This window comes from Paraburkholderia sp. BR10936, from assembly GCF_040965735.1.
Taxonomy (GTDB): Bacteria; Pseudomonadota; Gammaproteobacteria; order Burkholderiales; family Burkholderiaceae; genus Paraburkholderia; species Paraburkholderia nodosa_A.
The window spans coordinates 226,695-281,816 of sequence record NZ_JBFRCM010000003.1 but is presented as its reverse complement, the minus strand read 5'-3'; the positions used below and the strand labels follow the sequence as shown (position 1 = coordinate 281,816).

The 55,122-nt window shown below is 65.0% G+C and carries 53 protein-coding genes, 1 tRNA gene and 1 pseudogene (2 of these 55 running past the window's edge); 29 read left to right on the top strand and 26 right to left on the bottom strand.

The window, feature by feature from the left end; all coding sequences use genetic code 11:
* The 4 genes in view from esaR to rsmB are tightly spaced (each overlapping or abutting the next) and all read right to left on the bottom strand, a layout consistent with a single transcriptional unit that may run on beyond the window.
* Nucleotides 1–414: the 5' portion of a response regulator transcription factor EsaR gene (esaR, locus tag AB4Y36_RS07800; protein WP_069264609.1), read on the bottom strand. The gene continues 285 nt to the left of window position 1, outside the view; 414 of the gene's 699 nt are visible here — the first part of the coding sequence; it begins with the start codon at nt 412–414; its stop codon lies beyond the left edge, outside the window.
* A complete protein-coding gene (locus AB4Y36_RS07795) occupies nt 415–2,835 on the bottom strand; it encodes a PAS domain-containing sensor histidine kinase (RefSeq protein WP_069264607.1) in 2,421 nt (806 codons plus the stop codon). It lies immediately after the preceding gene.
* Nucleotides 2,825–3,418, bottom strand: coding sequence for a DUF4390 domain-containing protein (locus AB4Y36_RS07790; protein ID WP_368618002.1), 594 nt, complete (start codon nt 3,416–3,418; stop codon nt 2,825–2,827). Before AB4Y36_RS07790 ends, AB4Y36_RS07795 begins: the two co-directional genes overlap by 11 nt.
* Nucleotides 3,415–4,953: a 16S rRNA (cytosine(967)-C(5))-methyltransferase RsmB gene (gene rsmB / locus AB4Y36_RS07785; RefSeq protein WP_368682674.1), complete on the bottom strand. Its 1,539-nt coding sequence runs from the start codon at nt 4,951–4,953 to the stop codon at nt 3,415–3,417. Before rsmB ends, AB4Y36_RS07790 begins: the two co-directional genes overlap by 4 nt.
* Nucleotides 4,954–5,186: 233 nt before the next feature.
* On the opposite strand from rsmB, the gene AB4Y36_RS07780 reads away from it, so the two are divergent.
* Nucleotides 5,187–6,353 (top strand): hypothetical protein, encoded by a 1,167-nt coding sequence (locus AB4Y36_RS07780; RefSeq protein WP_368682673.1) that lies wholly within the window; start codon nt 5,187–5,189, stop codon nt 6,351–6,353.
* Between the two features lie 55 nt (nt 6,354–6,408).
* Here AB4Y36_RS07780 and htpX read toward each other — a convergent pair whose 3' ends face one another.
* The 4 genes from htpX to def all read right to left on the bottom strand — a co-directional run bounded on the left by htpX (nt 6,409) and on the right by def (nt 9,711).
* The gene (gene htpX / locus AB4Y36_RS07775; RefSeq protein WP_069264601.1) at nt 6,409–7,263 is read right to left on the bottom strand and encodes a zinc metalloprotease HtpX; all 855 of its coding nucleotides are present in this window, start codon (nt 7,261–7,263) and stop codon (nt 6,409–6,411) included.
* 130 nt (nt 7,264–7,393) lie between these two features.
* Nucleotides 7,394–8,044: a LysE family translocator gene (locus tag AB4Y36_RS07770; RefSeq protein WP_069264599.1), complete on the bottom strand. Its 651-nt coding sequence runs from the start codon at nt 8,042–8,044 to the stop codon at nt 7,394–7,396.
* Nucleotides 8,045–8,156: 112 nt separating this feature from the next.
* Complete coding sequence (gene fmt, locus AB4Y36_RS07765) at nt 8,157–9,152, bottom strand: methionyl-tRNA formyltransferase (protein WP_368682672.1); 996 nt, start codon at nt 9,150–9,152, stop codon at nt 8,157–8,159.
* Nucleotides 9,153–9,207: 55 nt separating this feature from the next.
* A complete protein-coding gene (gene def / locus AB4Y36_RS07760; RefSeq protein ID WP_322031547.1) occupies nt 9,208–9,711 on the bottom strand; it encodes a peptide deformylase in 504 nt (167 codons plus the stop codon).
* A gap of 285 nt (nt 9,712–9,996) precedes the next feature.
* Between def and dprA the strand changes: the two genes are divergently transcribed.
* From dprA to AB4Y36_RS07745, 3 genes are all read left to right on the top strand, one after another.
* Nucleotides 9,997–11,259 (top strand): DNA-processing protein DprA, encoded by a 1,263-nt coding sequence (gene dprA / locus AB4Y36_RS07755; RefSeq protein ID WP_368682671.1) that lies wholly within the window; start codon nt 9,997–9,999, stop codon nt 11,257–11,259.
* A 96-nt stretch (nt 11,260–11,355) separates the two neighbouring features.
* Nucleotides 11,356–11,733, top strand: coding sequence for a thioredoxin family protein (locus AB4Y36_RS07750; protein ID WP_342949129.1), 378 nt, complete (start codon nt 11,356–11,358; stop codon nt 11,731–11,733).
* 257 nt (nt 11,734–11,990) lie between these two features.
* Nucleotides 11,991–14,648, top strand: a complete 2,658-nt coding sequence (locus tag AB4Y36_RS07745; protein ID WP_069264587.1) for a DNA topoisomerase III — start codon at nt 11,991–11,993, stop codon at nt 14,646–14,648.
* Between the two features lie 107 nt (nt 14,649–14,755).
* On the opposite strand, the gene AB4Y36_RS07740 is transcribed toward AB4Y36_RS07745, so the two are convergent.
* Together AB4Y36_RS07740 and AB4Y36_RS07735 are read right to left on the bottom strand one after the other, a co-directional pair.
* Nucleotides 14,756–15,865, bottom strand: coding sequence for a LysR family transcriptional regulator (locus AB4Y36_RS07740; RefSeq protein WP_069264585.1), 1,110 nt, complete (start codon nt 15,863–15,865; stop codon nt 14,756–14,758).
* Nucleotides 15,866–16,180: 315 nt separating this feature from the next.
* A complete protein-coding gene (locus tag AB4Y36_RS07735; protein ID WP_368682670.1) occupies nt 16,181–18,031 on the bottom strand; it encodes a phosphoenolpyruvate carboxykinase (GTP) in 1,851 nt (616 codons plus the stop codon).
* 428 nt (nt 18,032–18,459) lie between these two features.
* Between AB4Y36_RS07735 and AB4Y36_RS07730 the strand changes: the two genes are divergently transcribed.
* Complete coding sequence (locus AB4Y36_RS07730; protein WP_368682669.1) at nt 18,460–19,473, top strand: D-2-hydroxyacid dehydrogenase family protein; 1,014 nt, start codon at nt 18,460–18,462, stop codon at nt 19,471–19,473.
* A gap of 73 nt (nt 19,474–19,546) precedes the next feature.
* Here the strand turns inward: AB4Y36_RS07730 and AB4Y36_RS07725 are convergent, their stop codons facing one another.
* Nucleotides 19,547–20,425, bottom strand: coding sequence for a patatin-like phospholipase family protein (locus AB4Y36_RS07725; RefSeq protein ID WP_342949131.1), 879 nt, complete (start codon nt 20,423–20,425; stop codon nt 19,547–19,549).
* 48 nt (nt 20,426–20,473) lie between these two features.
* A complete protein-coding gene (locus tag AB4Y36_RS07720; RefSeq protein ID WP_028203232.1) occupies nt 20,474–20,878 on the bottom strand; it encodes a PaaI family thioesterase in 405 nt (134 codons plus the stop codon).
* Nucleotides 20,879–21,140: 262 nt separating this feature from the next.
* On the opposite strand from AB4Y36_RS07720, the gene AB4Y36_RS07715 reads away from it, so the two are divergent.
* Nucleotides 21,141–21,216, top strand: a tRNA-Lys gene (locus AB4Y36_RS07715).
* Between the two features lie 70 nt (nt 21,217–21,286).
* On the opposite strand, the gene AB4Y36_RS07710 is transcribed toward AB4Y36_RS07715, so the two are convergent.
* Together AB4Y36_RS07710 and AB4Y36_RS07705 are read right to left on the bottom strand one after the other, a co-directional pair.
* A complete protein-coding gene (locus tag AB4Y36_RS07710; RefSeq protein ID WP_069264577.1) occupies nt 21,287–21,544 on the bottom strand; it encodes a hypothetical protein in 258 nt (85 codons plus the stop codon).
* A 332-nt stretch (nt 21,545–21,876) separates the two neighbouring features.
* The gene (locus tag AB4Y36_RS07705; RefSeq protein ID WP_069264575.1) at nt 21,877–22,071 is read right to left on the bottom strand and encodes a hypothetical protein; all 195 of its coding nucleotides are present in this window, start codon (nt 22,069–22,071) and stop codon (nt 21,877–21,879) included.
* 328 nt (nt 22,072–22,399) lie between these two features.
* On the opposite strand from AB4Y36_RS07705, the gene adh reads away from it, so the two are divergent.
* The 5 genes from adh (at nt 22,400) to AB4Y36_RS07680 (ending at nt 26,239) form a co-directional block, all read left to right on the top strand.
* Nucleotides 22,400–23,920 (top strand): aldehyde dehydrogenase, encoded by a 1,521-nt coding sequence (adh, locus tag AB4Y36_RS07700; RefSeq protein ID WP_368682668.1) that lies wholly within the window; start codon nt 22,400–22,402, stop codon nt 23,918–23,920.
* Nucleotides 23,921–24,022: 102 nt separating this feature from the next.
* Nucleotides 24,023–24,403 carry a DUF779 domain-containing protein gene (locus AB4Y36_RS07695; RefSeq protein ID WP_368682667.1) on the top strand — a complete coding sequence of 127 codons (381 nt, stop codon included), beginning with the start codon at nt 24,023–24,025 and terminating at the stop codon, nt 24,401–24,403.
* 103 nt (nt 24,404–24,506) lie between these two features.
* On the top strand, nt 24,507–24,986 hold the full coding sequence (locus tag AB4Y36_RS07690; RefSeq protein ID WP_069264570.1) for a GyrI-like domain-containing protein: 480 nt from the start codon (nt 24,507–24,509) through the stop codon (nt 24,984–24,986).
* Between the two features lie 276 nt (nt 24,987–25,262).
* Nucleotides 25,263–25,391: a hypothetical protein gene (locus AB4Y36_RS07685; protein ID WP_368682666.1), complete on the top strand. Its 129-nt coding sequence runs from the start codon at nt 25,263–25,265 to the stop codon at nt 25,389–25,391.
* Between the two features lie 176 nt (nt 25,392–25,567).
* Nucleotides 25,568–26,239 carry a SagB/ThcOx family dehydrogenase gene (locus AB4Y36_RS07680; protein WP_342949135.1) on the top strand — a complete coding sequence of 224 codons (672 nt, stop codon included), beginning with the start codon at nt 25,568–25,570 and terminating at the stop codon, nt 26,237–26,239.
* A gap of 75 nt (nt 26,240–26,314) precedes the next feature.
* Here AB4Y36_RS07680 and gyrB read toward each other — a convergent pair whose 3' ends face one another.
* The 3 genes from gyrB to dnaA all read right to left on the bottom strand — a co-directional run bounded on the left by gyrB (nt 26,315) and on the right by dnaA (nt 31,865).
* Entirely contained in the window at nt 26,315–28,789 is a 2,475-nt protein-coding gene (gene gyrB, locus AB4Y36_RS07675) for a DNA topoisomerase (ATP-hydrolyzing) subunit B (protein ID WP_069264566.1), read from the bottom strand.
* Nucleotides 28,790–28,902: 113 nt separating this feature from the next.
* Nucleotides 28,903–30,006: a DNA polymerase III subunit beta gene (gene dnaN, locus AB4Y36_RS07670; protein ID WP_028203240.1), complete on the bottom strand. Its 1,104-nt coding sequence runs from the start codon at nt 30,004–30,006 to the stop codon at nt 28,903–28,905.
* A 275-nt stretch (nt 30,007–30,281) separates the two neighbouring features.
* Complete coding sequence (gene dnaA, locus AB4Y36_RS07665) at nt 30,282–31,865, bottom strand: chromosomal replication initiator protein DnaA (protein ID WP_069264564.1); 1,584 nt, start codon at nt 31,863–31,865, stop codon at nt 30,282–30,284.
* A gap of 423 nt (nt 31,866–32,288) precedes the next feature.
* On the opposite strand from dnaA, the gene rpmH reads away from it, so the two are divergent.
* The 4 genes and pseudogenes from rpmH to yidC all read left to right on the top strand — a co-directional run bounded on the left by rpmH (nt 32,289) and on the right by yidC (nt 35,078).
* Nucleotides 32,289–32,423, top strand: coding sequence for a 50S ribosomal protein L34 (rpmH, locus tag AB4Y36_RS07660; protein WP_026120950.1), 135 nt, complete (start codon nt 32,289–32,291; stop codon nt 32,421–32,423).
* Between the two features lie 91 nt (nt 32,424–32,514).
* Nucleotides 32,515–32,937: pseudogene (gene rnpA / locus AB4Y36_RS07655) on the top strand (ribonuclease P protein component); the annotation flags it as partial.
* A gap of 203 nt (nt 32,938–33,140) precedes the next feature.
* Complete coding sequence (gene yidD, locus AB4Y36_RS07650; protein ID WP_028203242.1) at nt 33,141–33,371, top strand: membrane protein insertion efficiency factor YidD; 231 nt, start codon at nt 33,141–33,143, stop codon at nt 33,369–33,371.
* Nucleotides 33,372–33,401: 30 nt separating this feature from the next.
* The gene (yidC, locus tag AB4Y36_RS07645; protein ID WP_342949138.1) at nt 33,402–35,078 is read left to right on the top strand and encodes a membrane protein insertase YidC; all 1,677 of its coding nucleotides are present in this window, start codon (nt 33,402–33,404) and stop codon (nt 35,076–35,078) included.
* Between the two features lie 135 nt (nt 35,079–35,213).
* Here the strand turns inward: yidC and AB4Y36_RS07640 are convergent, their stop codons facing one another.
* Complete coding sequence (locus tag AB4Y36_RS07640; RefSeq protein ID WP_069264560.1) at nt 35,214–35,633, bottom strand: helix-turn-helix transcriptional regulator; 420 nt, start codon at nt 35,631–35,633, stop codon at nt 35,214–35,216.
* A 364-nt stretch (nt 35,634–35,997) separates the two neighbouring features.
* Here AB4Y36_RS07640 and mnmE point away from each other — a divergent pair, with 364 nt between their 5' ends.
* The 5 genes from mnmE to AB4Y36_RS07615 all read left to right on the top strand — a co-directional run bounded on the left by mnmE (nt 35,998) and on the right by AB4Y36_RS07615 (nt 40,128).
* Complete coding sequence (mnmE, locus tag AB4Y36_RS07635; RefSeq protein WP_368618572.1) at nt 35,998–37,398, top strand: tRNA uridine-5-carboxymethylaminomethyl(34) synthesis GTPase MnmE; 1,401 nt, start codon at nt 35,998–36,000, stop codon at nt 37,396–37,398.
* 158 nt (nt 37,399–37,556) lie between these two features.
* On the top strand, nt 37,557–37,868 hold the full coding sequence (locus AB4Y36_RS07630) for a DUF4148 domain-containing protein (RefSeq protein ID WP_069264556.1): 312 nt from the start codon (nt 37,557–37,559) through the stop codon (nt 37,866–37,868).
* Between the two features lie 425 nt (nt 37,869–38,293).
* Nucleotides 38,294–38,482, top strand: a complete 189-nt coding sequence (locus AB4Y36_RS07625) for a hypothetical protein (RefSeq protein WP_254319355.1) — start codon at nt 38,294–38,296, stop codon at nt 38,480–38,482.
* 153 nt (nt 38,483–38,635) lie between these two features.
* A complete protein-coding gene (locus AB4Y36_RS07620; RefSeq protein WP_069264550.1) occupies nt 38,636–38,872 on the top strand; it encodes a hypothetical protein in 237 nt (78 codons plus the stop codon).
* 251 nt (nt 38,873–39,123) lie between these two features.
* The gene (locus tag AB4Y36_RS07615) at nt 39,124–40,128 is read left to right on the top strand and encodes a S1C family serine protease (RefSeq protein ID WP_256094714.1); all 1,005 of its coding nucleotides are present in this window, start codon (nt 39,124–39,126) and stop codon (nt 40,126–40,128) included.
* Between the two features lie 57 nt (nt 40,129–40,185).
* On the opposite strand, the gene AB4Y36_RS07610 is transcribed toward AB4Y36_RS07615, so the two are convergent.
* The 4 genes from AB4Y36_RS07610 to AB4Y36_RS07595 form a co-directional block, all read right to left on the bottom strand.
* Nucleotides 40,186–40,566 carry an ecotin precursor gene (locus tag AB4Y36_RS07610; RefSeq protein WP_368618571.1) on the bottom strand — a complete coding sequence of 127 codons (381 nt, stop codon included), beginning with the start codon at nt 40,564–40,566 and terminating at the stop codon, nt 40,186–40,188.
* A gap of 351 nt (nt 40,567–40,917) precedes the next feature.
* Nucleotides 40,918–41,082, bottom strand: coding sequence for a hypothetical protein (locus AB4Y36_RS07605; RefSeq protein ID WP_176732878.1), 165 nt, complete (start codon nt 41,080–41,082; stop codon nt 40,918–40,920).
* A gap of 207 nt (nt 41,083–41,289) precedes the next feature.
* Nucleotides 41,290–41,916 carry a LysE family translocator gene (locus AB4Y36_RS07600; protein ID WP_368682665.1) on the bottom strand — a complete coding sequence of 209 codons (627 nt, stop codon included), beginning with the start codon at nt 41,914–41,916 and terminating at the stop codon, nt 41,290–41,292.
* Between the two features lie 160 nt (nt 41,917–42,076).
* Nucleotides 42,077–42,271 carry a hypothetical protein gene (locus AB4Y36_RS07595; protein ID WP_368682664.1) on the bottom strand — a complete coding sequence of 65 codons (195 nt, stop codon included), beginning with the start codon at nt 42,269–42,271 and terminating at the stop codon, nt 42,077–42,079.
* Between the two features lie 139 nt (nt 42,272–42,410).
* Here AB4Y36_RS07595 and sap1 point away from each other — a divergent pair, with 139 nt between their 5' ends.
* Both sap1 and AB4Y36_RS07585 read left to right on the top strand, forming a co-directional pair.
* Nucleotides 42,411–42,752: a surface attachment protein Sap1 gene (sap1, locus tag AB4Y36_RS07590; protein WP_368682663.1), complete on the top strand. Its 342-nt coding sequence runs from the start codon at nt 42,411–42,413 to the stop codon at nt 42,750–42,752.
* 202 nt (nt 42,753–42,954) lie between these two features.
* On the top strand, nt 42,955–43,509 hold the full coding sequence (locus tag AB4Y36_RS07585; protein WP_368682662.1) for a YaeQ family protein: 555 nt from the start codon (nt 42,955–42,957) through the stop codon (nt 43,507–43,509).
* Nucleotides 43,510–43,526: 17 nt separating this feature from the next.
* Here the strand turns inward: AB4Y36_RS07585 and AB4Y36_RS07580 are convergent, their stop codons facing one another.
* Entirely contained in the window at nt 43,527–43,937 is a 411-nt protein-coding gene (locus AB4Y36_RS07580) for a VOC family protein (protein ID WP_069264534.1), read from the bottom strand.
* A gap of 517 nt (nt 43,938–44,454) precedes the next feature.
* Between AB4Y36_RS07580 and ada the strand changes: the two genes are divergently transcribed.
* From ada to AB4Y36_RS07555, 5 genes are all read left to right on the top strand, one after another.
* Entirely contained in the window at nt 44,455–45,615 is a 1,161-nt protein-coding gene (ada, locus tag AB4Y36_RS07575; RefSeq protein WP_368682661.1) for a bifunctional DNA-binding transcriptional regulator/O6-methylguanine-DNA methyltransferase Ada, read from the top strand.
* A gap of 5 nt (nt 45,616–45,620) precedes the next feature.
* On the top strand, nt 45,621–46,634 hold the full coding sequence (locus AB4Y36_RS07570; protein ID WP_368682829.1) for a DNA-3-methyladenine glycosylase: 1,014 nt from the start codon (nt 45,621–45,623) through the stop codon (nt 46,632–46,634).
* 184 nt (nt 46,635–46,818) lie between these two features.
* On the top strand, nt 46,819–48,441 hold the full coding sequence (gene gshA, locus AB4Y36_RS07565) for a glutamate--cysteine ligase (RefSeq protein ID WP_368682660.1): 1,623 nt from the start codon (nt 46,819–46,821) through the stop codon (nt 48,439–48,441).
* A gap of 220 nt (nt 48,442–48,661) precedes the next feature.
* A complete protein-coding gene (locus AB4Y36_RS07560) occupies nt 48,662–49,144 on the top strand; it encodes a hypothetical protein (RefSeq protein WP_368682659.1) in 483 nt (160 codons plus the stop codon).
* 121 nt (nt 49,145–49,265) lie between these two features.
* A complete protein-coding gene (locus AB4Y36_RS07555; RefSeq protein ID WP_069264526.1) occupies nt 49,266–49,973 on the top strand; it encodes an OmpA family protein in 708 nt (235 codons plus the stop codon).
* 64 nt (nt 49,974–50,037) lie between these two features.
* Here the strand turns inward: AB4Y36_RS07555 and AB4Y36_RS07550 are convergent, their stop codons facing one another.
* Entirely contained in the window at nt 50,038–51,594 is a 1,557-nt protein-coding gene (locus AB4Y36_RS07550; protein WP_368682658.1) for a DHA2 family efflux MFS transporter permease subunit, read from the bottom strand.
* A gap of 150 nt (nt 51,595–51,744) precedes the next feature.
* Complete coding sequence (locus AB4Y36_RS07545; protein WP_368682657.1) at nt 51,745–52,269, bottom strand: MarR family winged helix-turn-helix transcriptional regulator; 525 nt, start codon at nt 52,267–52,269, stop codon at nt 51,745–51,747.
* 228 nt (nt 52,270–52,497) lie between these two features.
* On the opposite strand from AB4Y36_RS07545, the gene AB4Y36_RS07540 reads away from it, so the two are divergent.
* Together AB4Y36_RS07540 and AB4Y36_RS07535 are read left to right on the top strand one after the other, a co-directional pair.
* Nucleotides 52,498–52,827 (top strand): hypothetical protein, encoded by a 330-nt coding sequence (locus tag AB4Y36_RS07540; RefSeq protein WP_368682656.1) that lies wholly within the window; start codon nt 52,498–52,500, stop codon nt 52,825–52,827.
* Nucleotides 52,828–52,988: 161 nt separating this feature from the next.
* Nucleotides 52,989–54,584, top strand: a complete 1,596-nt coding sequence (locus tag AB4Y36_RS07535; RefSeq protein ID WP_368682655.1) for an efflux transporter outer membrane subunit — start codon at nt 52,989–52,991, stop codon at nt 54,582–54,584.
* A 44-nt stretch (nt 54,585–54,628) separates the two neighbouring features.
* Here AB4Y36_RS07535 and AB4Y36_RS07530 read toward each other — a convergent pair whose 3' ends face one another.
* Nucleotides 54,629–55,122, bottom strand: the 3' portion of a protein-coding gene (locus AB4Y36_RS07530) for a type II secretion system protein N (RefSeq protein ID WP_368682654.1). The gene runs 286 nt beyond the window's last position; only the last 494 of its 780 coding nucleotides appear in the window; the start codon falls outside the window, past its right edge; its stop codon occupies nt 54,629–54,631.

Here is a 55,122-nt window from a genome sequence, read left to right as displayed (position 1 = left end):
CGCCGTCTTCCCCGCTGCCGCCGCTGTGGCCGGCGCGACCGGCGCGGCCGTGCCGCGCGCGAGCCCCTGCTCGACCGCCTTCAACAGCTTTTGCAGCGCGATCGGTTTTTCGAGGAAGTTGAGCGCGCCGATCTTCGTCGCCTCGACGGCGGTGTCGATGGTCGCGTGCCCCGACATCATGATGACCGGCATCGTGAGATGGCCCTGCGCGGCCCATTCCTTGAGCAGCGTCACGCCATCGGTGTCCGGCATCCAGATATCGAGCAGCACGAGATCCGGCACGTGGCGCTGCCGGAAGTCGCGCGCCTGCTGCGCATCTTCCGCGAGCTCCACGACGTGTCCTTCGTCGCTGAGGATCTCCGAGAGCAATTCCCGGATGCCCATTTCATCGTCTACCACCAGGATGGTTGCCATTTACGCTGCCCTTGTCTGCACTGTTGCTTTTGATCCTTGCTCCGCTTCGGCACGCGCCTGCCCCTCCCCGGATCGGCCGGGTCCGGGCGTGGCGGCATCGTCTGCCAACTGGAGAAAGAGAATCGAGATCTGCGCGCCTTCGATCACATCGCCCGCTCTCATTCGATTGCGGATGTCGATGCGCGCGCCGTGCTCGTCGACGATCTTCTTGACCATCGCAAGCCCGAGTCCTGTTCCTTTGGCCTTGGTCGTCACATAGGGTTCGAACGCACGCGTGAGAATGCGCGCCGGGAAACCCGGGCCGTTGTCCGATACCGTGAGACGAACCGCCACGCGCGTGCGTCCTTGCGCGTCGGGGTCCCCGTATTCTACGGCGCGGGTCTCGAGCGTCACGCGAGGATTCTGCGTGTCGGCCACCGCGTCCTGCGCGTTTTGCAGCAGGTTGTGGATCACCTGACGCAATTGTGTCGCGTCGCCGCGTATCACGGGCAATTCGGAGAGCTCGACCTTGATCGCGCTCTTGCCTTCTTCCGCGCCGTAGAGCGTGAGCACTTCGCTCACGAGTTCATTGAGCTGCAGGTTCGCGAGCACCGCCGGCGGCGTGCGCGCGTAATCACGGAAGTCGTCGACCATCTGCTTCATCGCCGCGACCTGATTGACGATGGTGGTCGCGCCGCGCCTGAGCACTTCGGCGTCGGTGGGCGCGAGCTTGTCGGTGAGCTTCATCTGCAGGCGTTCGGCCGAGAGCTGGATCGGCGTGAGCGGATTCTTGATCTCGTGCGCGAGACGCCGCGCGACTTCGCCCCACGCCACCGAGCGCTGCGCCGAGATCACGTCGGAGATGTCGTCGAACACCACGACGTAGCCCGAGGTCTGCATGTCGCCCGCGTCGCGGCCCGTGTCGGATACGAGGCGCGCGCCGCGCACGAGCAGCGTGAGCGGATCGGTCTCGCCCGGAATCGGCACGGAGAACTGCTGCTGCCAATGGCCGCGCTCTTGATCGCCATCGCCGCGCGAAGCTTCCTGGTCGGCGAAGGCCTTGCGCACCATCGCGCCGAACTCCGTGAGCGCGCCGATGTGATCGAGCGCGACGCCGAGCTGCGTCTGGAACGGCTGACGGAAAATGCGCTCCGCGCCGGGGTTCGCCGTCGTGAGGCGGAACTGCCGGTCGAACACGAACACGCCCGCCGTGAGGTTCGCGAGAATGCTCTCGAGGTACGCCTTCGAATGCTCGAGCGCGACGCGGTTCTTCTCCACGGCCTGGCGCGCTTCGGAAAGCTGGCGCGTCATCGCGTTGAACGACTGCGTGAGGAAGCCCAGCTCGTCGCGCGACTTGATTTCGCGCTTGGGCGTGTAGTCGCCCTCGGTCACTTCCTTCGTGCCCTGCGCGAGCAGGAAGAGCGGCCTCGCGAGCTGGTTGCCGAGGGCGAGCGCGAGCATCATCGCGACGAAAGTGGCGAGGAAAAGCGCGAGTGTGAGCGTGCCGATATACATCTTGCGCAGGCCCGTGCGGCCGAGCGCCTTCTCCTGGTACTCGCGATACGCGCGCTGCACCGCGTCGGCGTTGCGCGCGAGCGCGGCCGGCACCGGCTGCTCGAGCTGCAGGAAACGCTCGACCGGCTGCAGATCCGTTGTGTTCGCATCGGGAATGCGGGTGACCACCCGCAATCGAAGCGCGCCCTTCGAGCCAAGCTGATGCGGGTCGCCGTCCACTTCGCCTTCGATCGCCGCATAGCCGCGCCCGCGCGCCTGATCAATCATGAGCGCCGTGGGCATGTCGGCGGGCATGAGCGACGAGAAGTTGCTCGACGCCTGCGCCACCACGTGCATGTCGGGCGCCGCGCCCGACATGCTGCGCACCGGCTCGACGATCATCGCGTCCTGCACGCCGAACTGGTCGCGCGCGCGCAGCAGCGTGAGCGTCGTGCCTGCCGAATCGCCGTTCGCGATCTGCTCGGCCATCAGACGGCCCTTGGTTTGCAGGTCGGAGAGCGAGGCGTCGAGCATGCCGCGGCCGAGATTCAGGCCGGCGGTGAGCGCGGTTTCCACGTTCACGTCGAACCACGACTCGATCGAGCGCGAGACGAACTGATAGGAAACGATATAGATGATGCCGCCCGGCACCACGCCCACGAGCGCGAAGAAGAACGCGAGCTTCGCGAGCAGCCGCGTGCCGAACTTGCCGCGCCTCAAGCGCACGACGATCACGATCATGAGCGCCGTGACCACCGACAGGAAGATCAGCGCGACGACGATATTGGCCGCGTAGAGCCAGCCGTAGTAGCGGTCGAAGAACTCGGTGTTCGCGCTCGCCGCGGCGAGCAGGACGAGCAGCAGCGTCGCGGTGAACGCGACGGTGGAGACGAGCAGCTTGACGACGACGCTGCTGAAGCTGGTGGCGCGGCGTACTTTATTTAGCACGTTCGGTCACCGTGAAGTTGAAGCGCTTCCAGTCGGAAGCGAGGTTCCAGTCGCGGTTGTTCACGGCGTCGATCTGGAACGGCTTGGGCATCAGCGCGACGTCGAGCTGCATGCGCACCGAGGCCGTGTACGTTTCGCCGGCGTGCACGTCGTTGCGATCGATCACGTGCCACGAGGTGACGTGCTTGATGACCGCGAGCGCTTCTGCGAGCGTCGAGAAGCCGAGCTGCAGACCGCCGCTCGAGACGCGGTACTCGCGCGTGAGCGGCTGGAACGACAGGCGAATGCTCTGTGAAACGCTCACCGGCTGTTCGTCGAACCAGTACCAGCGCGCGCGCGTGAGCTCGAAGTCGGTGGTGAAGTAGAGCGGAATGCCCTTGTTGACCGCGTCTTCCAGGCTGCTGTTGAGGTCGAAGTCGAAACGGGCGTCGAGGCTCCAGCCGTTGCTGTCGGCCTGGAGCGACGCGCGCTGCACCGAGATCGAGTCGGCGCGCGCCGGCGCGGCGGCCGCGAAGCCGACGACGGCAAGCACCAGCCAGATCAGGGCCGCGAACCGCAGCGGGAAGAAGCGTTTGATGGTCACCGTTTCTGAAAGCGCGCGTAGAAGAATCCGTCGTGATCTGCGGTGCGATCGGGAACGGGAAAGACAGTCGTCGTCACTTCGGCCTTTGCAGCAGCATCGTGCCGCGCTTCGCCGGCTGCGCCGTCTTCTGGACCCCGGCCCGGCGCGCCGAATGCCTCGGGCAGCAGTTGCCCCGGGGCGTCCAATCGTACCGCATCCGCATGGGTGCTTTCAAACCAGCGCGCCTGCGCCTCGCCCTCCTCGGGGAAGATCGAACAGGTCACGTAGAGCAGTTCGCCGCCCGGTTTCACGAGCGGCCACAGCGCATCGACGATGCGGCGCTGCTCGGCGGCAAGCGCCGCGATGTCGCTCTCGCGGCGCAGCCAGCGAATGTCCGGATGACGGCGCACGATGCCCGAGGCCGAGCATGGCACGTCGGCGAGGATGCGATCGAAGCCTTCGCCGTCATGCCACGCGGCAGGATTGCCCGCGTCGCCGACCACGATCGATGCGCGCCGCATCGGGTGCGCGGGATCGTCTTGCGCGAAACCGAGGCGCGCGAAGTTTTCGCCGATGCGCGCAGCGCGCATGGCGTCGCTTTCGAGCGCAACCAGATCGATGTCGGCAAGCTCGAGCAGATGGCCGCTCTTGCCGCCGGGCGCCGCACACGCGTCGAGCACACGCATGCCGTCACGCACGCCGAGGATTTGTGCGGCCACTTGCGCGCCGGCGTCCTGCACGGACACGTCGCCCGCGAGGAACCCGGGGATGCGATCCACCGGCAACGCGGCGGCCAGACGCACGGCGTGTTCGCCGATCTGCGTGGCGGCGATGTTTTCGGCGGCGAGCCGCTGGACGTAATCGGCGGCGCTCGTGCGGCGCGCATTCACGCGCAGCGTGAGCGGGCCTTGCGTGTTGCCCGCGGCGAGAATCGCCTGCCACTGCGTGGGCCACGCGGCGCGGACCGCGTCGATCCACCAGCGCGGATAGTTCCAGTGGGCGGTTTCATCGGCCTGGGCGGCGGCAAGCGCGGTGTCGCGCTCGCGCAAAAATCCGCGCAGTACCGCATTGACGAGCCCCTTCGCGAAGGCGATCTCGCGGCGCGCGCCCACGGCGCGCACGACCTGATCGACGACCGTAAACGGCGTGTAGGCGGCGCTCGCCTCGTCTTCGGCGAGCAACGCCAGCGCGCAGGCGAGCAGGTTCGCGACGAGCGGCGGCGGCGCCTTGCTCACGCGCTGCCGGATCAGCCAGTCGACCGTGCCGAGCCGCCGCATGGTGCGATAGGCGATGTCCTGCACAGCGCCGCGAGCCTGCGGCGCGACGTCGGCGGGCAAGGCGGCGAAGGCGCTCGCGAGCGCGCCAGGCAAGGCCGAACCGGCGCGCACCGCGCCGACCGCATGAGCGGCCTGGTCGAGCGCAAAGCCCAGCGAATCGGGGGCCAGGTACACGGCGTGGCTGCGCGCCGGCGCCGCGCCCTGCTGGCGCGCGGGGGATGCGGAACTCTTTTTGCCTTGAGACGGCTTGCCGGGTCGCCGGGATGGGCTGGATGTCATGAAGAAACCGGATGCGGGCCGCTGTGAGTCGCGGCGTCAGTAATGCACGAGCGAGCCATTGTAGCGTGGCGAGCGCGCAACACTGCGAGCCGGCGCGATTCCCGTTGACGGCACCGCGCCAGCGCGCGGATAGCAAGGCAAGCGCAGGGATACATATTGGCGGATACCGACTAACCGCTCGCCTCATGATGGCGACAGAAAACGCCCCTCCTCCCTGCGACGTAGCGGCCATCATGAAACGACTCGGGAAGAAACAAGACTTCGCGTTCCTCGCCTTCGTTGCTCTCTTTTCTGTGTACCAGCAGGGACGGGGAAAGCTGTTCTCGCCTTTCTGGGACTACAAGGTGTACGCGTACGCGCTCGATCAATTCAAGCGCGGCGCGAATCCGTATATTCCGCACGGATTCCCCTTCATCTATCCGCCCATCTTCCTGAATCTGTTCTCGCGCGTGCCGTTTCACTGGCTCTATCTGGCATTCGTTGTCGCGTCGCTGATCTATCTGGCCTACAGCATCAGGCATGCGGATTTCATCGTCGCGGGCGCGCTGGGGTTTCTGACCGGCGGCGCGGGCGTGGGAGGCATCCTCACGGGCAATTTTGCGATCTTCGGCCACCTGCTGATCATTGCGCTTTTTTATGCGGCTTCGGCTTCGCACGACAGCCGTGGCGCGACGGCAAAGTATTGCGCGCTGGCTTTTTTCATCGCCCTGTTTGCCTCCATCAAGATCTATTTCCTGACCTACGCCGTCGTGTTCTTTTTTATCCCCAAAGGCATGCGCTATTTCATCGCCGTGCCCTTGTGCGTTGCGCTGGCAACCATCGCGCAGCTCGCGCTGGAACCGCGCCTGTGGACCGACTTCGAAACCCTGCTGCGCTGGCAGATGCTCGCCCAGAACGATTCCGGACTCGTGCTGTTCGGGATACTCGAACAACACGTGCGCGCGCTGTCGACCCTGGACGACGTACTGCTCTACGAGCTGGTGGTCGTGGCGCTATTCATGTACGCGGTCAATCCATTGCGCGGGCGGCGGCTCATGGTTGCTGAAAACGCAAGCGTACCTGGCAGGCTGTTCTATGTGCTCGCGTTCTGTCTCGCGCTGAATCCGAGAATGAAGGAATACGACATCGCGCCGTTTTTTGCGTGCTGCTACGTTTCGCTCTTCCAGAGCAGCAAAGAAGACAACCGGATGGATCGCGTGTTTTTCTACGCCGTACCGTTGGCGTTCATCGCCGCGTGGATCGTCGTCAAGTTCGGGCACGTCTACTACGCGCTCGACGTGTCCTGGTTCATCGGCGTTTATTTCGTATTCTTCGTGGTGTCGCTGCGTCAACGGGCGTTGCGGGTTTCGGCGCGAGCGGGCGCCCGACATATGGACGGCGACGCCGCGGCGACGGGCTGAATAAAAAACGCCTCCGAGGAGGCGTTTTTTTCGTCACCGGCTACCGGTCGTCGCTTTAGCGTTGGCCGCCTGCAGCCATTTCCATCAAGCGGCGGATGCGCTCTTCCGTGGACGGGTGCGTGCTGAAGAGGTTCTGCAAGCCGCCGCCCGACAGCGGATTCATGATCATCATCTGCGCCGTGGCCGGATGCTCTTCGGCCGCCGGGAACGGAATGCCCTGCGCGTAGCGGTGGATCTTGTCGAGCGCCGAAGCGAGCGCCTGCGGATCGCCGGAAATCTCGGCGCCGCCGCGGTCCGCCTCGAATTCGCGCGCACGCGAAATCGCCATCTGGATCAGCGCGCCCGCGATCGGTGCGAGCAGCGCCACGGCGATGCTCGCGATGGGGTTCGCGGGACGGCCGTTCTCGTCGCGGCCGCCGAAGATCATCGCGAAGTTGGCGAGCGCCGAGATCGCGCCGGCCATGGTGGCCGAGATGGTCGAGATCAGAATGTCGCGGTGCTTCACGTGCGCCAGCTCGTGCGCCATGACGCCGCGCATTTCACGTTCGGACAGCACGCGCAGGATGCCCGTGGTCGCCGCGACCGCTGCGTGCTCGGGATTGCGGCCGGTAGCGAAGGCGTTGGGCGCATCTTCGTTGATGAGGTAGACGCGCGGCATCGGCAGGCCCGCCCGCGTGGACAAATCGCGGACCATGCGATAGAACTGCGGCGCCGTGGTCTCGTCGACCTCCTGCGCGTTGTACATGCGCAGGACCATCTTGTCCGAATACCAGTACGAGAAGAAGTTCATGGCGAGCGCGAAGAACAGCGCCAGCACCATCCCGCGATGCCCGCCGATCAGCCCGCCAATCACGATGAAAAGGGCCGTAATCGCGGCCATCAACATCGCGGTTTTGACCCAGTTGAACATGTGCTGTGCTCCTTCACCCACCAGGGGATCAAATCGATCGTTGAACGCCCGCCGCCAGCCGGTCAGCTAGCTTTGAGCGAGCGCATTGTAAGCGATTTGTTAGATATGGGCAGATGCGAAAAATTCAATCTCATCGCGTGGCGGTCGCGAGCTTCAGGCCCAGCCCGACAAACGCCGAGCCGACCGTGCGATCGAGCCACTTCTTGACGCCCGGCTTGCCCGAGAAGCGCTGCGTGACGCTGCCCGCCACCCACGCGACGAAGCTGTTCCAGACCGTGCTCATCAGCATGAACACGGCGCCGAGTGTGAGGAAAGCGAGGGCCTTGTGCTCCGTCCCCGTGGTCACGAACTGCGGGAAAAACGAAACGAAGAACAGCACCACCTTCGGATTGAGCACGTTGGTGCAGAAACCCGAAACGAACAGCTGACGCAGCGGGCGCGGGGCGGCGGCAGGGGCCGTGGCCTGCGGGGCGCCTTCGGCGGGCCTGACTTCGTGCTTCGTGAGAACGAGGCGCACGCCGAGATACACCAGATAGATCGCGCCCACGATCTTGATGACCGTGAACGCCGTGGCCGACGCCGCGAGCAGCGCGGTCAGACCGAACGCGCAGGCGAGCGTGTGCACGCAGCAGCCCGCCGAGATACCCAGTGCGGAAACGAGGCCCGCGCCGCGGCCCTGCGCGACGCTGCGGCCGACGATATAGGCCGTGTCGGGCCCCGGCGTCACGTTCAGGAGAAATACGGCGACGAGAAAGAAACCGAAATGGGTAATGCCGAGCATGCCAACCTCAAAATCGAAAAACGCGCTTCAAACGCCATTGATTCTAGCGCGCCGGGAACCGCGCAGCACTTGGCCTGGCGGCGCGTTTTCAGGCGCTGGCGCGAGCCCGGGTTCAGGCCGCCGGGGTCTCCGGCAGCTGGAACCGCTGCCCCGCCGCCAGCGGCATACCGGCCAGGAATTCGCGCGCGGGCAGCCGCTTGCCGCCCGGCTTTTGCAGCTGCGTGAGGCGCAGCGCGCCCTCGCCGCAGGCCACCACCACGCCCGCCGGGCTGACTTCGAGAATCTCACCCGGCTCGCCGGCGGCGGTCGACGTACGCTCGACCGGCTCGGCGGCCCACAGCTTGAGCTGCGCGCCGTCCAGCGTGGCCGCGCCGCCCGGGAATGGGTCGAATGCGCGAATCTGCCGCGCGAGCGCCACCGCCGGCCGGCGCCAGTCGAGCGCGGCTTCCTGCTTGCCGATCTTCTCGGCGTAAGTCGCGCCTTCGGCCGGCTGCGGCGTGGCGGGCAGCGCACCGTCGCGCTCGAGCGCGACGAGCCCGTCCACGATCAGCTGCGCGCCGAGTTGCGCCAGGCGGTCGTGCAGCGTCGCCGTGGTGTCGCCCGGCGCGATCGGCGTGCGCACCTCGGAGATCATCGGGCCGGTGTCGAGCCCCGCGTCCATCTGCATGAGCGTGATGCCGGTTTCGGTGTCGCCAGCTTCGATCGCGCGATGAATCGGCGCCGCACCGCGCCAGCGCGGCAGGATGGACCCATGAATGTTGATGCAGCCGCGCGGCGGGATATCCAGCACTTCCTGCGGCAGCAACAGCCCGTAGGCTGCGACCACCATCACGTCGTGCGGCGTGGCGCGCAGCAGGTCCAGCGCCGTGGCGGCTTCCTGCGGATACTTGCCGGTCCGGCGCAGCGACGGCGGCTGGGCGACGGCCATGCCGTGCTCCTGCGCATAGCGCTTGACCGGGCTTGCCTGGAGTTTCATGCCGCGGCCTGCCGGGCGGTCCGGCTGGGTCAGGACGAGCGGCACGGCAAAGCCCGCTTCGTGAATCGCCGCGAGCGCCGCGGCGGCGAATTCCGGCGTGCCGGCGAAGATGACGCGAAGGGGGTGGCTCATGGGCGCTCGGTGCGTGGCGGCGGGTTGATGAAGAAAGAGACAAGTCAGATCGCGATTACATCGCGCGTTCGAGCTTCTTCATCTTGCTGCGGATGCGCGTCTGCTTGAGCGACGACAGGTATTCGACGAACACCTTGCCCATCAGGTGATCCATTTCGTGCTGGATGCACACGGCGAGCAGCCCTTCGCAGTCCACCTCGTAGGTCTCGCCCTTTTCGTTCATCGCGCGCACGCGCACCTTTTCCGCGCGCTCGACTTCATCGTAGATGCCCGGCACGGAAAGACAGCCTTCCTCGTGCACTTCGCGCTCGTCGCTCGACCAGATGATTTCCGGGTTGATGAACACGCGCAGTTCGTCGTGCGCGTCGGACACGTCGATCACCACGACGCGCTCATGCACGTCGACCTGGGTGGCCGCGAGACCGACACCCGGCGCGGCGTACATGGTTTCGGCCATGTCGGCGACCAGTTTGCGGATGCGGTCGTTGACCGCCTCGACCGGCTTTGCGACCTTGTGCAGACGCTTGTCCGGGTAATGAAGAATGTTCAGTAGAGCCATGATTTGACGGGTTTCTCGTTGGGCGCCTGAAAGAGCCTGGCACAGGGAACGATGCGCGGCCTGGCCATTCGGCCAGCTTGCGGGTCCCAGGCCGGATAGGGAGGATATCTCCTCATATTCGGACGAAAGGGCCGCAATTCAACGTTGAACGCGCGTATCGCCCGTGCGGACGCGCTGCGCGCGAAGGCGTGCGCGCAATGCCACGGGTAAAGACGCCACGGTGTATTTCGGATGGTGAAAATTTTATCACGAGGTGCGGCAAACCGTCCGCGCCCGGGGAACGCAATGCCGACGACCTTGCCGCTGTCTGCCGAAGAACTGGCCGCCTGGCTGCGCCTCGCCCTCGCGCGCGGCCTGAGGCCCGCTGCGCTGCGTGCGCTGCTCGGCGCGTTCGGCCTGCCCCAACACGTGCTGGCCCAGCCGTTCGCCGCACTCGCCGCGGTGGCGGGTGCGCAAGCCGCCCATGCCGCCCTGGCCGAGCCCCGGCCGGACTTCGCGGCACGACTCGATGCCCTGCAGGCGTGGCGCGCGGCGCCCGGCAACGCGCTCATCACGCTTGCCGACCCGGCCTATCCGGGCCGCCTGCTCGACATGCCCGATCCACCGCCGCTGCTCTACGCAAAGGGCCGGCTCGAGCTGCTGCACGCACGCGCGGTGGCCATCGTGGGCAGCCGCAACGCCACGCCGCAGGCCGTCGAGGACGCCACGCGTTTCGCACGCACTCTCGCCGCGTCGGGTCTCACCGTCGTGTCGGGGCTCGCGCTCGGCGTGGACGGCGCCGCCCATCGCGGCGCACTCCACGAGCAGGGCGGCACCGTCGCCGTGATCGGCACCGGCGCGGATCTCGTCTATCCGCCGGCCCATCATCCGCTCGCCGTGGAGATCGCCGCACACGGCGCGCTCGTCTCCGAATGGCCGCTCGGCATCCCGGCGCGCTCCGCGAACTTTCCGCAGCGCAACCGCGTGATTGCCGCGCTCGTCGAAGGCGTGGTGGTGGTCGAGGCCGCACAACGTTCCGGCTCGCTCATCACGGCACGGCTCGCCAACGAAATGGGACGCGACGTTTTCGCGCTGCCCGGCTCGATTCACGCGCCGCTCACGCGCGGCTGCCACGGGCTCATCAAGCAGGGGGCGCAGCTGGTCGAATCGCCCGAAGAGGTACTCGATGCGCTCGATGTCGGGCAACCTGCGAGCGCAGGCCGCACGCCTGTGTCGCCGCGGGAACAGCGCCGCGAGAAGGTCTCCGTTCCGTTCGATCGCATGCCGCGCGACGAAGCAAACGAGACGCCACAGCTGGCGCTCGAGTTCCCCCGTCCCGAGCCGCCGCCTGCGCATCGCGCTGAAGCACGAAAATCACCCGCCAGCCTTGGCGCTGAAGCCCGGCGCCTCCTCGAAGCGCTCGGTCACGCGCCCGCCACGGTTGAAATCCTCGCGCAGCGCACCGACATGGCCGAAGCGGTGCTGCAAGGCACGCTGCTGCAACTCGAGCTCGCGGGACACCTCGACGCCCTGCCCGGCGGCTGGTTCGTGCGGGCCTCGCGCGGCTGATGCCGCGGATTGGGGGAGCATCACCGCTCCCGCGTCGCCGTGATACATTCGCGCCAAATACCCCGCTCTATATATAAGAGAACGCAAGGAACGACCATGCCCGCGCTAGACCTCGACACCGACGCCGACCAGATCGCCGAGCGCGTCAGCAATCAGGACACGCTGTTCGTCGCGTGCCTGTGCGCGCAATGGTGCGGGACGTGCCGCGACTACCGTGCCACGTTCGACCGCATCGCCGAGGCGCATCCCGATGTCTGCTTTGCGTACATCGACATCGAAACCCATGCCGACCGCTTCGACGATCTCGATGTCGAGAACTTCCCGACCATCCTGATCGAGGACGGTCACGCCACGCGCTTTTTCGGCACGGTCCTGCCGCACGCCGCCGTGGTCGAGCGCATGCTTTCGGACCTCACGGCGCTACCGGGCGTGTCCGACGCGCCCAAGCTGCGCCCCGTCCTGAGCGCGGTTTGAGCGCACCCAGCATCTGACCCCGACCAGGCACACCGCTTGCCGCGCGGCCTGGCGCGCCCTTATGATTGGGCGCCCTGGAGGGTGCGCGGGTGTCGTCATGAGATGACGCAAAAATCGACGCCGACGCGCCATGTGCTATAAAGCGGTCGAGAACGGCCCCCCGAGCGGGGCAGCAACGCCGGGCATCGCGCCCAAGCGCCCATTCAGGCGGCATCGGCCCCGGGGGCGCCAACCGGAACACCCACAAGCAACCAGTCATGTCCAAAGCTCTGATCATCGCCGAGAAGCCGTCCGTCGCGAACGACATCGCGCGCGCGCTGGGCGGTTTTACCAAGCATGACGAGTACTACGAGAGCGACGACTACGTACTCTCGTCGGCAGTCGGCCATCTGCTGGAAATCGCAGCGCCGGAAGAATACGAGGTCAAGCGCGGCAAGTGGAGCTTCGCTCACCTGCCCGTGATCCCGCCGCACTTCGACCTGAACCCGATCGCCAAGAGCGAATCGCGGCTCAAGGTGCTCAACAAGCTGATGAAGCGCAAGGACGTCACGCAACTCATCAATGCCTGCGACGCGGGGCGCGAGGGCGAGCTGATCTTCCGCCTGATCGCGCAGCACGCGAAGGCGAAGCAGCCGGTCCAGCGCCTGTGGCTTCAGTCGATGACGCCGCAGGCGATCCGCGACGGCTTCGCGAACCTGCGCAGCGACCACGACATGCAGCCGCTCGCCGACGCCGCCCGCTGCCGCTCGGAAGCCGACTGGCTCGTCGGCATCAACGGCACGCGCGCGATGACCGCCTTCAACAGCAAGGGCGGCGGCTTCTTCCTCACGACGGTTGGCCGCGTTCAGACGCCGACCTTGTCGATCGTCGTCGAACGCGAAGAGAAAATCCGCCGTTTCATCCCGCGCGACTATTGGGAAGTGCGTGCGGAGTTCGTCTGCGCGAGCGGCTTCTACGAAGGCCGCTGGTACGACCCGAAATTCAAGAGGGACGAGTTCGATCCGGAAAAGCGCGATTCGCGCCTCTGGAGCCTGCCGGCCGCCGAGACCATCGTTGCGGCCTGCCATGGCCGCGAAGGCACGGTCAGCGAGGAATCGAAGCCGTCCACCCAGCTCTCGCCCGCGCTCTTCGACCTGACGAGCCTGCAGCGTGAAGCGAACGGCCGCTTCGGCTTTTCTGCCAAGAACACGCTCGGCCTCGCTCAGGCGCTGTACGAAAAGCACAAGGTGCTCACCTACCCGCGTACCGACTCGCGCGCGCTGCCCGAGGATTACATGGGCACGGTGAAAGAGACGCTCGAGATGCTCAAGGAGAGCAACAACTACCTGCCGCACGCCAAGCAGGTGCTCGACAAGGGCTGGGTGAAGCCGAACAAGCGCATCTTCGACAACTCGAAGATCAGCGACCACTTCGCCATCATCCCCACGCTGCAGGCGCCGAAGTCGCTCTCGGAGCCCGAGCAGAAGCTGTACGACCTCGTCGTGAAGCGCTTCCTCGCCGTGTTCTTCCCGGCGGCGGAATATCGTGTCACCACGCGTATCACCGAAGTCGCAGGGCATCACTTCAAGACCGAAGGCAAGGTGCTGGTCGAGCCGGGCTGGCTGCAGGTCTATGGCCGCGACGCGGGCGGCGACGACGCCAATCTCGTGCCGGTGAAGAAGGACGAGAAGGTCAAGACCGACAAGATCGCGGCGCACCAACTCGTGACCAAGCCGCCTGCGCGCTACAACGAAGCGACGCTGCTCTCGGCCATGGAAGGCGCGGGCAAGCTCGTGGACGACGAAGAGCTGCGCGAGGCCATGGCCGCCAAGGGCCTGGGTACGCCGGCCACGCGCGCGGCGATCATCGAAGGTCTGCTCGGCGAAAAGTATCTCGTGCGCGAAGGCCGCGAACTGATCCCGACGGCCAAGGCGTTCCAGCTCATGACGCTGTTGCGCGGTCTCGGCGTGAAAGAACTGACCGCGCCGGAACTCACCGGCGAATGGGAGTACAAGCTTTCGCAGATGGAGCGCGGCAAACTCCCGCGTGACGCGTTCATGCAGGAAATCGCCCGCATGACGCAGACCATCGTGAAGCGCGCGAAGGAATACGACTCGGACACGATCCCCGGCGACTACGCGACGCTGCAAACGCCGTGTCCGAATTGCGGCGGCCAGGTGAAGGAAAACTATCGCCGCTTCGCCTGCACGAAGTGCGAGTTCTCGATCTCGAAGATTCCGGGCGGCCGCCAGTTCGAAATCCCCGAAGTGGAAGAACTGCTGCAGAACAAGACGATCGGCCCGCTCTCGGGCTTCCGCAGCAAGATGGGCCGGCCGTTCTCTGCCATCCTCAAGCTCTCGTTCGACGACGAAATCAAGAACTACAAGCTCGAGTTCGACTTCGGCCAGGACTCCGGCGCCGAAGACGGCGAAGCGCCCGACTTCTCGCAGCAGGAGCCGGTGGGCGCGTGCCCGAAGTGCAAGGCACGCGTGTACGAGCACGGCATGAGCTACGTGTGCGAGCACTCGGTCGCGAATCCGAAGACCTGCGACTTCCGCTCGGGCAAGGTGATCCTGCAGCAGGAGATCGCGCGCGACCAGATGGCCAAGCTGCTTGCCGAAGGCCGCACCGACTTGCTGACCAACTTCAAGTCGTCACGTACGGGCCGCAACTTCAAGGCTTTCCTCGTCAAGCAGCCGGACGGCAAGATCGGCTTCGAGTTCGAGAAGAAGGAGCCGAGCGCGAAGACGGCGGCCAAGACGGCCGCGAAGAAGTCGGCTGCCTCGGCTGAGGCGACGAACGATGCCGCGAACGACGCGGCGGATTCGGCCGAAGAAGGCAAGGCGAAACCCGCGCGCAAGACGGCGGCCGCCAAAGCCGCACCGGCACGCAAGACCGCCGCCCGCAAGACGCCGGCGCGCAAGACAGGGTCGTAAAGCCGTCCCTTCCCGGGCCGTCGCCGGCCCGCTCGCAACAGGCAAAAAGGCGCAGCTTCTCTCGAAGCTGCGCCTTTTTTATCGACCGATGAACGGCGATATCGGGCTTATAGCGGCGAGATCGCCGAAGTCCGGGTACGCGCTGCCGAAGCGCGCGCCGCCTTCGGCGCGCGTTCGCCGTCCGTGCCGTTGTGCTCGCTGTCGTGCAGGCTACCGCCCGGCGCTGGCTGCACGCCATCGTAGTCGTCGCCCGCAACGCCGTTGCGCGCCGCCACTGCCGGACGTGCAAGACCGTCCTTGACCCACTGCTCGCCAAGCTGGCTGTTCGGCGTCTGGCTGAAGTGCTCGACGAGATGGTCGATGAACGTGCGCACCTTGGCCGGCAGGTGACGCCGGCTCGGATACGCGACGTTGATCTCCACCTGCGGCAGACGATAGTCGCCAAGCAGCCGCACGAGGCGCCCGCGCGTCATGTCGCGACCGATCAGGTAGCTCGGCAGGATCGCGATGCCCATGCCGAGCAGCGCGAACTGGCGCAGCATCTCGGTGTTGTTCGCCACGATCACATTGGTCGGACGCACGCGGATTTCGCCGTCCGGACCCGTGAAGACGCGCTCGTCCCCCCAGTACTCGGAGGGCAGCGAGAGGCTCGGGTGCTCCATGAGATGCTCGGGGCGCGTGGGCGTGCCGTGCTTTTCGAGGTACGCGGGCGTCGCGCACACCGTCATGCAACCGGTGGTGAGGCGGCGCGTGACGATGCTGGCGCTGCGCATCTGGCGTGCGGTCACGACGCCCAGATCGAAGCCCTCTTCGACGAGATCGACCTGACGGTCCACCAGCGTGACGTCGGGAATGACCTGCGGATAGCGCTGCGTGTAGGTCTGCAGCACCGGAGCGAGGTTGTGGAGCCCGAACACGACCGGCGCGACGATGCGCAGCGTGCCGACAGGTTCGTGATTGCGCGCGACGACCATCTGTTCGACATCCTCGAGCTCATCGAGGATCTGGCGGGCGCGCTCGAGATAGACCTGACCCGATTCGGTCAGGGAGAGACTGCGGGTCGTGCGGTTGAGCAACCGCGTGCCGAGTCGACCTTCGAGGTCGGCAACGTGCCGCGTCGCAACTGCGTTGGAGATATCCATCGCGGAAGCGGCCCGGGCGAAACTGCCGAGGTCGGCCACTTTGACGAATACTCGCATCGACTGCAAATGATCCATGAGACAACTCCTGCCTGTTACTACCCCGCTGTTAATCAGCGGAGGAAACCGCGAATTCTCCTACGACAGCAGAAATCGTGCAGAAGTTGCCTCCGAAGCCCTTATTTTCTTTACGATTTCTTCGACTGCACCCCAAAATGCATTAACACAGGTCCGATTATTACTTCGAACGAAACAATTTTGCGCGTTGCAGCGAAATAGTCGCTCTAACGCCGAACAGACGTGCCTCTGCACCGCACCACTGCATTCGACCCCGGAAATAAAAATGGCCGCCCTCGGGCGGCCATCCAGATAGTGAGCGCTCACATTACATGATTAGAGACGCGTTTCCAGCGTCTTGCGAGCATCCTTCAACACTTGCGGCAACCCATGAGCGAGCTTGTCGAACAGCTCGGCGTGCAGCGCGAGTTCGGCGCGCCAGGCGTCGGCGTCCACTGAAATCACCTGTTCGAACTGCTCCTGCGTAAAGTTCAGGCCGCTCCAGTCGAGGTCGCCGTAGCGCGGCGACACGCCGAATGCATGCTCGTCGCCTATGGCCTTGCCCTCGATACGGCGCACCATCCACTCGAGCACGCGCATGTTCTCGCCGAAGCCCGGCCACACGAACTTGCCATCCGGCCCCTTGCGGAACCAGTTCACGCAGAAGATGCGCGGCACCGTCGCACCGGCCTTGGCGAGGCGCTCGCCCACGTCGAGCCAATGCCCGAAGTAGTCGGCCATGTTGTAGCCGCAGAACGGCAGCATCGCGAACGGATCGCGCCGCACCACGCCCTGCTGCCCCGCGGCCGCGGCCGTGGTCTCCGAGCCCATGGTCGCGGCCATGTAGACGCCCTCGGTCCAGTCGCGCGCCTCGGTCACGAGCGGCACCGTGGTCGAACGGCGGCCGCCGAAGATGAACGCATCGATGGCCACGCCCTTCGGGTTCTCCCACTCGGGATCGATCGACGGGCACTGCGACGCGGGCGCCGTGAAGCGCGCGTTCGGATGCGCGGCCTTGCGGCCCGTTTCCTTGCCGATGGCGGGCGTCCAGTCGTTGCCGAGCCAGTCGATCACGTGCGCGGGTGGTTCGTCGGTCATGCCTTCCCACCAGACGTCGCCGTCGTCGGTGAGCGCAACGTTCGTGAAGATCACGTTCTCCTTGAGCGTCGCCATGGCGTTGAAATTGGTCTTCTCACCGGTGCCCGGCGCCACGCCGAAGTAGCCGGCCTCGGGGTTGATGGCGTAGAGACGGCCATCGGCGCCGGGCTTGATCCACGCAATATCGTCGCCGATCGTGGTGATTTCCCAGCCGTTCATGGCAGGCGGCGGAATCATCATGGCGAAGTTGGTCTTGCCGCACGCCGACGGGAACGCCGCCGCGACGTGGTACTTGCGGCCTTCCGGCGAACGCACGCCGAGAATCAGCATGTGTTCGGCGAGCCAGCCTTCGTCGCGGCCCATGGTCGAAGCGATGCGCAGCGCGAAGCACTTCTTGCCGAGCAGCGCATTGCCGCCGTAGCCCGAGCCGTAGCTCCAGATCTCACGCGTTTCCGGGAAGTGGACGATGTACTTCGTCTTGTTGCACGGCCACGGCACGTCCCGCTCGCCCGCTGCGAGCGGCGCGCCCACGCTGTGCACGCACGGCACGAACGGGCCGTCTTCGCCGAGCACGTCGTACACGGCGCGGCCCATGCGCGTCATGATGCGCATGTTCACGGCCACGTAGGGGCTATCGGAAAGCTCCACGCCGATATGCGCGATCGGAGAGCCGAGCGGGCCCATCGAGAACGGCACGACATACATCGTGCGGCCGCGCATCGCGCCTGCGAACAGGCCGTCGAGCGTCGCGCGCATTTCGGCGGGCGCGACCCAGTTGTTGGTGGGGCCGGCATTTTCCTTGGTCGGCGAGCAGATGAACGTGCGATCTTCCACGCGCGCGACGTCCGAGGGGTCGGAGCAGGCGAGATACGAATTCGGACGCTTCTGCGGATTAAGGCGGCGCATCGTGCCGGCCTCGACCATCTGCGCACACAGGCGGTCGTATTCTTCCTGGGAGCCATCGCACCAGACGATGCGATCGGGCTGCGTATGCGCTGCGATTTTCTGCACCCAGTCGACCAGTTTCCGGTGCCGGACCCAGGCGGGCACCTGTGCGGCGGCCTGGGCTTGGTAATCGGGATGGTTCATCGAGCTGTCTCCATTTTTAGGGCTGTAAAAAGAGAATCGGCCCTTTTCAACGCTGCACGCGAGAGGCGCAACTCATTGCGAACCGGATGTCGATGGCAGATCAACATGCGAATCGGTTCGCGCAGTTGGGCAGGTCGTCAAGGTCCTCTAGCCTGGGGTTCGAAACCGTCTGTAAAGCGGCTTGCATCGGAGCCCGACAAGCTGTTAAAAGTTGCGAATTCGCGGCTGATTGCCGCGTCAAAAAACCTGCGTGCGTAGCCTCGGGCTTGCGCAATTGCAATGCCTGCTGCTGCACGCGGCGAGCGACGTGAAGGCTCCCTATATTCATACCAGCCTTCCCGGCGCTGCATAGTGGGATAACCACCAGATGAACACCGAAGTCGCGCTACGAAAGGCGCGATGCAAAACACGCAAAACAACCCGCCGCCATGAAAATTGCCATCCTTGACGACTACCAGGACGCCGTCCGCAAGCTCGACTGCTTTCAACTGCTCGCCGACCACGAGGTCAAGGTTTTCAACAACACGGTCCGCGGCCTCGGCCAACTCGCCAGCCGCCTCGCCGAAGTCGACGCGCTCGTCCTGATTCGCGAACGCACGCGCATCACCTCGCAACTGCTCGACAAGCTCCCCCATCTGCGCATGATCAGCCAGACGGGCAAGGCCGGTCCGCACATCGACATCGAAGCCTGTACCGAGCGCGGCATCGCCGTGCTCGAAGGCACCGGTTCGCCCGTCGCGCCCGCCGAACTCACGTGGGCGCTCATCATGGCCGCGCAGCGCCGCATTCCGCAGTACGTCGCCAACCTCAAGCAGGGCGCGTGGCAGCAGTCGGGCCTCAAGACCTCGGCGATGCCGCCCAACTTCGGCCTCGGCCAGGTGATGCGCGGGCAAACGCTCGGCATCTGGGGCTACGGCAAGATCGGCCGGCTCGTGGCCGGCTACGGCAAGGCCTTTGGCATGCGCGTGCTGGTATGGGGCCGCGAGCATTCGCTCGAAGCGGCGCGCGCCGACGGCTACGAAGCCGCCGCAAGCCGCGAGGCGCTGTTCGAAGAGAGCGACGTCTTGTCGCTACATCTACGCCTGCACGATGACACTCGCGGGATCGTGAAGCAGGAAGACCTGCTGCGCATGAAGCCTACGTCGCTGCTCGTCAACACGAGCCGCGCGGAGCTGATGGAAGAAAACGCGCTGCTCGGCGCGCTCGCGCACAACCGGCCGGGCATGGTCGCGATCGACGTGTACGAGAGCGAGCCGATCCTGCAGGGCTACAGCCTGCTGCGCATGGAAAACGTGATCTGCACGCCGCACATCGGCTATGTGGAGCGCGAGAGCTACGAGCTGTACTTCAGCGGGGCGTTCCGCAACATCCTCGCGTTCGACGCGGGCGATCACGCGAGCGTCGCGAACCCCGAAGCGCTGCAGGGCGGCCGCCGCAAGTAAGCGCGGCGGCACGGGGCGGCGCGCGCCGCCCTTCGTGCGTCTTTCCGTCTGATTTCGATGCGGCCGCGTGCGCTCAGGCGTTAGCGGCCGCTTCCATGACCTCGGGCAAACGCGCGAGGAACCGCTCGCCGTCCACGCGGCCGAGGTTGTACGCGTGCTGCATCTGCTGCGGGCTCGTGTAGTCCCAGCTCGAGATCGGCACCCTGGCCGACGGCTGCACGTAAAGGCGCTGCTGCACGCCCTGCGTTGCCTGATGCCGCACCACGAACATCTGCGGACGCGGATAGAGCCGCGTCACCATCACCAGCACACGGCCGGGCGTGTCGTCGAGCGCGCCGACCGGCACGTTGTCGACCATCCCGCCATCGAGCACCGGTCGGCCGTCACGCCGCAGCACCGGCGTGAACGGCGGCGTGCATGACGACTGCAGGATGAGATCGGCCAGATCCTCCACGCTCGCGCATTCCTGCGCCGTCACGAATTCCGGATGAAACCCGAGCCTGCGCCCGAGCGTCGGGTGCAGCGTCTTGCGGATATGTTTTTCGATGTTGTACGCGATGAGACCCGCCGCCACGGCGCTGCGCGCGCCAAGCCAACGCGGCACATGCGACACGCCGATGCGGATCTCAGGCGCGTCCTGAAGCTGCGTGAACGGCTCGCCGTAGATGTCGAGCAACGCCTGGCGATAGATGCGGTAATGCGGAAACACCGACTCGCCGCGCAGCAGATTGCCCCAGTAGGCGTTGCGCTTGTTGTGGCGCAGCGCTTCCTCGTAATAACGCATGACCCAGTCGGCGTCGCGCGTGTAGAGCATGCACGCGGTGGCCGCGCCCGCCGAGATGCCCGTAATGACGCGCGGGCGAATGCGCAGCTCGGGCTGGACGATGTCCCAGAACCCCGCCTGCCACCAGCAGCGATTGCCGCCGCCGGCGAAAACCACCTGATCGAACATGCCTTCTACGTCCTTCGAAGCGACCGAAACCGATCGGAAGCGCCAAGCTTAATCGAGCAGCGCGTAGGTCGAGGTCGCGTGCACCGCCATGCGGCCGTCTTCGTCGTAGAGTTCTATTTCACCGAACACCAGATTGCGGCCCATGCGCAGCACGCGCGCCGTCACGAGCACGTCGCCCTTGCGCACCGCGCGCATGAAATTGGTGTTCAGCGCAACAGTCGTCATGGGCTTGAAGCCGCCGAGCGCGGCCGTGATCGCGACGATCATGGCCGTATCCGCCGCCGCCATGAACACCTGGCCGCAGATCACGCCGCCCGAATGGCGCAGCTCGCCGGAAAACGGCAGGCGCAAGGTGGCGCTGTCTTCCGAGACCTCGACGGGCTTCATCCCGAGCGCGCGCACCCAAGGGGCCAGCACGCGCTCCAGCAGCGCGTCGATTGCGTTGTCGTCCATCGTTTGCCTTTGTGGATTGCCGTGCGACGTTTCCAGCCGATCGCAGCCGACCTTGGCGAACCGGGGCGGTGCACAGCGACTAGCTCGAAACCTGGTTTGACCCAAGCGTGGCGACATCATACCGGGACGGCACGGCGCCCGTGGTAAAGGCACAAACGCTCGCGCACACGGAGCCTGCACCGCATCGACAAACTATTTTCAGATAATTTGCAGAAGGGACTTGCCAAGCCCGGAAAAGTCCTGCATAATCTTTCTTCTGTTGGGGGCGTTAGCTCAGTTGGTAGAGCAGCGGACTCTTAATCCGTAGGTCGAGTGTTCGAGTCACTCACGCCCCACCAGCGAATTCAGCCAAAAAGCCCGATCCTTGCGATCGGGCTTTTTGCATTTCTCCGCGGCCACGGGCCTGAACTACTTCACGCGCCTCACATGACGCGACGTCCGCTTCGGACGCGGCAGCCAGCGGCCGAGCGCCTCGAAGCCGTCGAGCTGGCGCAGCAGCGTATCGACGGTCGAAAGCTGAACGTGAGTCAGATGGTTTTGCTTGAGAAGCGCGTGCAAGCGCTTGCGCCAGTACGCGACACCCATCACCGGCATTTCGAAATCGCCAGCCAGCGACGGTGGCATCACGCGCGCGATGTGCGCGATTTCCTGTTCGACGAATGTCATGGCCTTCCCCGTTGTCCTGCCGTGGTTTCTTATCGTATGAAGTACTGTAGGACGCTCCGGGGCGCTCGCCAGCCTACCCGTATAGATAGGTAACCAATAGTCCGACTAAATAGGGGATGGACGCCGCTGAAAGCGGCGCCTCGCTGCCCGACGCTTGCGCTTCGCCGGTCACCGGCAAGCCGGTCTTTCACTTTCCACGCTTGCCAGGTCCGAGACGCCATGGATGGCGAAAAACTTCGGAATCCGGACCATCGAAGTCCGCTCCGCATGCTTCGCTTTTCGGACTCTCTTCGGCATCACGCTCGCTATCCAGATCGTCCAGCCGCCAGCGCTCAGAGGAACGGCTTGCCGTCCACCTGTTCATAGACGACGTTGCCGTCGTCGTCTTCGAACTGCTCCAGGTAGTTACGGGCGCCACACAGCGGACACCGGAACAAGGGCCCCTGCCCTTCGTTCTTGATCACGACCTCGCTCTGTTCCCACGGGGTGCCGCACGACTGGTTGCGGCAAACGAATGTACTCGACATGCAAACTCTCCTGACTGTTACGGGTGCAAAGCCTACCGCAAGTGCGGCCCGCGCGCCGCAAATCTCCGACTCCCGCCGCAATTACGCTCCTAGGCTGTTCACTTCCTGAGCAGTTGGCCGCCCTTCTGTTCCGGCCTGACGCAATCCTTTCTCCGACCTGAAGGCTCGCGCGCAGCGCATTCGCGCGGCATGACGCGCTGGGCCTCGACCGCCCGGCAAAGCGCCGCTGCGCCGCCGCGCTGGCATGGTTCTCGCGTTAGCGTGCCGCGGTAGCGCGGCCTCGCCGCGTCCATCCATATCGAGATCGAGAACACAGAGGAGCACGCAGATGAATCACGCGGACATGCAATTCCTGACTACCGAATTCCCGTACAAGAAGCAGTATGGCAACTTCATCGGCGGCGAATGGGTCGCGCCGCTCGGCGGCGAGTATTTCGACGATATTTCGCCGATCACCGGTCACGCGTTCACGTCCATCCCGCGCTCGCGCGAAGCCGACATCGAACTCGCGCTCGACGCCGCACACAAGGCCAAAGCCGCCTGGGGCAAGACTTCGCCCACCGAGCGCGCGAATATCCTCAACCGCATTGCCGATCGCATCGAGCAGAACCTCCACAAGCTCGCCGTGGCCGAGACCATCGACAACGGCAAGCCGCTGCGCGAAACGCTCGCCGCCGACATCCCGCTCGCCGCCGACCATTTCCGCTATTTCGCGGGCTGCGTGCGCGCGCAGGAAGGCGGCATCTCGGAGATCGATCACGATACGGTCGCGTATCACTTCCATGAGCCGCTGGGCGTGGTCGGCCAGATCATTCCGTGGAACTTCCCGATTCTCATGGCCGCGTGGAAGCTCGCGCCCGCGCTCGCGGCCGGTAACTGCGTCGTGCTCAAGCCCGCCGAGCAGACGCCCGCATCGTTCCTCGTGCTCACCGAGCTGATTCAGGACCTGCTGCCGGCCGGCGTGCTCAACGTGGTGAACGGCTTCGGCCTCGAAGCCGGCAAGCCGCTCGCCTCGAACAAGCGCATCGCCAAGATCGCCTTCACGGGCGAAACCACCACGGGCCGCCTCATCATGCAGTATGCGAGCCAGAACATCATTCCCGTGACGCTGGAGCTCGGCGGCAAGAGCCCGAACATCTTCTTCGCCGACGTGCTCGACCATGACGACAGCTATTTCGACAAGGCGCTCGAAGGCTTCGCGATGTTCGCGCTCAACCAGGGCGAGGTGTGCACGTGCCCGTCGCGTGTGCTCATCGACGAGAAGATCTATGACCGCTTCATGGAGCGCGCGCTCAAGCGCGTCGCGGCGATCCAGCAAGGCCACCCGCTCGACACGAAGACGATGATCGGCGCGCAGGCCTCGCAGGAGCAGCTCGAGAAGATTCTCTCGTATATCGACCTCGGCAAGCAGGAAGGCGCGCAGTGCCTGATTGGCGGCGAGCGCAACAGCCTCGCCGGCGAACTCGGCGAGGGCTATTACGTGAAGCCCACTGTCTTCCGCGGCCACAACAAGATGCGCATCTTCCAGGAAGAGATTTTCGGACCCGTGGTGTCCGTCACCACCTTCAAGACCGAAGAGGAAGCACTGGAAATCGCCAACGACACGCTCTACGGCCTCGGCGCAGGCGTGTGGACGCGCGACGGCACGCGTGCCTACCGCTTCGGGCGCGCGATCCAGGCGGGGCGCGTGTGGACCAACTGCTACCACGCATACCCGGCGCACGCGGCGTTCGGCGGCTACAAACAGTCGGGCATCGGGCGCGAGAACCACAAGATGATGCTCGACCACTACCAGCAGACGAAGAACCTGCTCGTGAGCTATAGCGAGCAGCCGCTCGGGTTCTTCTGAACGCACTGCGTGCCCTGAGCGTCGCGCGCGTTGGTTGGCGGTCGAGAGGCCGCAATTGCGCGCGACGCCCCCTTCGTAGCCTCTCGAGAGGAGCGTCACGACATGGTCGAACGCGTTACCGCCACGCCGGCCGCGCTCGCGCTGATCGAGCGGTTGGCGCGCGAGCACGGGTCCCTGCTCTTTCACCAGTCGGGCGGCTGCTGCGACGGCAGCGCGCCCATGTGCTTTCCCGTCGGCGAGTTCATGGTCGGCAATGCCGACGTGCAGTTGGGAGAAATCGGCGGGATGCCGTTCTATATGACCCAGGCGCAGTTTGAATACTGGCAGCACACCCAGCTCATCATCGACGCCGTGCCAGGCAACGGCGGCATGTTTTCGCTCGAACGACCCACGGGCCTGCGCTTTCTCACGCGCTCGCGGCTCTACGACGACGAAGAGAACGCGTGGCTCGAGGCGCATCCGGTGACACGCGTGAGTTCGTGACGCTCGAGCGCCCGGCACGCCAGGGGCGTCGCACCGGGCGTGGTGCTATCTTGGTTCGCAGGCGCTGCGCCATCGCGCGGCCATCGCACCAGGAGACGCCATCATGCAAAACCACGACGTGAAACTACTCACCCTCGAGCCGATGGACCTGCTCGCCGTCAGCCACGTGGGTCCGTACATGAAGATCGGCGACGCGTTCTACACGCTCGCGCAATGGCTCGGCGAGCGCAACGTGCGCACGTCCGGCTCGAAGATGGTCGGCATCTATTACGACGATCCCAATACGGTCGACGAGTCGAAGCTGCGCTCGAAAGCGGCGCTGCATCTGGGGCACGAAACCGACGTGGAGATCGTGGCGCCCGTTGAGAAGTTCCAGCTGCGCGGCGGCGAGCACGCGATGATGCTGCACAAGGGGCCGTATCAGGCGCTAGGCCAGGCGTGGATCTGGTTTTATAACGAAGGGCTCAATAAGCTCGGACGCACGCCGGACTTTTCGGCGCCTTCGTTCGAGGTTTATCTGAATACGCCCGATGAGGCGGCGCCGGACGATTTGAAGACGGAGCTTTATATCCCGCTCGCATAAGGCAGCCGATTCGGACGTTTCGAACGATGCCGCCGGGACGTCTTACGGCGGCATCTTCGTTTCCGATGCGAGGGTTCTAAGGTTTTAATAACGTATGTATACGTAAACGTAGTAATAGTTAACAAGCCCCTGGGTATTCTGTGGATAACCCCGGAAAACCATTGAGTAAACAAGGCTGTGGAAAAACCATAACCGTGCGGGCGTTAACGGGACAACACGAGGCAGCTGCTGGCAACTTTTCCACAGTTTGCGTGCAGACGAAGTTATCCCCGATTCATGCACAGTGATTTCCAGGGGTTTTCCGGCAGTTATCCGCTGGGGGCTGTGGATAGTGCAGAACGCGAATTGCCGCTGTCTTCCACACAAAAAGATGGCGCCTTCAAGGGCGCTTTTTCGCTGCTGTAAATCGCGATGTTGAATCGGACCTCGCAATCTCGAATTTACGGTCTATAACTTCTGCGAGTGGGCCAGTGGTGACTATTGATCAAATTGCGCCATGGTCCGGGTGTCGCTCTAAAACGTGAAATAGTGAAAATCGCGAAGGCCGTCGAGGCCTGCTCCGTCACTCATGGAGGCGCCGGATGAAACGCCGTGAACTGCTGGCCGCGCTGGCTGCGGGCGCAATGACCCAGGTTTCCACCAGCCAGGCGCAGGAGAGCCCGGCGAAGTACACCAATGAGATCGCACTGCCCAAGCCCAAAGTCTCCGGCACGGTCTCTCTCGAGGATGCCATCCAGCGGCGCCGGTCCGTACGCAGGTTCCGGTCCGACGCGTTGCCTGTCGAGACCATCGGGCAGCTGCTGTGGGCCGGCCAGGGCGTGACCAGCCCGGACGGCAAGCGCGCGGCGCCTTCGGCCGGCGCTTTGTTTGCGCTTGAACTCTACATGGTGACCGCCGCAGAGGTGATGCACTACGTGCCTCAAGGCCACCGCGCGCAGACGCGAGCGACGCCCGACATGCGCCCCAAGCTGCAAGCGCTAGCACTCAACCAGGCGTCTGTCGGGGCGGCGCCGGCCTTGATCGTGGTGGCTGCCGATCCCGGCCGGCTCAAGCAGCGGTATGGGGCGAGAGCCGGCGTGTATAGCGATCTGGAGGCCGGGCACGCCGCCCAGAACATGCTGCTGCAGGCCGTTGCGCTCGGGCTCGTCGCCGTGCCCGTGGGCGCGGTCGATGGGCCGCAGGCAGCGCACGCGCTCGGTTTGCCGGCCGGGCAGAGCGTCGTCTATGTCATCCCGGTGGGTTTCGCGGCTTGAGTTGCGGCGTGAGGCCGTACAAAAAACAAACGCCCGGGAAACCGGGCGTTTGTTGTTCAATGCAGGCGTAGACGATCAAACGTCGATATTCCCCGCCCGCAGCGCATTGCTTTCGATAAACGCGCGACGCGGCTCGACGTCGTCGCCCATGAGCGTCGTGAAGATGCCGTCGGCAGCGATCGCGTCTTCGATCTGCACGCGCAGCAGACGCCGCACCGTCGGGTCCATCGTCGTCTCCCACAGCTGCCCGGGGTTCATCTCGCCAAGCCCCTTATAGCGCTGCTTCGACACGTTGCGCTCGGCGTCGGCGATCAGCCACTTCATCGCGCTCTTGAAGTCGTTCACGGCCATGCTGCGCTCGCCGCGCTTGATCACGGCGTTCTTGCCGATCAAGCCCTTGAAGGTATTGGCCGTGTTCACGAGCTGCTGATAGTCGGCGGTGAGCTGGAACTCCTCGTCGATCACCGAGACCTTCACGTTGCCGTGATGGCGGCGCTCCACGCGCAGCGAACGTTGCTCGCGCACCTGGTCGTACATCGGCACGACGCTCACTTCAGGCTTGAGCGGATCGTCGCGCAGCTGCGCTTCGAGTGCACGCGCCGAAGCCTCGGTCGAGGCTTCGCTCGACAGGTCGATCGCCACGCCGTCCATGATCGCTTCGAGCGCACGCTCGTCGTACAGACGCGAGAGACGATCCACCACGCCGCGCGCAAGCTGGTACGAGCGCGCGAGTTCGCCGAGCGCGTCGCCGGAGATCGGCGTCGCGCCTTCGCTCGGCATGAGCTCCGAGCCTTGCAGCGCCAGACGCAGCATATGCGCGTTGAGCTCCGAATCGTCCTTGAGATAACGCTCGTCCTTGCCCGCCTTGAGCTTGTACAGCGGCGGCTGCGCGATATACACGTAGCCGCGCTCGATCATCTCCGGCATCTGGCGATAGAAGAACGTGAGCAGCAGCGTGCGGATGTGCGCGCCGTCCACGTCCGCGTCAGTCATGATGATGATGCGGTGATAGCGCAGCTTGTCCAGGTTGTAGTCGTCCTTGCCGATGCCGCAGCCGAGCGCGGTGATTAGCGTGACGATCTGCTCGGAAGACAGCAGCTTGTCGTAGCGGGCCTTTTCGACGTTCAGCACCTTGCCGCGCAGCGGCAGGATCGCCTGGAACTTGCGATCGCGGCCTTGCTTGGCCGAGCCGCCTGCCGAGTCGCCCTCGACGATATAGACCTCCGACTTCGCCGGATCCTTTTCCTGGCAGTCGGCGAGCTTGCCCGGCAGGCCCACGCCGTCGAGCACGCCCTTGCGGCGCGTCATTTCGCGCGCCTTGCGCGCGGCGTCACGCGCGCGCGCGGCGTCGACGATCTTGCCGCAAATGGTCTTCGCGTCGTTCGGCGTTTCGAGCAGGAACTCTTCGAGCGCCTTTGCCACGACGTCTTCGACCGGCGCGCGCACTTCCGAGGAAACCAGCTTGTCCTTCGTCTGCGAGCTGAACTTCGGCTCCGGCACCTTCACCGAAAGCACGCACGACAACCCTTCGCGCATGTCGTCGCCCGAGGTTTCCACCTTGGCCTTCTTGGCGATTTCGTTGTCGGCGATGTACTTGTTGATCACGCGCGTCATCGCCGCGCGCAGGCCGGTCAAGTGCGTGCCGCCGTCACGCTGCGGGATGTTGTTCGTGAAGCACAGCACGCTTTCGTTGTAGCTGTCGTTCCACTGCATCGCCACTTCGACGCCCACGCCGTCCTTCTCGCCCGAGATGTAGAAGATGTTCGGGTGCAGGACCTGCTTGGCCTTGTTGATGTACTCGACAAAGCCCTTCACGCCGCCCGCGAAAGCGAAATCGTCTTCCTTGCCCGTGCGCTGGTCGGTCAGGCGAATGCGCACGCCGTTGTTCAGGAACGAGAGCTCGCGAATACGCTTGGCGAGAATGTCGTAGTGGTACTCCACGCTGCCGAAGATGGTTTCGTCGGCCATGAAGTGCACTTCGGTGCCGCGATTTTCGGTGTCGCCGAGCAGTTGCATGGGCGAGACCGTGTGGCCGTCGCGCTCTTCGAGCACACGATTCTGCGGCACGCCACGGTGAAATTCCATGAAGTGCTTCTTGCCGTTGCGGCGCACCGTGAGGCGCAGGAAGCTCGAAAGCGCGTTCACGCACGACACGCCCACGCCGTGCAGACCGCCCGAGACCTTGTAGCTGTTCTGGTCGAACTTGCCGCCCGCGTGCAGCTCGGTCATGACGATTTCGGCGGCGCTGCGCTTCGGATCGTGCTTGTCGTCCATCTTCACGTCCGTGGGAATGCCGCGGCCGTTGTCGGTGATCGAGATGGAGTTGTCCGCGTGGATCACCACGCGGATGTCGTTACAGTAGCCGGCGAGGGCCTCGTCGATCGAGTTGTCCAGCACTTCGAAGACGAGATGGTGCAGACCGGTGCCGTCCGACGTGTCGCCGATGTACATCCCGGGCCGCTTGCGCACTGCCTCCAGACCTTCGAGGATCTGGATCGACGAGGCGCCATAGCTGCTGTTGTCGGGTTGCGAGTTGTTCGTATCAGTCATGGAATTTTCCGGTTCTGCGTACTGCCTGTGTTACTGCTCGAGACTTTTTCAAAAAGCCATAAAAACGCCAAAGGGGCGCAGCGCCCCCTGGTGTTCTTCTTCTGTCGCGCTTTTTAGATGCGCATCGGCATCACCACGTACTTGAATTCCTCGTTCTCGGGAATCGTGATGAGTGCGCTGGAGCTGGCGTCGCCGAGGCTCACTTCCAGCGTGTCGACCTTCAGGTTCGCGAGTACGTCGAGCAGATACGTGACGTTGAACCCGATGTCGATGGTGTCGCCCTGGTAGGCGATTTCCAGCTCTTCCTGCGCCTCTTCCTGGTCGGCGTTGGTCGACATGATCTTGAGCTGGCCCGGCTCGATGATGCAGCGCACGCCCTTGAACTTGTCGGACGTGAGAATCGCCGCGCGCTGCAGCGAGCGTTGCAGTTCTTCGCGGCCGATCTGGAAGGTGTTCTTGTGCGCCTTCGGGATCACGCGCTGGAAGTCGGGGAACTTGCCTTCCACGAGCTTCGAGACGAGCTCGACCTGGCCGAACGTGAACTTGACCTGGGTCGAACCGATGTCGATCTTCAGCACGTCGTCGATGTCTTCGAGCAGGCGCTGGAGTTCGAGAATGGTCTTGCGCGGGATGATGACTTCCTGGCGCGCGAACGAGCCTTCGATCTTCATCGAGGAGAATGCGAGGCGGTGGCCGTCGGTGGCGACTGCCATGAGCTGGTCGCCGTCCACGACGAGCAGCATGCCGTTCAGGTAGTAACGGATGTCCTGCTGCGCCATGGCGAAATACACCATGCCGAGCAACTGGCGGAACGTCTTCTGCGGCACCGCGAGGTTCGCGCCGAAGTCCTTCGCCTGCGCCACCGTGGGGAACTCGTCCGCGGCGAGCGTTTGCAGGGCGAAGCGGCTCTTGCCCGACTGCACCGTGAGGCGCTTGTCCGCGAGCGTGAGCGTGACCTGGCCGTCGGGCATCGCGCGCAGGATGTCGAGCAGCTTGCGTGCGGCGACGGTCGTGGCCACCTGGTCGTTGCCGACGCCGAAGTCGGCGGTCGTGGTGATCTGCAACTCGAGGTCGGTCGACAGGAACGAGACGTCGGAACCGGTTTTGGTGATCAGCAGATTGGCGAGGATCGGCAACGTATGGCGGCGTTCGACAATGCCGCTCACCGTTTGCAGCGGCCTCAGCAGGTTATCGCGTTCGGTCTTGACCAGTTGCATAGAGTTCCTTCGTTGATGTGACGGACTGCGCGCCCGCCTGGCGCCGGTTTTGCCGACGTGACCCCACGAAAGTCACGCGGCTTTGGCGCCGCTCAGGCGGTTAATGCGGCACAGGCCGCGGCGGTGGTTCCCGCCCCGGACCGCCGGGCGGTTAAACCCATATTGTGCCTGAAAACGGACCACTTCCCTAAATTGGGGGCGATCCGCGAAATAAACAGGGCAAACCTTTCGGGATACGACGTCCGCCCCGCCATTGCGCTGCCGCCTGATGCGTCTTACCCCTTCAGCGTCTGCTCGAGCACGTGCAGCTCGTGATTGAGCTGGGCGTCCTTGGTGCGTTCGTCGGCGATCTTGCGCACGGCGTGCAGCACCGTGGTGTGGTCGCGGCCGCCGAACAGTTCGCCGATTTCCGGCAGGCTCTTCTGCGTGAGCTCCTTGGCCAGATACATGGCGATCTGGCGCGGGCGCGCGATGTTCGCCGGGCGCTTCTTCGAATACATGTCGGCGACCTTGATGCTGTAGAAGTCCGCCACCGTCTTCTGGATGTTTTCGACCGAAATCTGGCGGTTCTGCACCGTCAGCAGGTCCTTGAGCGCTTCCTTGGTCAGCTCGATCGAGATCTCGCGGCCGTGGAACTTCGAATACGCGAGGATCTTGCGCAGCGCGCCTTCGAGTTCGCGCACGTTCGAGCGCAGGTGCTTCGCGACGAAGAACGCCACGTCCTCGTTCAGGCTCACGCCTTCCGATTGCGCCTTGCGCATCAGAATGGCCACGCGCATTTCGAGCTCCGGCGGCTCGATCGCCACGGTCAGGCCCGAGTCGAAGCGCGAGATCAGACGGTCGTCGATACCCGAGATTTCCTTCGGATACGTATCGCTCGTGATGATCACCTGCGCCTTGTTGGCGACGAGCGCCTCGAACGCATAGAAGAACTCTTCCTGCGTGCGCGACTTGCCCGAGAAGAACTGAATATCGTCGATCAGCAGCAGGTCGAGCGAGTGGTAGTAACGCTTGAAGTCGTCGAATGCCTTGCGCTGGTAGGCCTTCACCACGTCGGACACATACTGTTCCGCGTGGATGTAGCGGATGCGCGCGCCCGGCTTGTCGAGCAGGAGCTGGTTGCCGATCGCGTGGATCAAGTGGGTCTTGCCAAGGCCCACGCCGCCGTAGAGGAACAGCGGGTTATACGAGATCCCGGGGTTGTCGGCGACCTGGATGGCGGCCGCGCGCGCGAGCTGGTTCGCCTTACCCGTCACGAAGTTGTCGAACGTGAGCACCGGGTTGAGCTTCGAGCGCTCGTAGGTCGGGTCCGGCTCGCCGCTCGAAGCGGCCGCAGCCGCGCCCTGGCCCGGACGCCATGTGCGGCGGCCGGCGGCGGCTTCGTTGGCGTCGAGGCTCGGCAGATCGAGGTCGGCGGCGTCATCGGCCGTGGCCTGCGCGGCGGCGGCCGACGCGGCATGCACCATGCCCGCGAGTCCCGTCCCGCCCGTCACGGCGGCCGGCTGCGGCGCGGCGGCTGCGCTCATGACCGATGCGGACGCCGGCGCGGCAGCCAGCGGCGCGCGCGACGCGGCGGCGGGCGCCGGTGCGACGTGAGGCGCGCGCATGCCCGCCTTCGGGTCGAGGACGAACTGCACGTCGACGGGGGTCTGCCAGAAGTCGCGCGCCAGATCGGTGATCCGGCCCGAGAACTGGCTCTTGACCCAGTCGAGCTTGAAACGGTTGGGAGCGGCTATCTGCAGCGTGTTCGCCGCAGCATCGAAGGCAACCGGGGCCAACGGTTTAATCCACGTCACGTACTGCTGGGGCGTTAGCTCACGCTCCAGTAGTGCGGAACAGTGTTGCCAGAATTCGTTCATCGAGTTGCTGTGGTCGTTTTGTTTGCATGCGTTGCGGTCGCCCCGCTCTTGTCGCACGGATGCGACGAGGCCCTGACGAGGCGACGGCAATGGCTCCGGAAGCCCGCGCGGCAAAGGTCTTGCGGCAAGCAGGCGGGCCGGAGCGGCATGCAGGATTCTTGGGATAGGCGAGATTCTAACGCCGAAATCCCCTCACCAGGAAGTTATCCACAGGGACGGATCAACGCACGCTCGTTCGTGCCCTCACCACGGCCGATGCAGGCGCTGCGCTGCCGTTCGAGAAGGTTCGATCGCCTAAGCTATTGACGGCCAACGAAAAACCGGCTTAAATAGCGGGTTCCTCGAAAACCAATCCCTAGTACCACCGGCCATTGCCTTTTTCCGCGATGCTCGCCGCGGTCATAACTCAACAGTGAGAGCAACATGAAACGTACTTTCCAACCTTCCGTTACCCGTCGCAAGCGTACCCACGGTTTCCGCGTGCGCATGAAGACCGCTGGTGGCCGCAAAGTGATCAACGCACGCCGTGCGAAGGGTCGCAAGCGCCTCGCCGTCTAAGTCGGGCAGCATCGCTATCAGCGAAATCACGGGTAGCGGCCCGCTCGCGAGCACGGCGAACAGGACGAACCTGGTAACTGATCGGGGCGTCATGCCGTCGCGAACGCAAGCCGCTTTTCCGAAAGCCGCAAGGCTACTGAAAACGGATGAGTTCTCATCCGTTTTTCGTTTGCGCCCCTGGCGCCGCACCGAGCACTTCGTCGTGTACGGCCGGCCCACCGGCAACGAGGCGCGGCTCGGGCTCGTGATCGGCAAGAAGTACGCACCGCGCGCGGTCACGCGCAACCTGGTGCGCCGCATTGCCCGTGAAGCGTTTCGTGTGCGCCGGGCGCAGTTCGAAGGGTTCGACCTGCTGCTGCGCCTGCATACGAAGTTCGACCGCAAGGCGCTGCCGGGCGCGTCTTCGCCGGGGCTCAAAGCTTTGTGCCGCGGCGAGATCGAAACGCTGCTCGAAAAGGCCGCGCGCGAAGTCACGCGGCGTGGCGGCGCTGCGCCTGCGACATCTGCGCGCACCCCTTGCGCAACGCAGGCTGCGGCACCAAGTGAGCAGGCAGCCGGGGAACCGGCGCAGGCCCAGGCCGGTAAAGATTTGCCGCCGGACGAGAGCAAGACCCGCGCATCATGAGCGGGGCGCGCGAGTCCGGCATATCCGACGTAGCCGCCGCGCAAGCGGCACGTGGTTCGTCATCGAACGCGGCGCAGCCAGGCCGCAACGCCATGCAAACGGTATTGATCGCACTGCTGCGTTTCTACAAGCTTGCCGTGAGTCCCCTCCTCGGCAGCCGGTGCCGTTTTTATCCTTCCTGTTCGGATTACGCACGCGAGGCAATCCAGTATCATGGCGCCGCGCGTGGGACTTACCTCGCCGCGCGGCGACTGTGCCGCTGCCATCCGTTTTCGGCGGGCGGCGTCGATCTCGTCCCGCCTGCATCTCCGAAAAAGCGCTGACGCGCCATTCCATCGACACTGAGACAACGCATGGATATCAAACGCACCGTCCTATGGGTCATCTTCTTCATGTCAGCTGTCATGCTGTACGACAACTGGCAGCGCGACCATGGACGCCAGTCGATGTTCTTCCCGAACGCGACGCAAACGCAGACGCAATCCGCCTCGAGCGGCCCTGCGCCGGCTAGCGCCGCCAACGGCGCGTCCGACCTGCCGACGGCCGCTGCCGCCGCGGGCCAGGCGCCGACGAACACCGCCCAGCCGGCTGCAGCCGCAGCACAGCTCGTTCACTTTCGCACCGACGTCTACGACGGCGTGATCGACACGCGCGGCGGCACGCTCGTGAAGCTTTCGCTCGTGAAGGAAAGCGCCGACGGCAAGGGTCCCGACCAGTACATCACGTTGTTCGACCACACGAACGACCACACGTACCTCGCGCGCACCGGCCTGCTCGGCGGCGACTTCCCGAACCACAACGACGTGTTCACGGCAGTCGAAGGCCCGCGCGAGCTGACCGGCGACGCCAACTCCTTCCAGATCGCGCTGCAGTCGCCCGAGAAAGGCGGCGTGAAGGTCACCAAGACCTACACGTTCACGCGTGGCAGCTACGTGATCGGCGTGGACTGGAAGGTGCAGAACGTCAGTGGCGCGCCGGTTTCGCCCACGCTCTACATGGAAATCGTGCGTGACAGCCAGCCGGTCGAAACGCCGCGCTTCTCGCACACCTTCATCGGGCCGGCGGTGTACTCGAACGAGCATCACTTCCAGAAGATCACGTTCGGCGACATCGACAAGAACAAGGCCGACTTCGTGACCCAGGCCGATAACGGCTGGATCGCGATGGTGCAGCACTACTTCGCGACCGCGTGGATTCCGCAGCAAGGCGTCAAGCGCAGCATCTACGTCGAGAAGTTCGACAACGCGCTCTATCGCGTGGGCATGAAGCAGCCGCTCGGTACGATCGCACCGGGTGCAACGAATACCGTGCAGGCACGCCTCTTCGCAGGTCCCCAGGAAGAGCGCATGCTCGAAGGCGTCGCGCCGGGCCTGGAGCTCGTGAAAGACTACGGCTGGGTGACGATCATCGCCAAGCCGCTCTTCTGGCTGCTCGAGAAGATCCACGGTTACGTGGGCAACTGGGGCTGGTCGATCGTGCTGCTCACGCTGCTCATCAAGGCCGTGTTCTTCCCGCTCTCCGCCGCCAGCTACAAGTCGATGGCGCGCATGAAGGAAATCACGCCGCGCATGCAGGCGCTGCGCGAGCGCTTCAAGAGCGACCCGCAGAAGATGAACGCAGCGCTCATGGAGCTCTACAAGACGGAGAAGGTGAATCCGTTCGGCGGCTGTCTGCCGGTGGTGATCCAGATCCCGGTGTTCATTTCGCTGTACTGGGTGCTGCTCTCGTCGGTGGAAATGCGCGGTGCGCCGTGGATTCTCTGGATTCACGACCTCTCGCAGCAGGACCCGTTCTTCATCCTGCCGGTGCTGATGGCCGTCTCGATGTTCGTGCAGACCAAGCTCAACCCGACGCCGCCGGACCCCGTCCAGGCGAAAATGATGATGTTCATGCCGATCGCGTTCTCGGTCATGTTCTTCTTCTTCCCGGCCGGCCTCGTGCTGTACTACGTCGTGAACAACGTGCTGTCGATCGCGCAGCAGTACTACATCACGCGCATGATGGGTAAGGGCAAGAAGAAGCCCGCCTGAGTGCCGGGGCGGCAGTGATGCCGCCACCTGAATCCAGGCTCGAAAAAAAGCCGTCCGGTGCGAACCGGACGGCTTTTTGCGTTATCGGACCGCCATTTCCTTGACGGCGCAGAGCGCAGCGTTCGTGTGTGCGCGTTAGTTCTTCTCGGCGTCGCCGTAGAATTGGGCAACCAGTTCCTGCACGAGATAGCGGTGATGGGCGCTGAGCGATTCGATCTTCGAGGCCAGTTCGAGCGTTTCCTCGGAAACCGGATATTTGCCGTCAGGCTTGCGCGGCCTCGGCACGCCAGAGCCGGCATTGCCCGGAGGCCCGTAGTGCAGCCAGTGGATGTCCACGTCGAACCATTTCGCCAGCGTCTCCAGCTTGTCCTGCGTGGGAATGGTGCGACCGCTCAGCCACTTGTGAGCGGTTTGCGGCGAAACCGGATGCTCGCCGTGATGGCGCAGATTGAACCGGTTCGCCAGGTCGGTGCTGCCGCGTAGCTTTTCGGGCGCGCGCTTCATGGCGAATCTGAGACGTTCGGCAAAAGCGGCTTTTTCGTTGGTGGTCGGCATGGGCCAGATTGTGCAACCCGAAATTGCCGAAGATGACAACCAGTTAGGTTATATTTAACGTATAAAAGCGATAATTCACCTGCTTCTGGTTGCCGTATGACTTCGGTCGAGATCTCCCATGAATTCCCGTGGGGCACGAGGTTGACGAGATCCAGCGCCTGAATTATCTGAAATCCGACAGAATTCCTTAAGACTAATCTTAGCTAAATTAAGATAAATCGAGACGGCTCTTAGCTGGGTTTCCAGTCGAAAACGCTCTGTCCGGCGCGTTACAATGCCTCGCGTTTTGCGAGTGCTTGCAAGACCGCAGTGAGTCCCCGCACTCCATCCCGATTCCAGCCCTGCTCTACGGTCCACGCCCATCATGCTCGCCACCGATTCCGATCCCATCGTCGCCATTGCTACCGCGCCCGGACGCGGCGGGATTGGTGTCGTGCGCGTGTCGGCCGGCCGCGCCGGCGCGGGGGCGACCGCTGCGTTGATGCAGGCCCTCACGGGCCAGGACCTGGTTGCGCGCCACGCGAGCTATGTGCCGTTCCTCGACGGCGCCGGCACGGTGCTCGATCGCGGTATCGCGCTGTCGTTCCCCGCGCCGCATTCGTACACCGGCGAGCACGTGCTCGAACTGCAGGGCCACGGCGGCCCGATCGTGCTGCAACTCGTTTTGCAGCGCTGCATCGAGGCCGGCCGCGAGTTCGGGCTGCGCCTTGCGGAACCTGGCGAATTTACGCGACGCGCGTTCCTCAACGACAAACTCGATCTGGCCCAGGCGGAAGCCGTGGCCGACCTGATCGAGGCGAGCACCGAAGCGGCGGCGCGTTCGGCGGGCCGCTCGCTCGACGGCGCGTTCTCGCGCGACATCCACGCGCTCGTGGACGACGTCGTGACGCTGCGCATGCTCGTGGAGGCGACGCTCGATTTCCCCGAGGAAGAGATCGACTTCCTCGAGGCCGCGGACGCCCGCGGCAAGCTCGCACGCATTCGCGCGCAACTCGACCACGTGCTCTCCGAAGCGCGCCAGGGCGCGCTGCTGCGCGAGGGCCTTTCGGTCGTGCTCGCGGGACAACCCAACGTGGGCAAGTCGTCGCTGCTGAACGCGCTGGCAGGCGCGGAGCTCGCGATCGTGACACCCGTTGCCGGCACGACGCGCGACAAGATTTCCCAAACCATCCAGGTCGAAGGCATTCCACTGCATGTGATCGACACGGCAGGTTTGCGCGACACGGAGGACGAGGTCGAAAAGATCGGCATCGAGCGCACGTGGAGCGAGATCGGCCGCGCAGACGTGGTGCTGCATCTGCTCGATGCGCGCACGGGCATGAACGCCGAAGACGAGGTGATCGCCGCGCGCTTTCCCGCCGGTGTGCCGGTCGTGCGCGTGCTCAACAAGACCGACCTGACCGGCGTGCCGCCCGAAGTGGCGCAGCGTCGTGCCGGGAACGGCAGCGAAGTGTGCGAGTTGCGTCTTTCGGCGAAACAGGGCGACGGTGTTGGGCTGCTGCGCGCCGAGTTGCTGCGCATTGCGGGCTGGCAGGCGGATGCGCAGAGCGTCTATCTCGCGCGCGAGCGGCATCTCATCGCGCTGCGCGCGGCGCGCGAGCATCTCGCGCACGCGGCGGCGCACGCCGACCAGAATTCGCAATTGCTCGATCTGTTCGCCGAAGAGCTGCGGCTCGCGCAGGAATCGCTGAATTCGATCACCGGCGAATTCACGTCCGATGACCTGCTGGGCGTGATTTTCAGCCGGTTTTGTATCGGGAAGTAACCCGCAAGCGCGCCCCCGCCCCGCCCGATTCTTCTCCAGCCTGGAACAATCCCTTCGAAGGCCGAGGGTTAACCCTCGGCGGCAATCCTCCTAGACTTTCGCTCATCGGATGCAGACACGTTGTCGCACCGAATCAAAAGCCAAAGGAGGTAGTCAGCATGAAGTCCCTGATCCAGACCGTAGCCGTTGCCGTTGCACTCGTAGTGCCGATGGCATCGTTCGCGCAATCGAATGCGCCCGTCACGCGCGCCCAGGTGCGCGCCGAGCTCGAACAGCTCGCGAAGGCGGGCTGGCATCCTGGCGCAGGAGCGGACCCGCACTACCCCGACGATCTTCTCGCAGCCGAAGCCAAGGTAGCCGCCGCGAACGGCGCAACGAGCGGCTATGGCGGCGTGGCAGCCGGCAACTCGGATGCAGGCCGCCCGGCGGTGCCGAAGGCCGACTGGAACGCGATGTATAACCATCCGTAACAAGGCAATACTGCTGAAACGCCTGCGAAGATCCCGCGCAGGCGTTTCGCATAGCTAAACGAATACCTCCGCCGTCGTTGACGCGACGGCTTCGCTCGGGCCTTCGGGCCTGGGCGCTTTTTCCAGCGATCGTCGATCAAACTGGCGACGCTGTTCAAACGCGAAGCTTGTTCAGCCTCATCTCTGCGCACTACGAGTTAACTGCCGGGTCATTTAATTCGTAGTGCGATCAATCAAGAATCCCACTAGCGGGCGATTGTTTTGCGCTGGCTTCAACGCTTGTGCTCGCTAACGCGCCCTTCTCTGCCTCCACGAACGCCCAGCGCCCGCTGCGTGCGGCTGTAATTTGTGGACACACATCGTTGCTTTTCCAAACCCTTGCCGCATCGTGGCTCGTCGACAATCAGTGGCATAGGAGAACGACGATGAAAACACTCTTCTGCGTAATTGCTCTGGCTGGCTTGTCGGCCGGCCTCACGGGTTGTGTGGTGGCGCCGCCTTACGCGTACGCGCCTGCGCCGGCCTACGGCTACGCGCCGGGCTACTATGCGGCGCCGTCGGTGGATATCGGGGTTGGCGTGGGCGGCTATTACGGCCACGGCTGGCGACGTTAAGGGGACCGTAACAAGCCGTCTGAAAGGTTGACGTCCGACCTTTGAGTTTGACCTATCCGATGTGATAGCTGGACACGCGCCGCCGCCGAACTAAAGTGGCGAGACACGTCTTCACAAGACAACGAGGCGTTGGACCAGCGCACGGGGGCACTCATGAGATTCATCGACGAAGAGATCGCGCATATCATGCGCGCGACGGCTCCCTCGTTATCCGCCGGCACGACGCCGGCCGTCTTTTCATTCGATTACTGGTACAAGCGCCTTTGCACGCTGCTCGACCTCGCCCAGATTACGCCGTCCCAGTTCCGCACGGTCGACGCGCTCATGGTCGAGCTCGAAGCGCGTCGGGCTGCGACCGGCGCGGCGGTGCGCGAGGCGCTGGCCGCCTGACTCCCGAGTTTGCTTCGCGAGCGCCCGGCGCCGCGAATTCCCGCTTAACCTCGCCATGTCACCCGAGCATGGATTAGCCCGCGCGAGCGGGCTTTTTTCTTTTGCGAAGCGCTCGCCAGCGGGCTGGCAGCCGCAGTCAAGAGCTTGACGATTCGGCCGGCCCGGCGCCCGCTCTTGAAAACGTCGCGCGCCCCCTGCATGTAGAGCCCACTTTTTCGGAGATTCAGATCGTGGGCAGACGACCTTCCTTCATTGACGATCTGGCTCGCGGCGTCCCTTCCGACGGCGCGGGCCAGCGCCCGGGCTTCGATGACGACGTGCTCCTCGACGCCTATTCGCGGACCGTGATCGGCGCGCTGGAGCGCGTGCAGCCCGCCGTCGCGCATATTGCCGTCGAGCGCCGCGCATCGGGCCAGGCGCCTGCGCGCGGCGGTAGCGGCTCGGGCTTCCTGTTCACGCCGGACGGCTACTTGCTGACGAACAGCCACGTCGTGCATGGCGCAAGCAAGCTGAGTGTGACGCTTGCGGACGGCACGACACAAAGCGCCGACCTTGTCGGCGACGACCCGAGCACGGATCTCGCCGTGCTGCGTATCGGCGCGGCAGAGGCGCTGCCGCACGCGCAGCTCGGCGACTCGGCGGGCCTGCGCGTCGGGCAGATCGCCATCGCCGTAGGCAGCCCGCTCGGCCTCGCGCAAACGGTGACGACGGGCGTGGTGTCGGCGCTCGGGCGCTCGCTGCGTTCGGAATCCGGCCGCATGATCTACGACGTGATCCAGACCGACGCCGCGCTCAATCCGGGCAACTCGGGCGGTCCGCTCATCAATTCGGCGGGTCAGGTGATCGGCGTGAATACCGCAATCATTCCGGGCGCGCAGGCCATCTGCTTCGCCACGGCCATCGACACGGCAAAGTGGGTCATCACGCAACTCTTCGCACACGGCCGGGTGCGGCGCGCCTATATCGGCATTGCCGGCACCACGGTGCCGATCGCACGCAAGGTGCAGCGCTACTTCAGCCTGAGCGCGACGACCGGCGTGCGGGTGATGGAGATCGTCAAGGGCAGTCCTGCTGCGCTCGGCGGCCTGCGCGTGGACGACACGATCGTGACGATCGACGGCGTGCCGGTCGACGGTATCGACACGCTGCAGCGTCTCTTCGACGTTTCGCGCATTGATCGCACAGTGGAAATCGGTGTGATCCGCTTGACGCAGCGGCTCAACCTGAGCGTGACGCCCGTCGAGCAGACGAGCTAGACGCGGGAAACCACCGAAGTGATGGGCGGCGCGCCGTGGCGTGCGCCGCTTGAAGCATTACCAGCCGCTGCCAGGCTGAGCATAAACCGGCTGTTGTCCGTAGCCGGGTTGCGCGTAGCCGTCGTCATATTGCGGCGGAGGCGGCGCGGGCTGGGCTGGCGCGCAGGGCACGTAGCGGCCCGAATACTGGTCGTAACACGCCGCGCCGGCCGGGGAGGCGGCATAGACCGGCGCCGGCTCGGCATACACGGGCGCAGGCTGCACATAGGCCGGCTGAGCCGGGTAGGCCACCGCCGGGCCGCTGTTGAGCACGGCGCCCACTGCGGCGCCAATCAACGCGCCGCCAACCAGCGCACCCACGACGTCACCGCCATGATCGTGCGCGCTCGCGGGGCCAGCCGCCACCGCACACCCCCCCAGCACCAAAACGGCTGCCATCTTTCGCATGTCGTTCTCCCTGAGAACCTTTGAAAACATGCGAGCGATTGTCAGCCTGATTGCTGGATACAGGTGCTGCAAGTGGTAACGCTGAATTACGGAGGTGTGGCTTGCCAGCGCGCGCTGGCCGGGAGTGATTCCCGTCAGCGTGCGTGCTCGCCGTGCGCGTCTGCCTCGTGCGTGCGCGGCGTGCTACCGCGCTGCCCGGCAAACGGACAGAGAAGGGTGAGCGCGACGGACAGCACCATCTGCACGAACAAGGCGACGAAGTACGATCCAGGAGAACTCGAAATCCACGAGTGCCACCCATGTGTGCTTCGGCGTGTTCATCCGCGCGATGCGTGCTCCCGCTCAGTGATGCAGAAGGCTGCGTAGCGGATGACGCCAGTCCATATGATGTCCGTCTCCCGCTTCTACGCGCTGTCGATGCTCCTCGAGGATTTCGTCGGAAAACAGGAAGACGACAATGACAAGGGGAATCACCAGAAACGCGCCCAGTATTACGTGCTCGATCACGATTACCTCCTGGTTGTCAAGCGGTTTGCAATTGCATTGTAGCCAAGACGCGACAGTTTGCACATTGGGCGCGCACCGAAGCTTGAAAACAATGTTCGCCAACCATCACAACCCGCGCTGAGCAGCCTGCGTGCCCGGATCACAGCCCGCTTCGCGGGGCTCGGGGTGGGCCCCGCATCCCGGTCGCCGTCGATCCGCATGCGCCGCTTATGCCGCCGCCTTTTTCCACGCGGCGGCAAAGAGCCCGGAGCCGATGAGCAGCGTGCCGCCCGTACGATTGACGACGCGCTGCACGCGCGGGCTGCGCACGACCTTGCGCGCGGCCGCTGCGAGCAGCGCATAGACGAGCGCGTTGAGCGTCGCGAGCACGAGGAAGGTGGCTTCGAACACGACGATCTGCGATGTCATGGCCGCATGCGGATCGATGAACTGCGGCACGAAGGCGACGAAGAAAATGATGCTCTTCGGGTTGAGCGCGGTAACCGCGTAGGCATGCGCGAAGATGCGGCCGGTGCGCGTCTCGGAGGTGTCCGGTGCGTCGCCAACGCCGACGGGCGCGCGCCAGAGCTTCACGCCCAGATAGATCAGATAGGCGGCGCCAATCCATTTGAGCACCGAGAACAGCGTGGCGGACGCCGCGAGGATCACGCCGAGTCCGAGCATGGAAGCGGTCATCGCCGTGAAGTCGCCGAGCGCGACGCCGGCCGTGGTTGCGAGCGCGTAACGGCGGCCGTGGCCAAGCGCGTAGGAGACGACCAGCAGCACGGTGGGGCCGGGAATGGCAACGAGAATGGCCGACGCGATCGCGAACGGTAGCCAGTGAGCGAAAGTCATGGGGTTCCTCCATTGGGAAGCCCGATTTATCCACGAACTTTTGCCGTATGCAAGCGCGGCGCGCGGCTTCGTTTCAAGAGCCTCATGGAGCGGCTGGCATTCTTTTTATTCTGTCGCCAATCCATTAATGAGCGCGCGCCCGATGGGCGCTCGCGCGACTTTAGGTGCAATGCGTCATGGGCGCGCGGCGATCTATTAAATCGTTTAAATCAAAAGCGGATTCGATTTTCGTATTCTGGCTATAACCGCCCGCGCCTTGTTGGATAAGGCGCAGGACGATGTAATCGATGCTTCGGAGTGCTGCTGGACGCCCCTCAGCGCCAGGCTCGATGGCATTAGCGGTGCTCGACGTCATGCTGCAAGCCTCCGCGGCTGTTGCGAACGCACACAAGTCGGGCTTGCAGTCTTTCGGCAGTTTTCTATTCTTAAAAACGCGGGTGAGGCATGAGAGTTAAATACATAGCTAACGTGAGCAAGACCCGCAGGAGGCAATCATGAAAAGGGGATCCGGTATCGTCGTCGCGGCTGCCAGCCTGGCTTGCGTCGTCGCGGTTCAGGCTCAGGATGTAAGCGTCAAGCCGCAGCAAACGGTGCAGCTCAAGCCGGGCTCCTATGGGTGCCTCACGAAAGACAAGCTCGACGCCGTCGCGCTTCACGAGCAGGCCGGCGAGCATCAGCAGATGCAGGAATACTTCACGGGATTCCAGTGTCTGTCCACACCCGACAACCAGTCGTTCCGCGTCGTACAGGTGGTGGGCCACGACGTCGAATTCGTCAACGCGGCGAATGGCGACCAGCAAGGCCTCTGGACCACGGACCGCTTCATCAAGCAGTAAGGCCGTCTCTCCCAACGCGCCGCTCGACACGGCCCGACGCACGCGCGTCGCGCGCCGCTGTCAAATCCCCGTCACTTTCTCGTCAGACCATCCGCATTGCGTCGCGCGCCGTATCGACGCGCGCTGCGCGTCCACTCGACCGGCACATGGCTTGCTAGAAACTTCGCTATCATGTGCGGCTTTCGCGCGACCGGAATTCGGTATGGCACTCAAATCGACCATTTACAAGGCAGAACTGCAGATCGCGGACATGGACCGGCACTATTACGCCGACCATGCGCTCACGATCGCGCGCCATCCGTCCGAAACCGATGACCGCATGATGGTCCGCATCGCGGCGTTCGCGCTGTTTGCGGGCGAGCGGCTCGAATTCTGCAAGGGCCTGTCCGATACGGACGAGCCCGATCTCTGGCGCAAGGACTACACGGGCGCGATCGAAACGTGGATCGAGGTCGGGCAGCCCGACGAGCGCCGCATTGCCAAGGCGAGCGGGCGTGCAAGCGAGGTCATCGTGATCGCCTACGGCGGGCGCACCTCCGACATCTGGTGGCAAGGCGTGCGCAACAAGGTCGAGCGCCTGCGCAACGTGACGGTCTGGTCGCTGGGCGAGGGCGTTGCCGCGTCGCTCGGCGCGCTGGCCGAGCGCACCATGCGCCTGCAATGCACGGTGCAGGACGGTGCGGCGTGGATCGGCAATTCGAGTGCTGAGCCAGTGGCTGTCGAATGGAGCGTGTTCAAGGCGCCCGAGAACGTCTGAAAGCAGGCTGCGCGCCCTCAAGCGTGCGGCGGCCCCTTGAGTTCCACCATGTTGCCTTCCGGGTCGAACAGATACAGCGACGGCCCCAAACCCTCCGCCCCATAGCGCTCGACGGCATGGCCGGGACGCGCGCCATGCTGCGTCAGATGCGACGTGAGCGCCTCGGCGTCGAACGGCTCCACGCGCAGACAAAGATGATCCATGTTGCCGCTCGCGCCGGCAGGCGCTGCGCCGGAACCCCGGTCGAGCGGGCCGCCGATCGTCACGAGATCGATCAGCGAGCGTCCCGCGCGCAACTGCACGAGGCCGAGATCGCGCTGTTCACGCTCCGGCTCGCAACCGAGTACTTCGCAATAGAAACGCGTCATGGCGGCCATGTCGGCGGCCCGGATAACGACGTGATCGATCTCGCGAATCTGGATCCGCATGGCGTCCTCGAGGTCGTGCTGGGATTCTCATGATGAACCTGTGGACGCGGGGCTGCGCAGAAGGCGCGCATTTCACCGAGCCGCGCCAACCGGAATCGGCCGCAGCAGGGCGGCAGCAGAACAGTGGGAACCGGCGGAAAATAGCTTTGGGCGCTGCGGCCGGGGAAACGCGGGACGAAAAAAAGCCCGCTGCAGTGAGCGGGCTTAATCCATATCAGGAGGAGACATGGAGGAGACAGGAACGACTATACCGAGTCGGCTGTCGCGACGCAACAACTTTTTAAGGGAAAACCCGCAAAGTTGTCATTTTGTCGCACGGGAATCGGCAAGACGCCACCAGGGATTCACCGAAGGCCATAAAAGTACGCGATCAGGCGCGCCTTCACGGCCCATGTCGACCGCAATGACAGCGCAAGATCCGGCGCGCCTTCGTCCGTACGCGAAGTTAGAGTAAGGGCATACAGACAGGCACTTCGAGGAGCCTCAAATGAGCGCCGTCCCTGCAATGAAACCAGCGATGAAACCCGCCAAACCGAGCCAGACGCCAGACAGCGAGTGGACGAACGACGCCGACCGCTGGCAAGCCGTCACGTCGCGCGACGCCCGCGCCGACGGCGCGTTCTTCTACGCCGTGCGCACCACCGGCGTGTTCTGCCGCCCGTCGTGCGCGTCGCGGCTGCCTCGGCACGAGAACATCGAATTCTTCGCCGAGGCCGACGACGCGCGCGCCGCCGGCTATCGCGAATGCAAGCGCTGCCGCCCGGGCGGCCTGCCGCGCGAGCTGGAAATCGTGCGGCGCGCCTGTGCGGCGCTGGACGCCGACCCGCAAGAGCGGCTCACGCTCGCGCAGCTCGGCGAAGCCGTGCACCTGAGTCCGTTTCACCTCCAGCGCCTCTTCAAGCGCGTGCTGGGCGTCTCGCCGCGCCAATACCAGGCGGCGCGGCGCGGGGCCGTGCTGCGCGACGCGCTCGGCGAGGGCGCCGACGTCACGCGCGCAAGCGCCGACGCGGGTTTCGGTTCGTCGTCGCGGCTCTATCACAGCGTGCCGGGCGAGCTCGGCATGGCGCCTTCCGCCTATCGTCGCAAGGGCGCGGGGCTGACGATCCACTATGCCGCCACGCCCACGCCGATCGGCTTCGTGCTCATCGCGGCAACGGAAAAGGGCATTTGCCGGATCGCGTTCGGCGACGATGCCGCGACACTCACCGCCGCACTCACGGCCGATTTCGCGAACGCGCAGTGCATCGAGGACAAGGCCGCGATCGCGCCGTTTGCCGCGCAGATCGACGCGTATCTGCACGGCCGGCGCGAGCGTTTCGATCTGCCGCTCGACATTGCCGCGACGGCGTTCCAGCAGCGCGTCTGGGACGCACTCCAGCGCATTCCCTACGGCGAGACGCGCAGCTACTCGCAGATCGCCGAAACGCTCGGCGCGCCGCGCGCGGTGCGGGCCGTGGCGAGTGCGTGCGCGTCGAATCCGGTGGCGCTGGCGATTCCGTGCCATCGCGTCGTGCAGAAGGGCGGCTCGCTCGCCGGTTATCGCTGGGGGCTCGAGCGCAAGGCGGCGCTGCTCGACAGCGAAGCACGCGCATCGCAAGGTGCGCAAAACGGTGCGAAAAACCCGAAAAGCAGCCGTTCGGCCCCGAACCGCGCCGACACGCCGGAGACCGCCACTTGAGCGCCATTGCCTCGCAAACCGAAGCACAAACCAGCGCGCCGAAGCACAGCGCCACACTCGAGCTGCCGTTTCGCGCGCCCTACGACTGGCCCCGCGTGCTGCGCTTCTTCAGCGGGCGCGCCACACCGGGCGTCGAAGCGGTGGAGGACGGCGCGTGGCTGCGCGCGATCGATTTCAATGGCGCGAGCGGCACGCTCGCCGTGCGCCGTCACGCGCGCAAGCATTGCCTCGTCGTGCAGATCGACGGACCCGTGAGCGCGCATGCGGCGGCGCTCGCCGCGCCGCTGTCGCGCATGTTCGACCTGCAGGCCGATCCCGCCGCCGTCGCCGCGCATCTGCGCAGCGACCCGTGGCTCGCGCCGCTCGTCGCAGCCGTGCCGGGGCTGCGCGTACCGGGCGCGTGGTCTGGCTTCGAGCTCGTGGTGCGCGCGATCGTCGGTCAGCAGGTCAGCGTGAAAGCGGCGACGACGATCATCGGGCGCCTCGTCGAACGCGTGGGCAAGCGCATCGACGACCATGCCCACGCGCGCACTGCGTGGCGCTTTCCCACGCCCGCCGCGCTCGCCGCCGCCGATCTCGCGGGCATCGGCATGCCGGGCAAGCGCGTCGCCGCGCTGCAGGGCTTCGCGCAGGCCGTGGCGAGCGGCGCGGTGATCATCGAACGCGACTACGCGCAGAACGATCAGGAGAAGCCGCGCGGCACGCGTCAAAACAGACAAATCGACGCGCTCGCACCGGAACCCGCCAATCTCGACACCATGCGCGCGGGACTGCTCGCGTTGCCCGGCATCGGACCGTGGACCGTGGAATACGTCGCGATGCGCGCGTGGCGCGATGCGAACGCGTGGCCCGCAACCGATCTCGTGCTGATGCAGGCCATCGCGGCGCGTGACCCGGCGCTCGTGCGCGCGACCCAACAGCGCGCCCGCACTGACACATGGAGCCCCTGGCGCGCCTACGCGGCCATGCATTTGTGGAACGAAATCGCCGATCGCGCGGGCGCGGCGCGCGGCGGCTAGGGCAGCGCCGGAAAGGCGCGCCATCACCGCGAGAAGCGCGCGCCGACGGGCCAAAACCCCGCCCGAGGCAGGCCCAAGCAGGTCTTTCGGCGAGATGTTAAAGTGCCCGCTACCGAAAAGAATCCCGGCCGGCGAGCGCGCGCCGCACAGCACTGCGCCGCCGGCCCGAGCCCGACTTGCCTCAATGTCAGACACGACCTCTACACGCACGAACGACGTTCTCGCACAGCGCCTTTCCGTGCTGGGCGACGGGCCACATCGCGGCGCGCTCACGCGCGGCCTGCGCGGCATCGAGAAGGAGAGCCTGCGCGTGACGCGCGACGGCCGTCTCGCCATGACGCCGCACGCGGCAGCGCTCGGTTCGGCGCTCACGCATCCGTCGCTGACCACCGACTATTCGGAAGCGCTGATCGAGATCATCACGTCTGCCGAGCCCGATGCCTCGATCACGCTTGCGCAACTCGACGAGCTGCACCGCTACGTCTATGCGGTACTCGCGCGTGACGGCGAGATGCTCTGGAACGAATCGATGCCGGGCCTCCTGCCCGACACCGACGACGGCATCCCCATCGCGCGCTATGGCAACTCGAATATCGGCCGCCTCAAGTACGTGTACCGCATGGGCCTCGCGCTGCGCTACGGCCGCACGATGCAGTGCATTGCCGGCATCCACTACAACTACTCGCTGAGCGAAGAGGTGTGGCGCGTGCTGCATGCGCATCATCAGTCCACGGCCTCGCTCACCGACTATCAATCGGAGCGCTACCTCGCGCTGATCCGCAATTTTCGCCGCACGAACTGGCTGCTCATGTACCTGTTCGGCGCCTCGCCCGCGCTCGACGCGCGCTTCCTGCGCGGCCGCGAGCACAAGCTCGAAACGTTCGACGCCGACACGCTCTATCTGCCGTATGCGACGAGCCTGCGCATGAGCGATCTCGGCTACTCGAACACGACGGGCCAGTCCGCCTTGCGCGCCGACTACGACACATTGGCAGGCTATCTCGACGCGCTCGCGCAGGCCGTGAGCCAGCCGTATCCGCCCTACGAGGCGATCGGCACGCATCGCGACGGCGAGTGGGTGCAGATCAACACGAACGTGCTGCAGATCGAGAACGAGTTCTACTCAACGATCCGCCCCAAGCGCGTGACGCATCCGGGCGAGCGGCCTCTGCATGCGCTTGCCGCGCGCGGCGTGCAGTACGTCGAGGTGCGCTGCATGGACATCGACCCGTTCGAGCCAACCGGCATCTCGCTCGAGACCGCACGGTTTCTCGACGCCTACCTGCTCGCCTGCGCGCTCGATGAAAGCCCTTTCCTGCCTGCCGACGCCTATGCCGAATCGAATGAAAACTTTGGCCTGGTGACGAAGGAAGGGCGCCGCCCGGGTCTCGCGCTCAAGCGCGACGGCAAGGACGTGCCGATGCACGAGTGGGCCGAAGCGCTGTTCGAGAAGATCGGCCACGCAGCCGCCGTACTCGACGCGGCGCACGGCAGCGACGAACACACGCGATCGCTCGCGACACAGCGCGCGAAGCTGGCCGACCCGTCGCTCACGCCATCGGCGCGCGTGCTGCAAACCATGCGCGATAACACGCAGTCCTTCCTGCAATTTGCACGCGCACAAAGCGAGCACCACGCAGCGCAATTCCTCGCGCGTCCGCTCGACGCCGAGGCCACGGCGGAGTTCGAAACGCTCGCGCGCGAGTCACTCGCGGAGCAGGCGCAACTCGAGCGCGACGAAGTCGGCTCGTTCGACGCGTTCGTCGCCGCCTATCGCGCGTATACGCTCAATCGCTTCAGCGTCTGAGCCGCCGCCGGTGCGCCGCTGCGGCGCGCACTCATCCCATCGAGATTTGTCCCGGGCACCGCATTTGCTCGCAACACCAGCGTGCAGATGCGGTCCAACCAGGGTAGGCGCCGCGTTACCGAAGCGCGCGGATGACGGGCGCGCCGGACGAACGAAGCTGAAAACACCAAAAATGCACGGGCCGCGCGCAATGCGGCTCACTCTGGGAGGAATCCAGGCGATGAAACGAATTCTTGCGATCCTGCTGTGCGCGACGGCTGCGGCCTGCGCGTCGCGCGGGCAGGTCAATCCCGACGTCATGCAGATCGCGACCGCACCGCTCACCTGTTCGGACAAGACGGAATGCGATCTCTGGTGGCAACGCGCCCTGGACTGGGTGCGCAGTCATTCGAAGTACGAAGTGCAGACCGTGACCGACACGCTGATCCAGACGTCGGGCCCGGGCGGCGGCCGGCGTCTGCTCGCCTATGAAATCACGAAGCAGGCCAACGCCGACGGCACGGCCACGATCGGCTTCGCCGCGCATTGCGACAGTTCGCTCGGCTGCAAGCCCAACCCGTGGTCGGCAGGCGCGGCGTTCAAGCAGTACGTGCGAACCGGCGTCGATGCGCCGATTCCCGGCGATACGACCACAGGCGCAGGTGGCGACACCGCCGGCGTGAGCGGCGCGGCCGTGGCGGAGCCGGCTTCGAGCGCGCATTGATCGGCGCATGGCCGATTTGGGCATTGTCTGATTGAGGGAGGGGTTGAGGAACCCGTATCTTGGGCTGGTTTCGGCCCGTGTGGTCTGGGCCGTTCATCCTCAACCACCACTCGAATCGACAATGAAACTGCGCTTTCTGTCTGCCAGTGCCGCGGCTGCCGTCATCGCCGCCGCCGCTGGCTGCACTACCGCCTCAGGCCCTACCCACAATCTCGACATCGTCACGCTCGCTAACGGCTCGCAAGCGTATCGCGTGCAATGTCTCGGCCTGTTCGAAAGCTCCAAAACCTGTATGGCCAGGATGAACGAGACCTGCGGCAGCAAGACGCCGCTACGCGTCTCGTCGGTGGATCGCGCCGTTGCCGGCTTCAAACCGGAAGACGACCCGCGTGAAATCACGTTCATCTGCCAGCCGCCGCAGTCGCCGGCACCGGCGCCGGCGCCGATCGGCGAGACGCCGCCCCAGGTTCAGCCGCGCACGATCACGCTGAACGCCGACGCCAACTTCGCGTTCGACAAGGCCGATCTGCTACCCGACGGCAAGCGCAGGCTCGACCGGTTCGTCACGGAAAGCAACGATGTGAACATCGGTACGGTCGTGATCGACGGCCACACCGACTCGGTCGGCTCGAAGGCCTATAACGATCGCCTCTCGGTGCGCCGCGCCGAGTCCGTTCGCCGCTATCTCCAGTCGCGTGGCCTCCACGCCGGCCAGTACGAAGTGCACGGTTACGCCTTCTCGAGGCCGCTTGCGTCGAATGCCACAGCTGAAGGCCGCGCGAAGAACCGTCGCGTCGAGATCCAGACGAGCGGCATCACACAGCGCTAGCAACGCAGCGCATCGCGCACCCGGTCGCCCGCGGCTTCGAGCGGGCGGCCCTTTCGCGGGACCGTCAATGACCCATTGCCGGTCCCGCGCCTTTTTTCGGCTTCGTCACCCACACCAGCAGAGCCAGCACGACAAACATCGCGCAGGAAATGCGGAAGAAGTCGTTGGTGGCCATCATGTAGCCTTGCGTCGTCACGACGTCGTTGAGCTGGGCGGTCAGGCTTTGCCCCGCGAAACCTAGGTTCGCGAGCGCGTCCTTGTAGGCGACGGTGTTCGGCGAAGACTGGGTCACCGATTCCGACAGCACGGCATGGTGATAGATGGCGGCGTCTTCCCAGAACGTCGTACTCGCCGCCGTGCCGATCGCGCCCGAGAGCGTACGCAGAAAATTCGAGAGGCCCGCGGCGCTCGCGAGCCGCTCGTCGGGAATGCTGGAGAGCGTGATGGTCGTCATCGGCACGAAGAAGCACGCCACGCCGATGCCCTGTACGAGGCGCGGCAGGATCACGTGGTCGAACGGCACGTCGAGTGTGAACGTCGAGTTCCAGAGCGAGACGAGCGCGAACACGATAAAGGCGAAGCTCGCGACCATGCGCAGATCGAGCCGGTGCATGTTGCGTCCGATGAGCGGCGAGAGCACGAGCGCGAGCAGGCCCACCGGCGCGGTGGCCAGACCCGCGAGGCCCGCCGTGTAGCCCATGACAGTCTGCAGCCAGAGCGGGAAGATCACCACCGAACCGAAGAAAGCCATGAAGCCGAACGAGATGATCATCGCGCCGAGCGCGAAATTGCGGTCGCGAAAGAGCGAGAGATCGACCACGGGCTCCTTTTCCGTCGCCTCCCACACGAGCATGAACGCGAGCGCGACCACCGCGATGATGGCGAGCGTGACGATGAACGTCGAGTTGAACCAGTCGCGGTCCTTGCCGAGGTCGAGCACCATCTGCAGGCACGACACGCCGATCACGAGGAGCGCGAGGCCCACGGCGTCGATGCGCTGCTTCGTCGTTTTCGTCTCGCGGCCGCGCAGCAGCAGGTACGCGCAGATGCCCGAGAAGAGGCCGATCGGCACGTTGATATAGAAGATCCACGGCCACGTGTAATTGTCCGTGATCCAGCCGCCCATCACCGGTCCGAAGATGGGCGCGACGATCACGGTCATCGCCCAGAGGCCGAGCGCGAGGCCGCGTTTGGCGGGCGGGTAGGAGCGCATGAGGATGGTCTGCGAAAGCGGGACCATCGGCCCGGAAACGAGCCCTTGCACGAGACGGAATGCGATGAGCGTCTCGAAGTTCGTGGCGAAGCCGCAGGCGGCCGAGGCCAGCGTGAACAGCAGCACGGAGAGCGTGAAGAGGCGCACTTCGCCCACGCGGCGCGCGAGCCATCCGGTGAGCGGCACGGCGATCGCCGAGGCGACCGAGTACGACGAGATGACCCACGTGCCTTCGCTGTTGGCGACACCCAGGTTGCCCGAAATGGTCGGTACCGCTACGTTGGCGATCGAGGTGTCGAGCACCTCCAGGAAGGTCCCGAGCGCGAGCCCGACTGTGAGGAGCGCGAGCGTGCCGCCGGAAAACGGTGTGGGTTCGGCCTGCGCGGGCACCGCGGGAGAAGCTGCCATGTTCCGTGTCCTTGGTGAGTCGGCCGTTGCTGCCGCTCCACGGGAGCAGCGCACGCCAGCTTGTTATTGCGTGTCTGTGCATTTTCTGCCCAGACAGTGATTGGATCAAACTACGCCAGGTGTTGCGCTGCCGCGCACCGTGCGCCGTTGCTAGCCGCCGTCTTCCTGCGCCGGCGCTTCTGCGTCCTTGCCGGCGCCGATCATCGATCCGCACAGCGGTGTGGTCGAGCCGTCATTGGCGATGAAGCGTTGCAGCAAATGAATCAGCGTCGCGACTTCTTCGGGCGAGAAGCCGCGTAACTGCTCGGACATCTCCGCGGCAATCAGTTCAGGCAATTGCTGCGCCGCCGCGCGCCCCTGGTCCGTCAATGCGAGTTCCACGACCCGGCGGTCCGCCTGGCTGCGCTGCCGCTCGAGAAAACCCTTTTTCTCCAGCCGGTCGAGCATGCGCGTCATGGAGCCGGTGTCGTACGAGAGCGCGCGTGACATCTCGTTGGGCGTGCTCGCGCGCTCGAACCACAATAAAAGGATCACACCAATTTGCGAGGATGTGAGTCCAAGCGGTGCGACCGCACGGTCGATGCGTCCGGCCAGCACGTTGCGCGCGGTAGAGAGGAAATAGCCGAGACTTGGCTCGACGCCCAGACTCGCCGGGACGAAAGGACCGTCGCTCATGGCAGTTCGCTTTCCAGCATCTCAAAAAACGAGCGGATTATAACGGGTTACTTCGCTGCTCAGGCAGATAAATCAGCTAGCAGGTCGTGGTCGCCTCTGTCGCCGCGATCGGCGCATAAAAACAACAGTCGCATTGATGCGCTGCAAAGTATGTTGTGATTTGATTGCATAGTCAATATTATGACAGGCAACCAGTTTCGTTCTTCTACGTCCACCCGTTTCCGCACCATGCTTTTTCTCATCAACGCGCTTGGCGGCCTTGGCCGCTCCGTCACCGACACCGCCCGCCTCGCTTTCGCGAAGGCCGGTGAGTCGTCGCGCTGGCGCAAGCTCGCGTTGTATGCGGCCATGTTCGCGCTGCCGGGCGGCTCGATCGCGGTGGTGGCCGTGGTGTGGGCGCAGCGCCGGCGCGCGCAGCCCGAACCCGCCGCCGCAAGCGCTGTCATGGCGGCCACGCCCGCGGCCGCAACCGCAGCAATACCGGCAGCGGATGCACCCGCGTGCGGTGGCGGCCAGCTCGCCTGCCGCGCACCGAAGCGCCGCCGTAACGACGCGTAACCTGTGCGTCTCACGCCGTAACACCCGCGAACCCTTCCAACGCGTAAGCTTTCGGATTCCGTGCAGTGACTAGCGTGTGCGCTACCATTGCCGCAACGCGACAACCCCGTGCGCGACCGGCCGCCCGAGCGCGAGCCGGTTGCATCGACAGGAATCCTTGCATGCCTTGCCGTTTCGTCCGCTCCGGCGCGACCACTGGACCCGCCGGGTCTGTGGCGCGCCGCGCGCCCAAGCCGCTTTCCATCCTGACGCTGTGCGCGGCCGCTGCGCTCACCTTCCAGTTGACCGGCTGCGCCGTCGGCCCCGACTATCACCGGCCCAGCGCTGCCGTGCCCGCTTCGTTCAAGGAAGCGCCCGAGGGCTGGAAGGTCGCGCAACCCGCCGATACCACCGACCGCGGCGCCTGGTGGCTGATCTACGACGACGCGCAGCTCAATGCGCTGATGGACCAGCTCAACACCAGCAACCAGACGGTCGCGCAATCTGCCGCCGCCTATCGCCAGGCGCGTGCGCTCGTGGGCGAGGCGCGGGCGGCGTACTTCCCCGTGATCAGCGGCTCGTTCGCCGGCACGCGCTCGTACACGCCCACGCGCGTGGCCAACTCGAGCCGCGGATTGTCGAGCGGCAGCATCAACAACAACGTCAACCTCGGGCTCGACGCCACCTGGGAACCCGATCTCTGGGGCAAGGTGAGCCGTACGGTCAGCTCGCAGGAGGCGAGCCAGCAGGGCGCCGCCGCCGATCTCGCGAACGCGCGCCTGTCGGCCCAGGCCACGCTCGCGCAAACCTACTTCACGTTGCGCTCGCTCGACGCGCAGCAGAAGCTGCTCGACGATACGGTCGTCGCGTACCAGAAGTCGCTGCAGCTCACGCAGAATCAGTACGCCCAGGGCGTGGCGGGCCGCGCCGACGTGATCCAGGCGCAAACCCAGCTGCAATCTGCGCAGGCTTCCGCGATCGACAACGGTGTGGCGCGCGCCCAGGACGAGCATGCGATCGCCGTGCTGGTCGGCCAGCCGGCCTCCACGTTCTCGATCCCGCCGTCGCCGCTCGCCGCCACGCCGCCCACGGTACCGCTCGCCATGCCTTCGGCGCTGCTCGAGCGCCGGCCCGACATCGCCTCGGCCGAGCGCAAGGCGGCCTCCGCCAACGAGCAGATCGGCGTCGCCATCGCGGCGTACTTCCCTACGCTCACGCTGTCCGCGAGTGGCGGCTTCGAAAGCTCGGTGATGTCGCAGCTGCTGCAGCTGCCTTCGCGCTTCTGGACGCTCGGGCCGTCGCTTGCCGGCACGATCTTCGACGCCGGGCTGCGCAAGGCCCAGACCGAGGCCGCGCGCGCCGCCTACGACCAGCAGGTGGCCGCGTACCGGCAAACCGTGCTGGCCGCGTTCCAGGACGTGGAGGACAACCTCGCTTCGCAGCGCATCCTCGGGCAAGAGGTCGGCGTGCAGCAGCAGGCGGTGGAGTCGGCGCAGCATGTGCTCGCGATCGTGACGAACGAGTACAAGGCGGGCACGACCGATTTCCAGAACGTGCTTTCCGCGCAGGCCACGGCCTTTACCGCGCAGCAGAAGCTCGTGAGCATCGGCGGGCAGCGCATGGTGTCGTCGGTGGGGCTCGTGAAGGCGCTGGGCGGCGGCTGGGATGCATCGCAGATGGACCGCGAGACCGGCAGCGTCGCCGCGCCGGCAGTGGTCTCGGCCGCTTCGGCCCCAGCGGCAGCGACGACGGCTACGACGGCCGCCCAGCCGCAGTAAGGCGTATGCGCCCTGCAGGCGGGCGCACGCTCAGACCACGAACCTCAGCGCATGAACGTCAGCGCGACGGTGCCCGGCCCGACCGGCCGGCCCAGCAGATTCAGCAGGCCCGCCAGGTTGTCGCGCTGATCCGGCGCCGCGCTCGCGGTGCCCTGAAACGATGCCGAAGCCCGCGAGAACGAGCCGCGCCCCTCGAGCATCAGCGGTCCTTTTTGCGTCGAGAGCTCGAGCGTCGACGTCGCCCCTTGCGCCTGCAGCACCACCTCATACGTGCCGAGCGGCTTCACGAGCGAAACGCGCGAGCTCATGTCGGCGAGCGAGACGGTCAGTCGTCCGAATGCATCCGTGCCGAACACGCGCCACGGGCTCCACGCGAGCCGCACCTTGCCGTCCAGATCGAGCGTGTTGAAGGGCGCGCCGAGACCCGCGAGCAGCGACGCGGGCACGGCGATCGTGCCCGCGCTCACGTTCGCGCCGCGCAACGACGCATCCACCGTGACCGGGTCGGGCATCGCCTCGGTCTGCAGCATGTCCATGC

Bases quoted from the DNA above. Each gene is read 5' to 3' on its own strand.
- rsmB (WP_368682674.1), bottom strand. From the start codon at position 4,953: ATGACATCCAGCCCATCCCGGCGACCCGGCAAGCCGTCTCAAGGCAAA.
- AB4Y36_RS07780 (WP_368682673.1), top strand. From the start codon at position 5,187: ATGAAACGACTCGGGAAGAAACAAGACTTCGCGTTCCTCGCCTTCGTT.
- htpX (WP_069264601.1), bottom strand. From the start codon at position 7,263: ATGTTCAACTGGGTCAAAACCGCGATGTTGATGGCCGCGATTACGGCC.
- AB4Y36_RS07770 (WP_069264599.1), bottom strand. From the start codon at position 8,044: ATGCTCGGCATTACCCATTTCGGTTTCTTTCTCGTCGCCGTATTTCTC.
- fmt (WP_368682672.1), bottom strand. From the start codon at position 9,152: ATGAGCCACCCCCTTCGCGTCATCTTCGCCGGCACGCCGGAATTCGCC.
- def (WP_322031547.1), bottom strand. From the start codon at position 9,711: ATGGCTCTACTGAACATTCTTCATTACCCGGACAAGCGTCTGCACAAG.
- dprA (WP_368682671.1), top strand. From the start codon at position 9,997: ATGCCGACGACCTTGCCGCTGTCTGCCGAAGAACTGGCCGCCTGGCTG.
- AB4Y36_RS07750 (WP_342949129.1), top strand. From the start codon at position 11,356: ATGCCCGCGCTAGACCTCGACACCGACGCCGACCAGATCGCCGAGCGC.
- AB4Y36_RS07745 (WP_069264587.1), top strand. From the start codon at position 11,991: ATGTCCAAAGCTCTGATCATCGCCGAGAAGCCGTCCGTCGCGAACGAC.
- AB4Y36_RS07740 (WP_069264585.1), bottom strand. From the start codon at position 15,865: ATGGATCATTTGCAGTCGATGCGAGTATTCGTCAAAGTGGCCGACCTC.
- AB4Y36_RS07735 (WP_368682670.1), bottom strand. From the start codon at position 18,031: ATGAACCATCCCGATTACCAAGCCCAGGCCGCCGCACAGGTGCCCGCC.
- AB4Y36_RS07730 (WP_368682669.1), top strand. From the start codon at position 18,460: ATGAAAATTGCCATCCTTGACGACTACCAGGACGCCGTCCGCAAGCTC.
- AB4Y36_RS07725 (WP_342949131.1), bottom strand. From the start codon at position 20,425: ATGTTCGATCAGGTGGTTTTCGCCGGCGGCGGCAATCGCTGCTGGTGG.
- AB4Y36_RS07720 (WP_028203232.1), bottom strand. From the start codon at position 20,878: ATGGACGACAACGCAATCGACGCGCTGCTGGAGCGCGTGCTGGCCCCT.
- AB4Y36_RS07710 (WP_069264577.1), bottom strand. From the start codon at position 21,544: ATGACATTCGTCGAACAGGAAATCGCGCACATCGCGCGCGTGATGCCA.
- AB4Y36_RS07705 (WP_069264575.1), bottom strand. From the start codon at position 22,071: ATGTCGAGTACATTCGTTTGCCGCAACCAGTCGTGCGGCACCCCGTGG.
- adh (WP_368682668.1), top strand. From the start codon at position 22,400: ATGAATCACGCGGACATGCAATTCCTGACTACCGAATTCCCGTACAAG.
- AB4Y36_RS07695 (WP_368682667.1), top strand. From the start codon at position 24,023: ATGGTCGAACGCGTTACCGCCACGCCGGCCGCGCTCGCGCTGATCGAG.
- AB4Y36_RS07690 (WP_069264570.1), top strand. From the start codon at position 24,507: ATGCAAAACCACGACGTGAAACTACTCACCCTCGAGCCGATGGACCTG.
- AB4Y36_RS07685 (WP_368682666.1), top strand. From the start codon at position 25,263: ATGCACAGTGATTTCCAGGGGTTTTCCGGCAGTTATCCGCTGGGGGCT.
- AB4Y36_RS07680 (WP_342949135.1), top strand. From the start codon at position 25,568: ATGAAACGCCGTGAACTGCTGGCCGCGCTGGCTGCGGGCGCAATGACC.
- gyrB (WP_069264566.1), bottom strand. From the start codon at position 28,789: ATGACTGATACGAACAACTCGCAACCCGACAACAGCAGCTATGGCGCC.
- dnaN (WP_028203240.1), bottom strand. From the start codon at position 30,006: ATGCAACTGGTCAAGACCGAACGCGATAACCTGCTGAGGCCGCTGCAA.
- dnaA (WP_069264564.1), bottom strand. From the start codon at position 31,865: ATGAACGAATTCTGGCAACACTGTTCCGCACTACTGGAGCGTGAGCTA.
- rpmH (WP_026120950.1), top strand. From the start codon at position 32,289: ATGAAACGTACTTTCCAACCTTCCGTTACCCGTCGCAAGCGTACCCAC.
- yidD (WP_028203242.1), top strand. From the start codon at position 33,141: ATGCAAACGGTATTGATCGCACTGCTGCGTTTCTACAAGCTTGCCGTG.
- yidC (WP_342949138.1), top strand. From the start codon at position 33,402: ATGGATATCAAACGCACCGTCCTATGGGTCATCTTCTTCATGTCAGCT.
- AB4Y36_RS07640 (WP_069264560.1), bottom strand. From the start codon at position 35,633: ATGCCGACCACCAACGAAAAAGCCGCTTTTGCCGAACGTCTCAGATTC.
- mnmE (WP_368618572.1), top strand. From the start codon at position 35,998: ATGCTCGCCACCGATTCCGATCCCATCGTCGCCATTGCTACCGCGCCC.
- AB4Y36_RS07630 (WP_069264556.1), top strand. From the start codon at position 37,557: ATGAAGTCCCTGATCCAGACCGTAGCCGTTGCCGTTGCACTCGTAGTG.
- AB4Y36_RS07625 (WP_254319355.1), top strand. From the start codon at position 38,294: ATGAAAACACTCTTCTGCGTAATTGCTCTGGCTGGCTTGTCGGCCGGC.
- AB4Y36_RS07620 (WP_069264550.1), top strand. From the start codon at position 38,636: ATGAGATTCATCGACGAAGAGATCGCGCATATCATGCGCGCGACGGCT.
- AB4Y36_RS07610 (WP_368618571.1), bottom strand. From the start codon at position 40,566: ATGGCAGCCGTTTTGGTGCTGGGGGGGTGTGCGGTGGCGGCTGGCCCC.
- AB4Y36_RS07600 (WP_368682665.1), bottom strand. From the start codon at position 41,916: ATGACTTTCGCTCACTGGCTACCGTTCGCGATCGCGTCGGCCATTCTC.
- AB4Y36_RS07595 (WP_368682664.1), bottom strand. From the start codon at position 42,271: ATGACGTCGAGCACCGCTAATGCCATCGAGCCTGGCGCTGAGGGGCGT.
- sap1 (WP_368682663.1), top strand. From the start codon at position 42,411: ATGAAAAGGGGATCCGGTATCGTCGTCGCGGCTGCCAGCCTGGCTTGC.
- AB4Y36_RS07585 (WP_368682662.1), top strand. From the start codon at position 42,955: ATGGCACTCAAATCGACCATTTACAAGGCAGAACTGCAGATCGCGGAC.
- AB4Y36_RS07580 (WP_069264534.1), bottom strand. From the start codon at position 43,937: ATGCGGATCCAGATTCGCGAGATCGATCACGTCGTTATCCGGGCCGCC.
- ada (WP_368682661.1), top strand. From the start codon at position 44,455: ATGAAACCCGCCAAACCGAGCCAGACGCCAGACAGCGAGTGGACGAAC.
- gshA (WP_368682660.1), top strand. From the start codon at position 46,819: ATGTCAGACACGACCTCTACACGCACGAACGACGTTCTCGCACAGCGC.
- AB4Y36_RS07560 (WP_368682659.1), top strand. From the start codon at position 48,662: ATGAAACGAATTCTTGCGATCCTGCTGTGCGCGACGGCTGCGGCCTGC.
- AB4Y36_RS07555 (WP_069264526.1), top strand. From the start codon at position 49,266: ATGAAACTGCGCTTTCTGTCTGCCAGTGCCGCGGCTGCCGTCATCGCC.
- AB4Y36_RS07550 (WP_368682658.1), bottom strand. From the start codon at position 51,594: ATGGCAGCTTCTCCCGCGGTGCCCGCGCAGGCCGAACCCACACCGTTT.
- AB4Y36_RS07545 (WP_368682657.1), bottom strand. From the start codon at position 52,269: ATGAGCGACGGTCCTTTCGTCCCGGCGAGTCTGGGCGTCGAGCCAAGT.
- AB4Y36_RS07540 (WP_368682656.1), top strand. From the start codon at position 52,498: ATGCTTTTTCTCATCAACGCGCTTGGCGGCCTTGGCCGCTCCGTCACC.
- AB4Y36_RS07535 (WP_368682655.1), top strand. From the start codon at position 52,989: ATGCCTTGCCGTTTCGTCCGCTCCGGCGCGACCACTGGACCCGCCGGG.